The organism is Arthrobacter sp. 10N418 (genome assembly GCF_056394725.1).
In genome coordinates this window covers 170728-226787 of the sequence record NZ_JBFTIK010000002.1, presented here as the reverse complement: position 1 = coordinate 226787, position 56060 = coordinate 170728, and the positions used below count along the sequence as shown (strand labels likewise).

The following is a 56060-nucleotide window of genomic DNA, read 5'->3' as shown; positions in this document are numbered from 1 at the left end:
GCCGCGCCTGCTGCGCGTGCTCATTGCGTTCGCCGCCGCCCTGCTGATGCCACTGGCGGTCAGCGGTGCCGCCGTCGCCGACGGCGGTAAACCGGCCAGGACCTGGACCGTCCAAGTCGGTTCCGAATCATCGGACCAGGCGATCCAGGGCATGGCCTTCCTGCCTGCAGACATCTACGTCAACGCAGGGGACAAGGTCACGTGGAAGGCCCACTCGGCGGAAATCCATACAGTCACGTTCCTGGCCGCCGGCCAGTCCCTGGACTCCACGCAGCCGTTCAACCCCATGGATCCGCAGGAACTCTTCAAGCAGGGTGGTGACGTCTACGACGGCCACTCGTATTACAACTCCGGGGTCATGACGAACGTGTCCAACAGCGGGTTCAAGGAATCCCGCAAGTACACGCTGGCATTCCCCGACGTCGGTGAATTCACCTACTACTGCCTCGTGCACGGGATGGCGATGAAGGGCACCGTCCACGTCCGGGACGCCGGAACGGACTACCCGTACACCCAGTCGCAGTATGACAAAAAGGCCCAGAAGCAGGAGCGGGACATCCTGCGCGACGGCGACAAGTCCTGGGACGCGGCCCGCGGCCACGCCAACAACCACACCGTGATCGCCGGCACGGACAACGGGACCTCCATGGTCATGCGGTTCGTGCACCAGGAGATCAAGGTCAAGGTCGGCGAAAGTGTGACATTCGTGAACAGCGGCATGGGTGCCCCGCACACAGTCACCTTTGGCACGGAGCCGGCCAACATCTTCGCCCCCCTCGGCGATCCATCCGGCTTCGCGGGCGGGGATCTCAACTCGGGACTCATGCCGCCGGACACCAGCTTCACCGTGACGTTCACGAAGGCCGGGGAGTTTGACTACATCTGCGCCCTGCACGATTTCATGGGCATGAAAGGAACGGTGGAAGTCCGGGACTGACGGATCCGGTATGCGGTCGCGGGGTTCTTTGACACGGACGCCCCGGCCACCCGCGGCCGGAGCACAGCATCACGTCCGAAGTGCCCCGCGGCGGCGCGTACCCGCGCCCTACCGCTTCCACCAGGTGTCGCTGAGCGTGACCGGGACAGTGCGCTTGTGCCGGGTGCGGAGGTATTTCTCCTCGATCCGCTCGGCCACCTCGTCCGCGACGTCCCGGCCTTCAAGGTAGTCGTCGATGTCGTCGTACTTGAGGCCGAGCTCGTCCTCGTCGGTGCGGCCGGGCTTGCCGTCAAGCAGGTCAGCGGTGGGCACCTTGTCCCAGACCCGCGCCGGGGCTCCCAGCTCGGCCAGCAGGGCGCGGTTCTGGCGCTTATTGAGTCCGAACAAAGGGAGCACGTCCGCGCCGCCGTCGCCGAATTTGGTGAAGAACCCGGTGACCGACTCGGCACCATGGTCTGTGCCGATGACGAGGTAGTTATGCTCGCCGGCCAGGGCGTACTGGGCAATCATGCGGGAGCGGGCCTTCATGTTGCCCTTGGTGAAATCGGAAACCGGCGCGCCGGTCGTCTTCTCGAACTCGGACTCGAAGCCCTCTACGGCCGGGGCGATGTTGAAGGTCCACTCGGTCGTGGCGCCGATGAAGTCAAGGGCCACCTGGGCGTCTTCTTCGTCGTGCTGGAATCCGTGGGGGAGCCGCACAGCCACGAAGCTCGCCTCGGTGCCCTCGGCTTCCAGTTCCTCAACGGCCAGCTGGGCCAGGCGTCCGGCGAGCGAGGAATCCAGTCCGCCCGAGATGCCGAGAACAAACCCCGTGGTGTGGGTTGCCTTGAGGTATTCCTTCAGGAACGTCACCCGCTTGCGCACCTCCCCGGCGGGATCGATCCGGGGCTGGACGCCCATTTCCTCAATGATCTTCGCCTGGAGTTCACGCATGACTCAAAGCCTAGCCAGCGGTGTCAACCGCGCTCAACTGTGACCGGCTGATTGGCGCAGGCCCGGTGGAGCCGCGCACGGTCAGATGGGTTGGCATGACGGCGAGCCGCCGCTTCGTTCCCCCCTGGAGCGGATTGAGCTGGGACAGGAGCATCGAGACCGCCACCCGGCCGGCCTGCTCGATTGGTGAAGCAATGGTGGTCAGGGGCGGATTGCAGAAATCCGCACCGAAGATGTCGTCGCAGCCAATAATGCTCATGTCCTCGGGAACGCGCATCCCGCGCTCGCGGAGCCGCTGCAGCATGCCGATCGCCAGGAGGTCATTGAAGACAATGCACGCCGTGGCGCCGGTGTGCGCAGCTGCGTCCGCCGCGGCTGCGCCTGATGTCATCATGGGAGCGAACGGCCCCACCCGGGACGTTGCCAGCCCGCGCACCCGGGTTTCGTCCTCGAAGGCCTTCCACCGCTTGGCATTGGACCAGGAGCTGGCCGGACCTCCCACGAAGCAGATCCTGGTGTGGCCAAGTGAGGCCAGGTGTTCCAGGGCCTGGACAATGGCCGACGGCGTGTCGATGACCACCGTGGGCACGTCCGCGGACGCACGGTTGATGGTGACGATGGCGTGCTGGGCGGCGGCCCCGGCCAACTGGGCATCGGTGAGCCGGGACGCCGCCAGGATGTAGCCGTCCGCCGTGCTCTGCATCTTATGCAGGGCGTTCTGCTCAACTTCGGCGGATTCTTCAGTATCGACCAGCACTTGTGTGTATCCAGCCGCGCGCAGCTCACGTTGCGTTCCGCGGATGATGTCGAAGAAGAAGGGGTTGGTAACGTCGGGGACCAGGAGGGCGATGGCCTGCGTCCGTCCGGAGCTGAGGCCCCGGGCCTGCGAGCTGGGCACGTAGTTGAGTTCGGCGGCCACCTTCTCGATCTTCTGGCGCGTCACCGGGTTGACCCTGCCGGGGTTGGACAATGCCCGGGACACCGTGGACGTTGCGACGCCGGCGCGCTCCGCCACGTCTCGAATGGTCGGCGGCCGGGCCGGCGACGGGATCTGCGGGTCTGCCATAGTGTGGCCGTTCCTTATGTATGGGGTTCTTCACGGTGAGCCATGGGCATCCGGTTTGTTTGTCAATTGCAACACTTTTGGCAATATTTGGCAATCGCTTGCCGTCTGAGAATTGCCGACCGTAGACTCAACGCCGAAGACCCATGTGACTCATGCCACTTCCTGTGGCTGATGGGTACCCAAGGAGGAAACAATGAGGTTTGCATCTTCAGTCAAGCTTGCGGCCGTGGTATCGGCGGCGGCGCTGGCCTTGACGGCTTGCGGTTCAGGAACCGCCGATTCCGCCAGCAGCGGCGGAGCCGTGGATGGAAAAGGCAAGAAGCTGAGCGTCCTGGTCAACGTCAGCAGCCAGTACCCCGAGCAGCAGAAGCAGTGGTTCAGCGACATCGCCGCCAAGTTCAAAGCCGAGACTGGCGCCGACGTGGCCTTCGAGACCTTCGCGTCCGGTAACGACGAACTCACTCGCATCCAGACCTCCGTGGTATCCGGCCAGGGGCCGGACGTCTACAGCCTCGGCACCACTTTCACCCCCACCGCCTACGCCACCAAGGCGTTCGTGACCTTGACCGATGATGACTGGAAGAAAGTCGGCGGCAAGGACAAATTCAACCAGGCCGCGCTCGGCATCTCCGGTCCGGATCCGGAACACCAGGCCGGGATCCCGTTCGTGAGCCGCCCCTTCGTGATGGCCTATAACAAGGAACTCCTGGCCGCGGCGGGCATCGAGAAGCCGGCCTCGTCCTGGGACGATCTCGCCGCGCAGGCGAAGAAGCTCACCAACCCCGGCACCGGAACTTTCGGCATTGCCACGGGCTACAAGGACAACTTCGACCCGTGGAAGTTCATCTGGGCCATGTCAGTCCAGGCCGGCAACCCGCTCGTGGACGGCAAGAACCTCAAACTTGATGACCCTACCGTCAAGAATGCGTACGAGACGTACTTTGGCTGGCTGACCAAGGACAAGGTAGTTGACCCGAACGCCGTGGGGTGGAGCAACAGCAACGCCGTTGCAGCCTTCGCAAGCGGCAAGGCGGCCTATCTGATGATGACCACCTCAAGTTCGCTCCCCACGCTGGAAAAGTCGGCCGTGGCCGGCAAGTACGCCTACTCGACCATGCCCACCACGGCCCCCGGGGAAACCGCACCCAAGGGAGACGGGGACAAGGCCGCCAGCATCCTTTCCGGGGACAACGTAGTGGTGGCCGACTACTCCAAGCAGAAGGACCTCGCCTTCGCCTACATCAAGCTCATTACCTCCAAGGATGAGCAGCTCAATTACCAGAAGATCTTCGGCGATCTGCCTGCGAACGCGGACGCCCTGAAGTCGCTGACGAGTCCCCAGCTGCAGCCCATCGCGGACGCGGCGGCCAAGTCCAAGGCAACGCCGTTCACCGGCGCTTGGGGTGACATCCAGCTGGCGCTGCTCAATGTCACGGTCCAGTCGATTCCCGAGTTGTCGAAGGGCTCAGTGGACTCGTCGGCGCTTGAGGGCCGGCTCAAGGACGCGCAGTCCAAGGGCCAGGCTTCCCTTGACCGGGCCACGAAGTCCTAAGGGGACCGGTCATGTCCACCGATTCCTCCAAGGTGCCAGGGGGTGCGCCCGGCACGCTTGCCGTCGCCCGCGCCCAGGGCACCCAGGAAGCCGTGGCTGGAGCAGCTGAACAAGCCGCGGCCGCCCTTGCGGCCACGGTGGGGGCGCCGGCTCCGGCCGGCCCCCCGGCTGCCCGGCCAGGTTCGAGCGGACGCCGCAAAGGCCTGAGCGAACGCAACCGGCCTCTCTGGATGCTCATTCCCGGCGGAGCGCTGATGTTCATCATCATCGTGGTTCCGCTGCTTCTGGGCATCTTCATGTCGGCGCTGGACCTGGATCAGTACACCCTGCGCAAGTGGGTCAGCTCGCCGTTCATCGGAGTGCAGAACTTCGTGGAGGCGCTGACCTCCTCGCCGTTGCTGCACTCCGTTTGGCTCAGCGTCAGCTACTCCCTTGTCGCCATGGTGGTCACCTTGCCACTTGGAATCGGTGCGGCTGTGGCCACCCAGAATGCCTTCAAGGGCAGGGCCCTCGTACGCTCAATCTTCCTCGTCCCCTACGTTCTGCCGGCATTCGTTGTCGCAACCGTCTGGCGGACGATGTTGCAGCCGGACGGCGTGGTCAACTCGGTCCTGGCATCGGTCGGCGTCGACGCCGGATTGTGGCTGAACGGCCCCCAGACCTACTGGACTCTGATTCTCGTGCAGATCTGGGCTTCCTGGCCGTTCATCTACCTGCTGGCGCTGTCAGGGCTGCAGGCTGTGGACCACGAGGTCCACGAGGCATCCGCACTGGACGGGGCCCTCTGGTGGAACAAGGTAAGGTATGTCGTGTTCCCCTACCTCAAGGGCCCGCTGTCGCTGGCATTCCTGATCGGGATGCTGCACCACATCAACAACTTCACGCTGCCGTTCGTCCTGTTCGGCGTACCAGCCCCGTCCGACGTCGAAGTCCTTCCGATACTGACGTACGTCACCAGCTTCCAAAGCTTCCGGTTCGGGCTGAGCGCGGCCATGGCGTTTGTCTCGCTGGTCCTGATCGCAATCCCCTTGTTCGTCTACCTGCGCGCCGTCAAACTTGACGACGCCGACACCCCGGGAGGAAAAAAGTGAGCGCCACCGTCACCTCCGTCCGCCGGCCTTCCGGGACAGCCTTCCGGCCCGGGTCGAAACGCCAGAGCGAAGTCACCCGGCTCCTGCCGGGACCCCTGCTGGCCATCATCCTGGTCTTCCTTTGCGCGATCGTGCTCATTCCGGTGCTGTATATCTTCCTGGCATCCGTAAACTCCGACATCGGGGTGGCAACCGGTGAATTCTGGCCGTCGAGCTTTTCCCTGGAAAACTACTCCAAGATCTGGTCCAGCGTGGGGCTGGCCACCGGGCTGGCCAACAGCGTCCTGGTGGCGGGGACCACGGCCGTGGTATCGGCGATCATGTCCGTGTCGACAGCTTTCGTACTGGTCCGATACCAGTTCCGGGGCCGGCTCACGGTCCTCCGTGGCCTGCTCGCCCTGCAGTCCGTGCCAGGGACGCTGATGGTCCTTCCCGTGTTTGTCCTGTTCTCTTCGGCGGCCAGCTATCTGGGGATCCAGGTGATCGGCACCCAGTGGGGTCTCTTCGTGACTTACCTGACGTTCGCCATGCCGTTCTCCACCTGGGTCATGGTCACCTACCTGCGCGGGCTTCCCCGCGAACTTGAGGAAGCGGCCAGGATCGACGGCGCCAGTAACCTGGGCGTCCTGGTGCGCATCGTCCTCCCACTGAGCTGGCCGGGCATTGTAGTCTCCGGGATCTTTGCCTTCCTGCTCGGCTGGAACGACGTCCTCTTCGCGTCCGTCATGACGCGTCCGGAAAGCCAGACGGCCGCCGTCGCGCTCCAGATCTTTGGAGCTTCCCAGGAAGGCGGCGCCATTCCGATGTACGGCCAGATGATGGCCGCCTCCCTGGTCTGCGCGGCGCCCGTGGTCATCCTGTACCTGATATTCCAACGTTACCTAGTCGGCGGACTGACCGCCGGAGGAGTGAAGTAACCATGACTGACTCGCCAGCCGTCGAATGGGACCTCTCGGGCTTCGGAGACGAAATCGACGACGACCCCAAAATCCAGATTGCGGTGCTGCAGGCACTGGGCGCGAACCATATCGAGGTGCGCAGCGCGTGGGGGACCAACATTGTGGACCTCGATGAGGGGCAGCTGCAGCAACTGAAGGCGCTGCTCGATGCCGCAGGCATGGGCGTTTCCGCGATCGCCTCGCCGATCGGCAAGGTTGATGTCTCCCTTCCCATCGAGCATGAGGTCGGCCGGCTCCGGCGGGCCGTCACTGCGGCCCGGACGCTGGAATCCCGCTACATCCGCATCTTCTCCTTCTACTACGGCGAGGGCGTGGAGGTCGGCAGCATTCGCGACGCCGTCATCGAGCGGATGCGGGCACTGGCCGCGGTGGCGGAGGAAGCCGGCGTCGTCCTGCTGCACGAGAACGAGAAAGACATCTTCGGCGACATCCCGGAACGCGTCCTGGACATCATCGAAACCGTCGGTTCGCCGGCGCTCAAGGTGGCCTGGGACGCCGCCAACTTCGTCCAGGTGGGCGTGAAACCGTTCGATGAAGGCTATGCGAAGCTCCGCCCCCACCTGGAGTACTTGCAGGTCAAGGACGCACTGTTTGCCGATGCTTCCGTGGTGCCGGCCGGAGAAGGAGACGGCGACCTGCTGCGCACGGTGGAGGCTCTGAAAGCCGACGGTTATCGAGGCTTCGCCAGCCTGGAACCGCACCTCGCCGGGGCCCATGGCCTCGGCGGATTCTCTGGCCCCACGGCGTTCGGAATTGCCGCCCGGGCCTTCGCCAAGGTCCTCAGTGACACAGGAGTACACACCAAATGAGCAGGGAGAACATGGGCACGCCAGAGGAAAACCCCCAGCAGGCACAGCGAATCGATGAGCCCCTCCGGGTCGCCATCGCCGGGTGCGGCGTCATAGGACGCACGCATGCAGCCGTGGTTCGCGAGCTGCCGGAACTGCTGGTGACGGCGCTGATCGACGAGGTCGACGACGCGGCGGATGCGCTCGCTTCATCCATCGAAGACCAGGGTGCGCAACGACCTAGGACGTTCCGCACCCTTTCCGAGGCTCTCGCCGGCGCGCCGGTGGACCTGGTCATCATCGCCACTCCGAGCGGACTGCACATCCAGCAGGCTCTTGAGGTGCTCGCCGCCGGCAAGCATGTCGTGATCGAAAAACCGCTGGACGTGGACCTGAGCCGGGCCAAGGAGATCCTGGCGGCCGCGGAATCCGCGGAAGCCAACGGCCTTGTGGCCAGCGTGATCAGCCAGCACCGCTTCGACCCGGCCAGCCGCGCGGTCGACCTGGCCCGCCGCGCGGGTCGCTTCGGCACGCTCACGTCGGCGATTGCTTCCGTCAGCTGGTGGCGCAGCCAGGCGTATTACGACTCCGGCGCGTGGCGCGGCACCTGGGCCATGGACGGCGGCGGTGCCGTCATGAACCAGGGCGTCCACACCGTTGATCTGCTGCTCTGGTTCCTGGGCCGTCCTGTGGAGATCAGCGCGAAGACCGCCCTGCTCGCTCACGACGGCGTCGAGGTGGAGGACACCGCCGTGGCCACTGTGACCTTTGAATCGGGCGCGCTCGCCGTCGTGCATGCCACCACCGCGGCCTACCCCGGGCTCACCGTCCGGCTGCAGCTGATGGGCAGCAAGGGTTCGGCAGTAATCGACGGTGACCAGCTCGAGTACTTCCACGCAGCCGACGCCGGCGGCGAAGGCAGCGATATGGGCCTCCTTGGCGCCGGCAACCAGGCAGCCGACGAACTCGCCAAGTTCCCGGACGAGCCCGTTCAGTCCCTGGATCCCACCGTCTATCCGGCGGGCCACGTCCGGCAGTACCGCGACATAGTCGATGCCATCCGTGCGGGGCGGCCCGCCGGAGTCACGGTCAGGGATGCGGTGACCGCCCTGGCCACCGTCCGCGCGCTCTACGTGTCCGCCACCCTGGGGCAGCCGGTGCTGATCGATGAGGTCCTTGCCGGCAGATACGACGACGTCGACGTGCGGACGGGCGGCAACGGGCCGGCCGACTCCGCGTCCGCACTGGAAGAGGTATCGGCATGAAGTTCTCGGTTTTCACGGCCTCCACCCCCGATTGGTCGCCCGCGGAGGCTGCATCGACGCTTGCGGCGCAGGGCTGGGACGGCATTGAATGGCGCGTCACGGACCAGGCTGACTCCCCGGAGCCAGGGTTCTGGGCCGGCAACCTGGCCACGTGGCCCATGACCGGGCTTGAGGAGAACCTGCCGGAGATTGTCAGGCTCACCCGCGCGGCGGGCCTTGAGTATTCAGGGCTCGGGGGCTATGCCCGGTGCGACAACCATGGGCAGGTCGAACGCATCCTGGCTGCCACCGCGGCCCTCGGCGCCCGGCAGGTCCGGGTGAACGTGCTGCCCTTGGGCAACTCAACAATGGGCGGGCAGGCGGCAAGCGGCCTCCCATACCCCCAGCTGTTCGACTCAACCCGCGAACACTACGAATGGGTCGCGGCCCGCGCGGAGCACCATGGCGTGAAGGCGCTGGTGGAACTGCACCACGGCACCATCACGTCCTCGGCCTCCGCCGCCCGCCGGTTGCTGGAAGGCCTGGACCCCCGGCACGTGGGTGTCATCCATGACCTGGGCAACCTGGTCATCGAGGGCTGGGAGGATCCGCTGCCGGCCCTCCAGCTGCTCGGTCCGTACTTGGCCCACATCCATGTCAAGAACGCCCGCTGGGTCCGGCAGGACGAGAGGGACGAGTCCGGGGCCGCGGTGTGGAGAAACGAATGGGCGCCGTTGGCCGAAGGGCAGGGGAGCGTCCTTGCCTACTTCCAGGCGCTTGCCGACGTCGGCTACGACGACTGGGTCACCGTGGAGGACTTCTCCACCGAGCTCCCGCTCGGCGAACGGACTGCCGGCAATCTTGACTACCTTCGGCGCACGGCCGCTCTGGCCGGGCTCAAGGCCCACGCGCCAGCGGACGCCACGTAGGGGTTTGCTGCGCGTTCGGCCGGCCGCCGGGTCCCTTGACGGGACCGGGCGGCCGGCCGAACGCGCTTAAGGGACATCCGGCTGTCGCATCCCGACCGCAGGATTCCACCGCATGGCAACGTTTTGGCAATTTGTGGCAACCGGTTGACACCGGATTGCCGGATTCACAATCATTGATCTATGTCACAGTCGATTGCCGCACACCCCGACCGGCTCCTGCCCGCGGATCCCGGAACCCGCAGTATTGCGCGTTCGTTGCTGGAACGGGTGCAGGATCTGCCCATCATTTCCCCGCACGGGCACGTGGACGCGGCGGTCATCGAACAGGACATCCCGTTCCCCGATCCCGCAGCCCTCCTCGTCAGCCCTGACCACTACGTCACCCGGCTCATCCACTCCAGCGGCGTTCCCCTCGACAGCTTGCAGGCGCGGCTGGACGGGCAGACGGGAACGGCTCCTGATTCCCGCAGCGTGTGGCGGGAATTCTGCGCGGCGTGGCCCCTGTTCGACGGCACCGCCTCCGGCTACTGGCTCCGCACCCAGTTCCACAGCGTCTTCGGCCTCGAGCAGGAAATCAGCGCCGAGACCGCGGACGCAAGCTACGATGCGATCTCCGCCAGGCTCCGGGAACCGGGCTTCCGGCCGCGCCAGCTGTTCAAGGACTTCAATATCGAAGTGCTTGCGACGACGGACGATCCCCTGGCCGACCTCGCCAGCCACGCGGCGATTTCGGCGGACCCCACCTTCCATGGCCGAGTCCTCCCCACCTTCCGGACGGATGCGTACCTGAACATCGCCCACCCGGACTGGTCCGCGAACGTGGACCGCCTGATCGGGGAAGCGGGCGACGGCGCCGGCGGCTACGACGGCTACCTCCACGCGCTGGAGAACCGCCGGCGTTATTTTGTGGAGCACGGTGCTGTCTCGGCGGACCACGGGGTGCTAACGCCCTCCACCGTAAAGCTCGACGCCGGTGAAGCGGCCCGGCTATTCGACCGCGCCCTCTCCGGCCGTGCGACGGCGAAGGACCGCGACCAGTTCGAAGCCCACATGCTGTACCAGATGGCGCGGATGTCCGTGGACGACGGGCTGGTGATGACCATCCACCCGGGCTCCTTCCGGAACCACCACGCACCCACCTTCGGCGCCTTCGGTGCCGACACAGGCCACGACATTCCCGTCGCCGTCAATTACACCGAGGCCATCCGGCCCCTTCTGCAGGACTTCGGAACGGCCAAGGACTTCCATCTGGTGCTCTTCACCCTGGATGAGACCGTCTTCTCGCGCGAACTGGCACCACTGGCGGGCTTCTACCCGTCCGTGTACCTCGGCGCTCCGTGGTGGTTCCTGGACGCCCCCGACGCGATGCTCCGGTTCCGCTCCGCCGTGACCGAGACCGCAGGCTTCTCAAGATCCTCCGGCTTCATCGACGACACGCGGGCCTTCTGCTCCATCCCGGCCCGCCATGACGCCTCCCGGCGGATCGAGGCCTCGTTCCTGGCACGTCTCGTGGCCGAGCACCGGGTCAGCGAGGACCGCGCCCATGAGCTCATCGTCGACGTCGTCGATTCGTCCCCCCGAAGGGTCTTTAAACTGTGAGCGCCGATCCCGTTGAAACACCGCCGGAAACGGCATCCCCACGTCCTGATGCACTGCCGCGGCTGGGGCGCACGGCACGGACCGCGCCCAAAGCCCCGATCCGCATTGTGCACCTGGGCCTCGGAGCCTTTCACCGCTCGCACCAGGCGTGGTACACGCAGCACGCCGGCGACGCCGGGGAATGGGGGATCTCCTCGTTCACCGGCCGGCGCCCGGATGCCGCCGATGTCCTCACGGCGCAGGACGGCCTGTATACGCTGCTGGTGCGCTCGGATCAGGGCGACGACTTCGAGCTCATGGGCAGCATCGTCGAGGCCGCCGACGGTGCCGACCTCGACCGGCTCGCCGAACTTGTGGCGTCGCCGCGGACGGCCATAGTCACCCTGACCATCACGGAGGCCGCCTACGGGGCGCGGGAAGTAGCGGCCAGGACTGAAAAACCATCCACGCCGCTGGGGCGGCTGGCGTTCGCGCTCGACGCGCGAAGGGTTGCCGGGGCGGGACCGGTCGCCGTCGTCAGTTGCGACAACCTCCCCGACAACGGCAGCGTCGTGCGGCAGGCCCTGCTGGGGCTGGCCGAGGAATCCGATCCGGAGCTGGCGGCCTGGATCCGCAGCGAGGTCAGCTTTGTCAGCACCTCGGTGGACCGCATCACGCCCCGTGCCACGCAGGCCGATGTTGCCGCCGTCGCCGCCGCCTGCGGTTATCTGGACGAGGCACCCGTTGTCACCGAGCCCTTCCGCGACTGGGTCCTGTCCGGGGACTTCCCTGCCGGGCGTCCGCGCTGGGAAGATGCCGGGGCCTTGTTTGTGGACGACATCGAACCCTACGAAAACCGCAAACTGTGGCTTCTCAACGGCGCACACTCGCTGCTTGCCTACGCCGGCCAGCTTCGCGGCCACGAGACAGTGGCCCAGGCCCTGGGGGACGACGCCTGCCGCACTGCAGTGGAGGCGTTCTGGGACGAAGCCTCCTCCCATCTGGCAGCGGCAGAAGCCAAAGGTGCAGACCTGCGCATCCCGGAGTACCGCGCCGCGCTGCTCGAGCGCTTCGGCAACACCCGGATTGCGCATCATCTGGCGCAGATCGCCATGGACGGAACCACCAAACTGCGCATGCGGGCGTTGCCGGTGCTCCGCGCCGAGCGGGCCGCCGGGAGGACCGGCGCGGCTGCGGCCCTGATGCTCGCCGCCTGGGTGGACTTCGCCGCTGCCGCCCCCGAGCTTGCGGACCCATTGGCGGCCGAGGTGACGGCAGCCAGCACCCTGGCAGGACAGCCCCGGCTGGCTGCGCTGCTCACACTGGTGGATCCCGGTTTGGCCGAGGATCCGCAGGTCCTGGACCTGGTAACCAGCCTCCTCGGCTGGTTTCGCCCCGGCGCCCAGTCCCGCACGAATGCCGACCTTCGCTCGAACGCCGAGCCCCGCTCGAAAGGAACCTTGTGAAAATCATTGCCGCGGAAGTCTTCGTGACAAGCCCGTCCCGTAACTTCGTCACCCTCCGGATCACGACGGAGGACGGTGTGACCGGGATCGGGGATGCGACGCTGAACGGCCGTGAGCTGGCGGTGGCGGCGTATTTGAAGGAGCATGTTGCGCAGCTGCTGATCGGGAAGGATCCGCACCGGATCGAGGACACCTGGCAGTTCCTGTACCGGTCCTCCTACTGGCGCCGGGGTCCGGTGACGATGGCCGCGATTGCCGCGGTGGACATGGCGTTGTGGGACATCAAGGGCAAGTTGGCGGGGATGCCGGTGTACCAGTTGCTGGGCGGGGCGTCCCGGAACGGGCTGCGGGCCTACGGCCACGCTTCGGGGGCGGATCTTCCGGCGTTGTTCGATTCGGTGCGTGAGCACCTGGAGCTGGGGTACAAGTCGATCCGGATCCAGACCGCAGTGCCCGGGATCAAGGCTGTCTACGGTGTCGCGGCGCAGGCGCAGGCCTCGGGGGAGCGGTATGACTACGAGCCGGCCGGCCGGGGGGCGTTCCCGGCCGAGGAGGACTGGGACACCCGCGCCTACCTGCGGCACCTGCCCACGGTTTTCGAAGCGGTCCGGAACGAGTTCGGCCCGGAGATCCCGCTGCTCCATGACGGGCACCACCGGATGACCCCGATCCAGGCCGCGAAACTGGGCAAGGCGCTGGAGCCCTACGACCTGTTCTGGCTCGAGGACTGCACCCCGGCGGAAAACCAGGACGCGCTGCGGCTGGTCCGGTCCCACACCACGACCCCGCTGGCCATCGGGGAGGTCTTCAACACCGTCTTTGACTTCCAGACCCTGATCAAAGAGCAGCTGATCGACTACGTCCGGGCCGCCTCCACCCACTTTGGCGGGATCTCGCCGTTGAAGAAGGTCATGGACTTCGCCGCGCAGTACCAGGTCAAGTCCGGCTTCCACGGGCCCACAGACATCTCCCCGGTCGGGTTCGCCGCGCAGCTGCACGTGGGCCTGGCGATCCATAACTACGGGATCCAGGAATACATGCAGCACTCGGATGCGACCAATGAGGTCTTCGAGCAGTCCATGACGTTCACGGACGGCTACCTGCACCCGGGCGAGACGCCCGGCCTCGGTGTCGAATTCAACGAGGAAGCCGCAGCGGCGTACCCGTACCAGCAGGCCTACCTGCCGTACAACCGGCTCGTCGACGGAACGGTCCACGACTGGTAATGAGCAACGAACCCTTTTCCCCGACAGCCGGCGGACCGGCCAAGCCACGGGTCGTGGTCATGGGCGTCTCCGGCTGCGGCAAGACCACGATCGGGGACCTCGTAGCCCGCGAACTAGGCGTTCCGTTCCTTGACGGCGACTCACTGCACCCCGTCGAAAACGTGGCCAAAATGGCGTCCGGCAGTCCGCTCACGGACGCGGGCCGCTGGCCGTGGCTCGCCACCGTGGGCGCCGGGCTTGCCGCGGCAGGGCCCGCCGGCCTGGTCCTGGCCTGCTCCGCGCTGAAGCGCAGCTACCGGGACGCCATCCGCGCCCAGGCGCCGGACACGGTCTTCCTGCACCTGCACGGCAGCAGGGACGTCCTCGGCGGCAGGATCGAAGGCCGCTCCGGCCACTTCATGCCGCCGGCGCTGCTTGATTCGCAACTTGCAGCGCTGGAACCGCTCGAGGCCGACGAAGCCGGTGTCGTCGTCGACGTCGGTTACGCCGTCGACCAGGTGGTCGGCGAGGCGCTGGCCGGCATCGCCGGTGTGGCCGGCACTGCCGTCGGTGCCGCCGGCACCCAACCGCGCCAGTTCGACGTCGACCTCCGGGCGGCGCCGTTCAACCTCGACGACGACGCCGTCGCCTGGGTGGATTCCACGATCGGCTCCATGTCGCTCGAGGAAAAGATCGGCCAGCTTTTCATCAACCACAACAACGACTACTCCCCGCAGTACCTCGACAAAGTGTTGGCGCAGTACCACGTGGGCGGCATGCGGTACCGGCCCGGCCCCTCGGCCGCGGTCCAGGAACACATCCGGTACGCACAGTCCAAGACCCGCATCCCGCTGCTGGTGGCTTCCAATCCGGAGATGGGGGGAGCCGGAAGCTGTGACGATGGAACGTTTGTGTCCACGCACCTGCAGGCCGGCTCGCACCCGGACAAGGCCATCGCCCGCCAAATGGGGCAGGTGGCGGGTGTGGAAACCGCCGCGCTGGGCTGCAACTGGGCCTTCGCGCCGATCGTGGACATCCACTACAACTGGCGGAACACGGTCATCTCGACCCGGGCCTTCGGCAACACCCCGGAGATCGTGGTGGAACGGGCCAAGGAGTACTTCGACGGCATCAGCGAATCGCCCACCGTGTGCGCCATGAAGCACTTCCCTGGTGACGGCATGGATGAGCGCGACCAGCACGTGGTCACGTCCTACAACACGCTCGGCTTCGAGGAGTGGAACCAGACGTACGGGCATGTGTACCGGGAGATGATCGGCCACGGCGTGCAGTCCATCATGATCGGCCACATCGGCGCGCCGGAGCTCTCCCGGCACTTCCGGCCCGGCATGGCGGACTCTGACATCCTGCCCGCCACCTTGTCGCCGGAACTCCTGCAGGACCTGCTCCGCGGTGAACTCGGCTTCAACGGGCTCGTCCTCACCGACGCCTCCCAGATGGTCGGCCTGACCCAGGCCATGAAACGCAGGGACCTCGTCCCGGCGACCATCGCGGCCGGCTGCGACATGTTCCTCTTCTTCCGGAACCCGGCAGAGGACTTCGGGTACATGCTGGAGGGGTACAAAACCGGGGTCATCACGGACTCGCGGCTGCACGACGCCCTGCGCCGGATCCTGGGCCTGAAGGCGTCGCTCGGATTGCACAAGGCGGCACGGGAATCCCTCGTCCCGCCGGTCGAGGCGCTGCAGGTGATCGGCAGTGCGGCCCACCGTGCTGTTGCCGCGGAAATCGCGGACAAGACCGTGACTCTGGTCAAGGACACGGCCCACAACCTGCCCATTACGGCGGAGACGCACAAGCGCATCCGGTTGTACGGGATCTCCGGCGGCTCGGACTTCACCCGGGCTGACCCCCTGGCCTACCTGGACACTGTCAAGGAGGAGCTGGAAAGGGCCGGCTTCGAAGTGCATCTGTTCAAGACAGCGGAGCAGCGCGAAGCTGCGGGGGAGACGGGGGTGAACTTCATGTCGATCATCTCCGAGGAAGCGACCGGCGACTATGCGGACAAGTATGACGCCGCGTTCGTGTTCGCCTGCGTCTTGGGCTTCGCGCAGGAAGCGGCGATCCGGATCAAGTGGTCCTCGCCGATGGCGGCGGAGATCCCGTGGTACGTCACCGAGGTCCCCACCGTGTTCGTTTCGCTCAACCAGCCCAACCACCTCATTGACGTGCCGATGGTGAAGACGGCCATCCACGCCCATGCGGGCACCCGCGAGGCCATCCGGGCAACCATCGACAAGATCCAGGGCAAATCGGAGTTCCAGGGCACGTTCAACGAGAACGTATTCTGCGGGTCCTTCGACACCAGGCTCTGACCCGGCCCTGACCCGGTGGTGACCTGGCTCTGACCCGGAGGCGGTCCGGTGCACAGGTTTCCGCTCTCCGCTACGATTTCGGACTGGCGCTGCGCGGGTCCCCGCCGCGCCGGTCCGAAACCGCAGCACCGGTCTGAAACCGCCGCGAAAACCCCTCCCGCGGGACCGGGTATTTTGCGTCCCGGGGCGCAGGCGTACGGTGGGCCCATGGAGAAGACCGGATGCGCGGTGGTGGGCGGCGGCCCCGCCGGGATGATGCTCGGCCTGCTGCTGGCACGCGCCGGCGTGAACGTGACGGTGCTGGAAAAACACGCCGACTTCCTCCGGGACTTCCGCGGCGACACGGTGCACGCCTCCACGATCCGCCTCATTGACGAGCTCGGCCTCGGGGCGGAATTCCGCCGCCTCCCGCAAAGCCGGCTGAGCAACGTGGCCTTCCCCGTGTCCGGCGGACCGCCCGTCACGATGGGCAACTTCGACGCCCTCCGCCCGCCCTACAACTACGTGGCCATGATGCCGCAATGGGACTTCCTGAATTTCCTGGCCGATGCCGCCTCCCAGGAGCCCGCTTTCACACTGCTGATGAGCCACACCGCCACGGGACTGGTCCGCAACGGCGGCCGCGTCCGGGGCATCCGCTTCAGGGCCCCGGACGGGACCGAGGACGAGCTCCTGGCCGACCTCGTCATCGCCACGGACGGACGCCACTCCGTGCTCCGCGCCGCCGCCGGACTGGCGCCGAAAGTGTTCCCGGTCCCGTTTGACACCTGGTGGTTCAGGCTGCCCCGCCAGGCCTCCGAGCAAGGCCAGGTCGCGGGCGTGGTGCCGGCGTTCGGCCAGGGGGAGGCCCTGCTGGCCCTGTTCCGGAACGATTACTACCAAATGGGCTACCTCGCACCCAAGGGTACGGACGCCAGAATCCGGTCCGAGGGCCTTGGCCGGTTCCGTGAACGGATCGCGGCACTCCGGCCGGACCTCGCTGACCGCGTGGATGCCATCACTTCGCTGGAGGACCTGCACTGGCTCGACGTCCGCATGGACCGGCTGCACTCCTGGCATATCAACGGCCTGCTCTGCATCGGCGACGCCGCCCACGCCATGTCCCCCGCCGGCGGCGTCGGCATCAACCTCGCCATCCAGGACGCCGTGGCCGCAGCGGAATGCCTCGCCCCCGCGCTGCTGCGCGGCCAGGTGAGCGCTGAGGACCTGGAATGCGTGGAACGACGGCGGCGCATGCCCACCGTCGTCGTGCAGGCCGTCCAGCGGATCATGCACCGCGTGCTGTTCTCGCCCCTCATGACAGGCAAACGGTCCGGCGTGCCTCCTGCACTGCTGTACGCGGCGCGGCACGTCCCGGCCGTCCGCAGCATTGTCCCGCGGTTCATCGCCTTCGGCCCCCGCCCCGAACACGCGCCCGCATTCGCCCGCCGAGCCGGGCCGCGGCCGCAACCCTAGCCAGGCAAGAGGCAAGAGGCAAGAGGCAAGAGGCAAGGGCCAGCCACCCCCCTCGTCGATTGCTCCAAAACCGCCCTTTAGAGCCTCCAAAAGGGCGGTTACGGAGCAGTCGATGGGGTCAGCCGTGCGTGGCGAAGTACTCGATCAGGCCTTTGACGGTGGCCATCGCCGGGTAGCCGCGTTCGCGGGCAGGGTATCGGCGTCGTGGATGATCTGCGGAACCACCGCGGACCAGACACTAAACTGGGTCCCATGACTGCCACCCTTGACGCTGCTTCTGCCACCGCTGCCGCCCGCGCCCGACTTCTGGAACTGATCAAGGAACTGGCCGTTGTGCGCGGCAAGGTCATCCTTTCCAGCGGTGCCGAGGCCGACTATTACATCGACTTGCGCCGGATCACCCTGCACCATGAGGCCGCCAAACTGGTCGGCCAGGTCATGCTCGCAATGATGGACGACGCCGGGATCGGCTTTGAATGCGCCGGCGGGCTCACCATGGGGGCAGACCCGGTGGGCACAGCCGTCATGCATGCAGCCGTGGATGCGGGCCGTCCGGTGGATGCCTTCGTGGTCCGGAAAACGCAGAAGTCCTATGGCATGGGCCGCCAGGTGGAGGGCCCCCCGGTCGAGGGCCGCAACGTCCTGGTCCTGGAAGACACATCCACCACTGGCGGCTCCGCGCTGACCGCCGTCGAGGGCGTCCGCAAGGCCGGCGGCAACGTGGTCGCCGTCGCCGTGATCGTGGACCGTGACACCGGTGCGAAGGAAAAAATCGAGGCTGAGGCCGGCGTCCCCTACCTCTTCGCGTTCGGCAAGGACGAGCTCGGCCTGAGCTAGCGATTTCACCTGCGGCTGACACGTGTGGACGGGTGCAGGACGGTGACCTACCATTTTCTTAAATACCCGTCAGTTCCTGCACCTGGAGAACACGCGCCATGCTCCCGTCCGATCAGTCCCTAAGTGTTGGAGAAATCCTGAGCACTGAATCCGCGCTGAGTACTGTCGACCAGATCCAGAACCTGATCCTGGACAGCGCGGACTTCGAAGAATTCCTGAACGAGCTCGCGCGGTTTTCCGCGCACCAGGTTGCAGGCTCCGGCGATGACGCACTGTGCGGGATCACGCTGCTGAGGGACCGCAAGGCCGCCACTATCGGCTGGAGCAGCGACTCCGCCCGGGAAGTCGACGAGATCCAGTACTCCCTGTCCCAGGGCCCCTGCCTGACGGCTGCCAAGGAGGAACGGGAAGTCTATGTCCCGGACCTCTTCGATGAAGACCGGTGGGGTCCTGACTACGCCAACGCCGTTGCTTCGCACGGGCTGCGCTCGGTGTTGTCTGTCCCGTTCCATCTCCAGGGTGAAGCCCAGGCGGCACTCAACCTGTACTCGGACGTACCGCGCAAGTTCGACGGCGATGTCGCCGCCCGTGCCCGCGGCTACACCCGCGAAATCTCCCAGGCGCTGCGCCTGGCAGTGCGCTTCTCCTTGCACACCGACAGTGCCACGAATTTGCGGGCCACGCTCGAATCACGCACCATCATCGACATGGCGATCGGGATCGTCATGGCGCAGAACCGCTGCAACCAGGAAACCGCCGTCCGCATCCTCACCGATGCGTCCAGCAACGGCAACGTGAAGCTGCGGGAAATCGCCGCATCGCTGGTGCAGTCTGTCGGTGGCGCCGGGACGCGGACGCACTTCGAAGAACCGAACCGCAAAGAGGCGGTCTGAACCGGCAGCAGTCTATGACTTGTGCGGGCCCTTTGCCGCCGTTACGCTGAATGAGGTTGAGCCGTCGGCCATAGACACCCTTTTTTGGAGTACCTATGGACCAGACACTGCAAGCCCATGTCAAACTCGACATCACGTCCGATGTTGTCCGGATCGATGTCCGGGGGAGCCTCACGCAGCACTCCCGACCCTCCCTGGTGCAAACCATCCAGCGCGTCCGGCGCATGGGCATCACCTCCCACATCCGCGTCGACCTCGGCCGGGCCGCCTTCGTGGAGTCATCGGCGCTGTCGGGCCTCCGCAACGACCTCAACGCGGTCGACGGCGGGTCTATCCAGGCCGATATCTCCAGTGGGCTCAACCTCTCCAGTGGGTTCACGGCCGGGTCCGGGGTCTCCCTGGAGCTGAATCCGCACCGCAACGACTCCGCCCTTGTCCTGCAGACGCTCGATCTGTCCGGCGACTTCATGGCCTCCGTCGACACCACAGGCACGCGTCCGCTCACCCGATATTCCGACGACGAACTGCTGGAGGCCAGCGACTCGGTCTTCGGCATGCTCGACAACCCTGCCGACATGGCCCGCACGGAACTTCTGGCAACCTACGACGAGATCGGCCTTGAGATAAGCCGGCGCGAAGTTCGTGCCGAGCCCGAACCTGCCTAGTCCCAAACCTGCATCTACGCGCCTCCGCCGACGTTTGATCTGCCGCGCACCGATCGTCGTAACTCTTTCGCGAGCAGGCGCAAGGCCATCCGACGGATGAGAGAGCTAAAGGGACCCATGAGCAGCCAGTAGCGCCTGAACCTGATCCGTTTCTGATAGCTGCCCGGCTGTGGATACGGTAGGGATGTGCCGCGTACGACGGAAGCAGACGATGGGCGCGGGCCCGGCCCTGCCGAGGCCCGTTTGCTTCGGCACGCCGTCGACCTCAAGAGGTTTTCGCGGCGGACCTTCCTGATCGGCGCGGGGTCCGCCTCGCTGCTCGCCGCGGACATGCTCTACACCCGGAGGGTCCAGGAAGAACGCCGCGTCAACAAGATCCTCACAGTCCCGGACGACGTTGCCGAACGGTATTTCCCCTACGCGAGCTGGATCCTGTTTCCCGGCTACAAGACGAGCTGGGAGGAGGCCCAATGGATCCTGAACGCCCTGCGCGGGTCGCTGAACCGGAGGGGCCAGCTTGCCGCCGTCGGGTACTCCAACGACGGGCTGGACATCGACAAGATCGTGATCGCCGTGATCGAACATGTGCGCGCCCACAAGTTGACCACGCTCTACTTCTATGGCCACAGCTTCGGCGGCATGGTCGCCACGCAGGTGGCCGCCCGCCTGCGCGAACTCCATGGCGTCGAAGTCGCCCTCATCCTCCTCGACTCCAGCCCGGCCAGCAGGAACGATGTCCTGGACCAGAGCTGGTTCGAGGGGGTGGTGTTCCTCTACGAGAGCGGATTCCGGTTCCCGTCGGTGCTGCGCGGCGGTTACGAGCTAGGCGAGCGGATGCTGCACAAGGACGAGCGCAGCTGGAGCCAGATCCTGGACCAGACCCTCGAGCAGCTGTCCCCGATCGCGCCCTCAAGTGTGCTGATCCAGTCCGAGTCCGCCTACATCTACCATTTCGATTCCAGCCGGTTCGTGGGAATGCTCGGAGCCACCAAGATGGCCTTCATCGGCAATCCCCGGGACAAGACCGTGGACTACGAGACCGCCCGCGACTCGTGGTCCCTGACCTTCCAGGCCAACATGGCCTCCGACAACCTGCGCACCGACGGCGCCCGGCCGGAGCACGCCAGCCCGGGCTGGAGCCCGTCCGTCTACCGGCCCATCATCGACAAACTGCAGGACGAGCTCTTCCCCCTGCCGGCCGGCGGCGGGAAGCGGACGGCCCTCTGAACCCTCGCCGACCGAACCGGCAGGCGACCGAACCGGCGGGCCGTCGGCTAGATCTGGTTCTTCAAGTCCGCCACGGAGTTCAGGATCTGGTTGGGCCGGAACGGGTACGCGGCGATGTCGTCCCGGTGCGTGATGCCGCTGAGCACCAGCACCGTGTGCAGCCCGGCTTCCATTCCGGCGATGATGTCGGTGTCCATGCGGTCGCCGATCATGGCCGTGGTCTCCGAGTGGGCGTCGATCTGGTTCATCGCCGAGCGGAACATCATCGGGTTCGGTTTGCCCACAATGTACGGTTCGCGGCCGGTCGCCTTGGTGATGAGCGCCGCGATGGCGCCGGTGGCCGGCATGGGGCCGTCCTTGGACGGGCCGGTGGCGTCCGGGTTCGTGGCGATGAAGCGGGCGCCGGCCAGGATCAGGCGGATCGCCATGGTGATGGCTTCAAAGGAGTAGGTGCGGGTCTCGCCGAGCACCACGAAGTCCGGATTCTGGTCGGTGAGGATGAACCCTGCCTCGTGCAGCGCCGTCGTGAGCCCTGCCTCGCCGATCGTGTAGGCGCGGTTGCCGGAGTCCGAGCCCCGCACCTGGTCCTTGAGGAACTGGGCCGTGGCCAGGGCCGAGGTCCAGATGTTCTCCTCCGGGATTTCCAGGCCCGAAGAGCTCAGCCGGGCGGCGAGGTCACGCGGCGTGAAGATGGAATTGTTGGTCAGGACCAGGAACCGCTTGGACGTGTCCACCCAGCGCTGGATCAGCTCGGCGGCGCCCGGGATGGGCTGGTTCTCATGGACCAGGACGCCGTCCATGTCCGTCAGCCAGCATTCGATTTCCTGGCCGCTGCGGTACACCGAGGCCGATGAGCGCACGTCGTCTGAACCTGCCCTGTGGTCCGCCGCTTGATCCGCCATTTGCTCCGCCATGATGTCCTCCGCCGATGATGTGCCGCTTCCTGCGTCCTAAGTCTAATGTTGAGTGGTGACTGAACCCGAGACCTCCAGCGAAGCCCCCCGTCCCGCGGACGGCGGGACGGAGCCGAAAGCGGAAGTCGGCGTCGGCCCCTGGGAAGGCGAACTGCCGCAGGGCGACCACTGGGACCCGGACCTGCTGGCGGACGGGGACCGGCGCAACGTGGTGGACAAATACCGGTACTGGAAGCACGACTCAATCGTGGCGGATCTGGACTCACGCCGGCACAATTTCCACATCGCCATCGAAAACTGGCAGCACGACCTTAACATCGGCACCGTGGTCCGCACGGCGAATGCGTTCCTCGCCAAGGAAGTGCACATCATCGGCCGACGTCGGTGGAACCGCCGCGGGGCCATGGTCACCGACCGCTACCAGCACGTCCGCCACCACCCCACCGTCGAGGACTTCGTGGCCTGGGCGCAGGGGGAGGGGCTGGCGATCATCGGGATTGACATCTTCCCGGACTCGGTTCCGCTGGAGACTTATGAGCTGCCCAAAGACTGCGTGCTGGTGTTCGGGCAGGAGGGCCCGGGCCTGACCCCGGAGGTCCACGAGGCCGCTCTCGCGACGCTGTCGATCGAGCAGTTCGGGTCCACACGCTCCATGAATGCCGCCTCGGCCGCTGCCATCGCGATGCACGCCTGGATCCGGCGGCACGTATTCGGCCAGATGGTTTCCTGAGGCACCTATAGTCAGATCGGTTTTTGCCGTTTAGGCTCTGGCGTGTGTGGGCGCAAAGGGTGCCCGCTTAGGGGAAGACGTCTCATGAAGAAGGTCTCAACTTCGCATTCCCGGCGCGCCACGCGCCTGCTGGCACTTGGAACATCGCTCGCCTTCGCCGTCGGCCTGACGGGAACAGCCGCGGTCGCCGCCCCGCCGACGCCGCCGCCGTCGAACAACTCTCCGGGTTCAGTGCCACCTTGGGCAGGCTCCCGAGCCAAGACCGGCAGGCCGCTGAGCAATACGACCGTCGAGGGCGAGATCTACCTGAACCTCCCCGACGCCGGAGCGGCCCAGGCGTTTGCGACGGCCGTGTCCACGCCGGGCAATCCCCAGTACCAGAAGTACCTGTCGCCCCCGGACTGGATCGCCAAGTACGGACCGGCCAAGGCTGACGTCACGGGGGTCGTTGAATACCTGAAGGCGCAGGGGATGGTCATTACCTCGGTCCCCGCGAGCGGCCTCTACGTGGTCTTCCGCGGTACGGTCTCCCAGATCAATGCCGCGTTCAGCACGACCGAGCAGACGTATTCCTTCCAGGGCCAGAGCCTGATCGGCCCAGCCTCCGCGCCCTCCCTGCCGGCAAACCTCGCCGCCAAGGTCCAGGCGATCTCCGTCGACCAGGGACGGCTGCTGACCCGCCCCTCGCTGGCAACCCCGGACGGATCCTCGGACCAGGCCCAGCCGTCCGGCAAGCCCGTCGGCCCCGCGCCGGTTGATGCGCCGTGCTCGAACTACTGGCAACAGAACAAGGTCACCGTTCCGGCGGCGTACGGCTCAACGAGCTTCGGCACCGCCATCTGCGGCTACACCCCGTCCCAGTTGCAGGGCGCCTACGGGGTGACGGCCTCATCGACGGCCGGGGCGGGCCAGACTGTGGCGATCATCGACGCCTATGCCTCGCCGAGCATCGAATCGGACGCGAACACGTATTCGCAGAAGAACGGTCTCCCGGTCTTCAAGACCGGCCAGTACCAGCAGATCGTGCCCGACTCCAAGATGTTCATGGACCAGGCCCTGTGCGGGCAGCCCAGCGGCTGGCAGGGTGAGCAGACACTCGACGTCGAGGCCGTGCACGGACTCGCCGCCGCCGCGAATATCCTCTACGTCGGAGGGAACAACTGCGGCGCTGGTCTCGACGTCGCGATGTCCACCATCCTGGATAAGAAGCTGAGCAACATTGTCAGCAACAGCTACGGCTACGTCGGCGAGGCGGTCTCCCCGAACGCGCTGATGGGCATGGCGAACATTCACCTTCAGGCGGCGGGCGAAGGCATCGGTCTCTACTTCTCCAGCGGCGACAACGGCGACGAGAAGGCGAGCCTGGGCTACACGTCACCGGACTTCCCGGCCAGTTCGCCGTTCGTCACGGCCGTCGGCGGCACCAGCCTGGCGGTCGGCAAGAATAACGACTACCTGTTCGAAACCGGCTGGGGAACCACCCGCGACCGGATCGTCCCGAATCCCGACGGCAGTCTCAGCTACGCCGGTGCCCAGCCGGGTGCGTTCCGCTTCGGCGCCGGCGGCGGAATAAGCGCGGTGTTCGCTCAGCCCGACTACCAGCAGGGCACGGTCCCGGCCGCGCTGGCCAACGGCCACCGGGTCTCCCCGGATGTCGCCTCCCTGGCCGATCCCTACACCGGCTACCAGGTGGGGATCAGCCCGATCACCAACGACCACGTCCTCAAGACCGGTTCCTATGAGACGACGGGGTACGGCGGAACCTCGCTGGCCTGCCCGCTGACGGCGGCACAGATGGCGATCGCACAGTCCGCGACCGGAAAAACCGTCGGCTTCGCCAACCCGGCCATCTACGCGGCGGCGAAGAAGGGCAACTCCGGAGCGCGGGACGTGGCGCCGCAGTCCAGCCCCCAGGCCATGGTCTTCTCCAGTCCGGTCAGCGGCGCCAGCTACCTGGTCGGCACCGACAACGACACCTCGCTTGCGACAGCGCCGGGCTATGACGACGTCACCGGCGTCGGCAGCATGACCGTCCGCTTCGCGACAAGCATCGCCGGACAGTAGCCGCGCGACACCCCACGGGCAGTGCGTAACACTCTCTGCCTGGCCTGAAGCCGGGTCCTGGAACATTTCCGGGACCCGGCTTCACGTATTCGGCTCCGGGGCGCACGTGGCTAGGATGTAGATAGCCATGTAGCTACCACTGCTTTCGACGAGGAGTCAGCATGCCCATTGCAACCCCAGAGATCTACTCCGAGATGATCGACCGCGCAAAGTCGGGCGGCTTCGCGTTCCCGGCGGTCAACGTCACCTCCTCCCAGACGCTCAACGCGGCCCTGCGAGGCTTCGCTGAGGCCGAGTCTGACGGCATCGTCCAGGTCTCCACCGGCGGTGCCGCTTACTGGTCCGGCGCCTCCACCAAGGACATGGTGGCCGGGTCCCTCGGCTTCGCCGCTTTCGCCCGCGAGGTCGCCAAGAACTACGGCGTCAACATCGCCCTGCACACGGACCACTGCCCCAAGGACAAGCTGGACGGCTTCGTGCTCCCGCTGCTCGCCGCGTCCGAGGCCGAGGTCAAGGCCGGCCGGAACCCGCTGTTCAACTCGCACATGTGGGACGGTTCCGCCGAGACCCTGCAGGAAAACCTCCGCATTGCCCGTGAACTGCTCGAGCGCACCGCGGCCGCAAAGATGATCCTCGAGGTCGAGATCGGAACCGTCGGCGGCGAGGAAGACGGCGTCGAGAACGCCATCAACGACAAGCTCTACACCACGGTCGAAGATGCACTCGCCACGATCGATGCCCTCGGCTCCGGCGAGAACGGCCGCTACATCACCGCCCTGACCTTCGGCAATGTCCACGGCGTGTACAAGCCCGGCGGCGTCAAGCTGCGCCCGGAGATCCTCAAGGACATCCAGGAGCAGGTGGGCGCCAAGATCGGCAAGGCCAACCCGTTCGACCTCGTCTTCCACGGCGGCTCCGGTTCCTCCGAGAAGGAAATCGCCGACGCGGTCTCCTTCGGCGTCATCAAGATGAACATCGACACTGACACCCAGTACGCCTACACGCGTCCGGTGGTAGACCACATGTTCCGTAACTACGACGGCGTGCTCAAGGTCGACGGCGAGGTCGGCAACAAGAAGCTCTACGATCCCCGCGTCTGGGGCGCCTCCGCCGAGGCCGGCCTCGCGGCCCGCGTCGTCGAGGCAGCCCAGCAGCTCGGCTCCACCGGCAAGACGTTCTAGTGTCCGACGAGTTCCGCAGGAACCTGATGGGTCCCGAGCCCACGCTCCTGCCTGCCGAGACCGAGGTCTACGCGGGGCTGGATGCCGGCCAGGAGGCGCTGGATCTCGTGGAAAAGCACCCGACCTCGTCGCTGCTCTGGGCCACCCTGGCCGAGGAAGCGTGGAAAGAAGGCCGGACCATCGATTCCTACGCCTACTCCAGGGTCGGCTACCACCGCGGGCTGGACTCGCTGCGCCGCAACGGCTGGCGCGGCGTCGGGCCCATCCCGTGGGACCACGAGCCCAACCGGGGCTTCCTGCGCGCACTGTATGCGCTGGGCCGCGCCTCGGCGGCGATCGGCGAACCCGAAGAGCCGGAGCGGATCGAGAAGTTCCTCAACGACTCCGACCCCGCTGCCAAGGCGGCCATCGAAGCGAAGGACTAACCCTCCCCGCCTCCAACAGCAACGACGACGGCGGGCGTCCACCTTTCGGTGGGCGCCCGCCGTCGTCGTTGGTTATCGCTGCGGTGCGGTGCTAGGCGGTGCGGGTGGGTGGGGACTAGTTGGTCTTCGCGAGACCGGTGCGGGCCATGGCGTCGGTGTACGCCGTGTGCATTTCTTCGAGGTACTGCTCCTGGCGGGCCGGGGTGCCCGCGAATGCGCGGCCGCTGAGCGAGCGGACCTTGTAGGTCTTGAGGCCGCGGCGCCAGATCATGGGCACTTCGGTCTTGAGGAGCAGGTTCGCGAGGCGGTTGGCTTCGGTGCCGTGGGCGACGATCACGGAGGCGCGGGGCACGAAGGCCAGGAACTTCAGCAACGGCTTCAGGCCGGCGGAAATCTGGTCCGGCGTGAACTTGCCGTTGGGCTCGCCCGGAACGTGCCACGGGTGCACGTTCCACGGCATGACGAACTCGGGGCGCAGGCCCAGCTTCCACTGGACGCCGAGCATGCGAGTGGCCGCCTCGTCGTCGCCGGCGGTGATGAAGCCGGACTCATCCGCGGTTCCGATGTTGGAGTACAGGCTGATGATGCGGCACTCGTCGACGTCGTGCATGGGGTCCACATAGGGGACATTGGTGCCAGCTTTGGCGGCCTGGAGCGTGTCGCACAACTCGTTGACGGCTGCGACGCTAGGTTCGTAGCGGCGGCTCAGAAGCTGTTCGCGGAAATTTTCAGTGGCCAAGGCTGTCATATATTGCTGAGTCTCCTGCGGGATTGGTAACGCTGCCAGACCGTGCGCGGGCACGCCTAATAACGCGCACGCAAAGTACGGTGTGGTTTGAAAATGTGGTGTGGACCGATTCCTAGTCGATCCTTATCAGTCTATCAAGCCCTGCGAAATGCGCCGCGGGATCTCCGGGATCCGCTACCAGAGCCGCGTGGTGGCGCGGCGTGCGCCTTCTCCGAGGGCCTCGAGCTTGGCGAAGGCGATCTGCGGATGGACCCTGCCGCCCAGGCCGCAGTCTGTGGACGCAATGACATTTTCACGGCCCACAAGCTCGGCGAACCGCACGATCCGGTCCGCCACGAGCTCCGGGTGTTCCACTACGTTCGTGGCGTGCGAGACGACTCCGGGGATGATGACCTTGCCCTCCGGGAGCTTGGTGTCTTCCCAGACCCGCCATTCGTGCTCGTGGCGGACGTTGGCCGCCTCAAAGGAATAGGCGCCGGCGTTGATCTGCAGGACCGAACCCAGGATGTCCGCGAAGGGGATGTCCGTGGTGTGCGGGCCGTGCCATGAACCCCAGCAGACGTGCAGCCGGATCTGCTCCTGCGGAAGGCCCCGGAGCGCCCAGTTCGTCGCCTCGACCCTGAGCTGGATGAACTTCAGGTAGTCCGCCAGGCTCGGCTCGGGGTTGATCTGGTCCCAGCTTTCGGCGAGGGACGGGTCGTCAAGCTGGACGGTCAGTCCGGCATCGATGATGGCCTTGTACTCCTCACGCATCGCGTCGGCGCAGGCGTAGAGAAGTTCTTCGTCCGTCTTGTAGTACTCGTTGGCGACGCGTGCGCAGGACCCCGGGGAGAGGGAGGCCACGAAGCCTTCGGCCAGGCCCGCGCCCGCCAGGCCGGTCTTGAGGTTGGCGATGTCCGAGGCCACGAGCGCCTGGCCGGTGTAGGTCAGCGGACCTGCGATTTTGGGCTGGGTGACGGCCTTGCGGTGGGCCAGGATTCCGGAGGAGGGGTCGTTGTACGCCTCATTGAACTTCTGCCGGTCCCGGCGGTCGGGGAAGGAGGTCAGGACGATGTTCCCCGGCGTGGAACGGTGCACCGCGGCGTCGGCCCAGCGGTCCACGTCGGTTGGTTCCAGGCCGCCCAGCCGGGAGAACGAGTAGTTCCACCAAGCCCCGTAGTCCACGGAGCTGGCCATGGCGTGCCCGTACTCGCCGTCGTTGGGGATGTCGATGCCGAGGTCCTTTTGACGCCGCACGATGTCCACCACCGAGTTTTCCAGCAGGTCCAGGAATTCGGGCGTGATGCCGTCAGCTTCCTTGGCCTCGTTCGCGGCGATCAACTCAGGAGTGCGGGGCAACGATCCGGCGTGGGTGGCGCGGATGTGGTCGGTGTTCCGGGGCATGGGACGGTTCCTTCCATCGGTCCTGGCGGTAGCACCGTGGCCGGCCAGGCCGGCCGTGGAGGCAGGCTGTGTCCGGCAGGGTTGCTGCGGCGTCAACGGTCCAGGTCCCTCGGCCGCTCGGGATGGTCACTCTCACTTAATTCCACGCAGGCGCGTCCCGCAAGTCGTGCCCGCTATGTGGCGTGGCCGTCCTGGTGGATGATGCAGCTATGACGAACGCCATGAAGAAGAAAGAGTCGTCCCCTGCCGCCGTCGCCGCCTTCGAAGGCGTGGCAGCAGATCTGGCCGGCGCGGGAGTTGCGCTGGGCCAGACGTTTGGCTCTCGCGCCCTGATGGCCAACCGGAAGGCCATCGCCTGCCTCACCGGTGACGCGATGGCGTTCAAGCTGGGCCGGGATTCGCCCGAGCACACCCGCGCCCTCGGTCTTCCCGGCGCGCAGCTCTTCGATCCCTCGGGGATGAACCGCGTCCCTTCAAGGACTGGGTGGAAGTGCCCGCCGGCTCAGCGCAGGCGTGGACAACTCTGGCGGAGGCTGCCCTGGCCTTCACTGCACCCTGAGCTGCAGCCTGCAGCGGGCCCCGGACCCCGGGGCGCCCACCCAGACCCCCGCCGGCCGGCGGTCCCCGCGTCCGTCCAGTGGATGGTCAAATGAGTGCCCGGCACCGCGATCGGCTAAACTTGGGTGGTAAGAGCCCCGGAACTCTGGCGTTGGTTAAGAGCAGCGGTAGAATTCGGGGCATTCTCATGAACGGCGCTGAGCTGCGGTGACCACCTGGTGGGTCAACCGCAGTCCGGCCCGAACGAATGGGGGAGGATCCCATGCCAGCAATCGTGATCGTCGGAGCCCAATGGGGCGACGAAGGCAAAGGAAAGGCTACCGACTTGCTCGGCGGCCGCGTTGACTACGTCGTCAAGCCCAACGGCGGCAACAACGCCGGGCACACCGTCGTCGTAGGCGGTGAGAAGTATGAGCTCAAGCTCCTTCCGGCCGGCATCCTGAGCCCCAACGCGGTTCCGATCATCGGTAACGGCTGCGTGGTGAACCTGGAAGCCCTGTTCCAGGAAATCGACGGCCTCGAGGCCCGCGGCGCGGACACCTCCAAGCTGCGCATCTCCGCCAACGCCCACCTGGTGGCCCCGTACCACCAGGTCCTGGACAAGGTCACCGAGCGTTTCCTTGGCAGCCGCGCCATCGGCACCACCGGCCGCGGCATCGGCCCCGCCTACATGGACAAGGTGGCCCGGCTGGGCATCCGCGTCCAGGACGTCTTCGACGCCTCGATCCTGCGCCAGAAGGTCGAAGGCTCGCTGCGGCAGAAGAACGAACTCCTGGTCAAGGTCTACAACCGCCGCAACATCGAGGTGGACGAGATCGTGGAGTACTTCCTGTCCTTCGCCGAGCGACTCCGTCCGCTGGTCATCGACAGCACCTTTGTCCTCAACACGGCACTGGACGAGGGCAAGGTGGTCCTCATGGAGGGCGGCCAGGCGACGTTCCTGGACGTCGACCACGGCACCTACCCGTTCGTGACCTCCTCGAACCCGACCGCCGGCGGCGCCTCCGTGGGCTCGGGGATCGGGCCGACCCGCATCTCGCGCTCCATCGGCATCATCAAGGCGTACACCACCCGCGTCGGCGCCGGACCGTTCCCCACCGAACTATTCGATGACATGGGCATGTACCTGCAGAAGACCGGTGGCGAGTTCGGCGTCAACACCGGGCGCCCCCGCCGCTGCGGCTGGTACGACGCCGTGCTGGCGCGCCACGCCTCCCGCGTCAACGGCTTCACGGACTACTTCGTCACGAAACTGGACGTGCTCACCGGCATCGAGCAGATCCCGGTCTGCGTGGCCTACGACGTCGACGGCGTCCGGCACGACGAAATGCCCATGACCCAGACCGAATTCCACCACGCCAAGCCGATCTTCGAGTACTTCGAAGGCTGGACCGAGGACATCACCGGCGCGCGCACCCTGGATGACCTGCCGGAGAATGCCCGGAACTACGTTCTGGCCCTGGAAAAGCTTTCAGGTACGCGTTTCTCCGCGATCGGCGTCGGCCCGGACCGCGACCAGACGATCGTGGTCAACGACCTCATCAACGACTGAAACCGTAATCGCCGACTAACGTCCGGCGCACTGAAGTCCGACGGCGGCGGGTCACCTGCAAAGGTGGCCCGCCGCCGTCGTCGTTTCAGCCCGTGTGAACCGCTCCCTGAAAGAAAAGAAAAGAATTTCCGAGCCGTGCGTAACCTTTCGGGGTGCCCCGGCGATTACTCCTTTGTAAGCGCCGCCGGAGCCTGGACCCCCACCAGGCCTCCGGCCGGCCTTCCAATGCAAGTGCAGGCCGGCGCCCGCCCCCATCGGGCGCCGGCCGGCCTTCCACCAACAAAAGGATGTATGTCTGTTATGAAGAGTGTTAGCAAGACCACCAAGATTGCTGTCGGCGCCGCCATTCTGGCGGTCGGAGGTTTCTCCGGCATTGGACTGGCCAACGCGGCCCAGATGTCCAGCACCCAGCAGGCTGAAGTGAACCACGCTACGCCCGCCATCCCGGCCACCCCCGCGGTTCCGGCCGCCCCCAAGCTTCCCGCCACAACGGCTGTCCCGGCTGTCCCCGCCGTTCCGGCCTCCCCGTCTGCTGACGGCGCTGCCAAGGGCGCCGCCGACGCCAAGGGCACCAAAGCTGCCGGCGAAGGCTCCGTCGACGCCGACAAGGATGGTGCCAGCATCAGCGGCACCGCCGGCGTCAAGGGCGTTGCGGGCGAGGCGCACGCCAACGCTGACGTAGACGCTGCTGTTCCGGCCGTGCCTGCAGTTCCGGGCGCCAAGGGCGTTCCGGCTGTTCCGGCCACCCCGGCCATGCCGTCCGCCGAGCTGCCCAAGGTTGAGAAGTAGTCCTCACCAGTAAGCGTTGAATGCCTCCACGGAGGCATCGGGGTGCGGCCGCTAGAATTGCCGAGGCCGCACCCCAGCAGTAACGGAAGGACAGCCTCTTGGCAGAACAGCTAAGCGATGACGAATTGTCAGCCGCCTTGGCTGGCGACCCGTCAGGCTTCAGCGCTGTCTACACGGTTATTTCGCCCGCGGTGCTCGGCTATTTCCGGGCACGCGGTGCGGAAGATCCCGAGGCGCTGACACAGGACGTCTTCGTCGACGTCCTGCCAAAGCTGGCCAACATCACCGGCGGCCACGCGGGACTGCGGACCTTCATTTTCTCCGTCGCCCACGCGCGGTTGGTCGACTACAGGAGGCGGGCGGAACGCACGCCATACCTGGCCGAATACGATCCCCTGGACGACGCGCGGTATTCCGCTTCCGCCGAGGACGAGGCGCTCGGCTCCCTGGGCGGCATCTCCGGCACCCTCTCCCAGCTCAACGAGGACCAGCGGGAGGTCGTGGTCCTGCGCATCGTTGCGGACCTTTCCATCGAACAGGTGGCCGGCATCATGGACAAGACACCCGGCGCCATCAAACAGCTTCAGCGACGCGGGCTCAGCGCCTTGCGCGAACTCGTCACCGAAAAGGACCACGCAGCATCATGACCGGCACACGCGACACCCAGCAGGATGGCAGCATCCAGGCGATGCTCCGCGATTCCGGCCTCGAAGCTGCCACCGAGCTCCGCACCTCCCTGGAACAGCTCCGCGCGCTGGTCCCGGAGCAGGCTTCGGCGCCCCGGGACGATCTCGCTGCACTCCTCGCGGCAGGAACAACCGGTTCGCCGGCAACCGGGACGGCGCCGCTGGATCGTGCATCGTCCGTCGACGCCGCACTCCCGGCCGGCGTCGTGAGCCTCGCGGACCGCCGGAAGAGCCGGAACCGCCGCCTGGCCGTGGTCGGCGGCGCCGTTATTGGCGCGATGAGTCTTGGGGCAGGCGCCGTGGCCGCCTCTAGCGAGGACTTCCGCCACAACCTCAGCCTGAGCGTCGGCGCCATCTTCCAGCCCACGGCGCACAAGCCCCTGGCCCCGCAGCCTGCCGGGTCGTCGCCGGCTTCCGTTCCTGCTGGTCCGGTGCCACCCTCGAGCCCAGCCACTGCCGGCACGCCGAGCGGTATGCCCTCTCCCGCAGCGCGGATTCCCGGAGCACCGGCCACCTCCGCGCCGCCGGCAGCTACCCCACCCGCCGTCGGCCGCGGCGGGATCCTGCCGACACCGGCAACGCCCGGGCTGCACGCAGAACCGGAACTGCCCGGCTCCGACGCCGGCCGGCTGCCCCATGTCCCCACTCCGGTCAAGCCCACCTTCCCGGGCGCCGTTCCCACCAAAGTCCCCGGCCAGCCTTAATCCGTCGGACTATCATCCGGGTCATTCCGGGCGTCATCCTGAGCGTCGAAAACGACCCTGCGTGATAGCGCAACGGGCAGGCGGCGGGCGTGGCCGGCGGCGTGCCCCCGCGGCAGGCCGCGTCCGCGGCAAGTAGGCTGTGCTCATGGCCCACGTCAACGATCCTGCCGTCCTCGAACGGCTTATGCGCACCAAGGGACGGTGGGCCGTCGTCGGCCTCACCACCAACGAATGGCGCGCCGCCTACGACACGTCGCTGTTCATCCGCGACCGTCTGGGCATGGAGATCATCCCGGTGAACCTGCCGGGCAACTCCGTCCACGGCGAAACGGGATATAAGAGCCTGGTCGACATCCCGGACAGCAAGCGGCCCATCGACGTCGTGGACTGCTTCGTCAATTCCCAGAGGGTGGGCGCCGTCGTGGACCAGGCGATTGCTGTCGGGGCCAAGGCCGTCTGGATGCAGCTGGGAGTCATTGACGAAGCGGCAGCCGAACGGGCCAAGGCCGCCGGCTTGGACGTAATCATGAATGCCTGTCCGGCGCAGGATGCCCGTCGTTTCGGTCTGTAGCCGCCGTCCCGGACGCCACATCCACAACGTGCATGTTGGTCTGCTAGTCTTCTGCTGAATCTTTCCCCGGACGCCAGGATCAGCCATGTGTGAGCACTACCCGACGGTGCCTACGGCTTCCCTCCCGATTGCCCTCACCGGGCTTCCGGGCAGGAGGGCCGCGTTGGGCTTGTTGGGGGCCTCGCTGATGGCGGCGTTGGGGGCCTGCGCGTCTCCGGAGAATCCGACGCCGGGCCCCGTCCCGGCCCCGGGTCCGGCCCGCGGGTCCGGACTGCCCCCGTCCATCCTGACGGTCGGCGGGCGGAACGCCGAGGTCCCCGGCGCTCTGCGTCCGGAGGGGGCCAAACACCTTCGGCGGAGCTTCATCCCCGATTTCGTCTTGCCCCCCGTGCAGAGCGGGATGGCACCGGTGCTCAGCAGGATCCCGACGAAGCACCCCGTCGTGTTCCTCACGATCGACGACGGCATGACGAAGTCTCCGGAGATGGTGCGGCTGCTGACCGAGTATGACTACCCGGCGACGATCTTCCTCACGCGGAACTTCGTGAAGGATAACCCCGGCTTCTTCAAACAATTCGAAGCCCAGGGAAGCCTGGTGGAAAACCATACGATCAGCCACAATGTGAACATGTCCCGCCAGCTCGGCTACCAGCAGCAACTGGCCGAAATTGCGGGCATGCAGGACTACGCCCAGCAGCAGTTCGGGCGCCGGCCCACGCTCTTCCGGCCACCTGGCGGGGACTACTCCAATGCCATGCGCCAGGCGGTGGCAGCGGCCGGTCTTAAGGCGGTCGTGACGTGGGAGGCGAAGGCCAACGCGGGGCGCATGGACTACCAGTACGGGAATGCGTTGCGTCCCGGGGACATCGTGCTGATGCATTTCCGGCCGGAGTTCGCCGCCGACCTCGCGGCGTTCCGGGCGGCGCAGCTCGCCGCCGGACTCGAAGTCGTGCTGTTGGAGAACTTCCTCGGCGTCGCTTAAGCGCGGGCTGCAGCTCCGGCCTCGTAATCCAAGGCCGGCGGCGCAGATCCGCCCGCAAAATGTCGGCAGCGGGAAGTAGGCTCGAACCATGGACGTAGCTGCACTCCGGGACATCTGCCTTGGCTTTCCCGGCGCTTACGAGGACTTTCCTTTCGGCCCGGAGACCTCCGTGTTCAAGGTCCGGGCCGCGGTCTCCGGAGGAGCCCGGCATGAAGCCAAGATGTTCGCCCTGTCAGCGACGGGCGCGGCCGACTTATCCGTCAGCCTGAAGTGCGAGCCCGCGCTGGCCGAACAGTTACGCGCCGCCCATGCGGAGATCACGGGGGCCTGGCACCTGAACAAGACCCACTGGAACGGGGTGCGCCTGGACGGCGCCCTGCCGGATTCGATGATCCGGGACATGGTGGAAGACTCCTACGACCTCGTCGTTGCCACCCTGAGCCGGCGCCAACAGGAACAACTTGGCTGGGCCAGGCTCACCCGGGGCGCCGAGGGGAAGGCGCCGCCGTGAGGAGCCCGCGGATTGCGGCCGGCGAGCTCAACTATGCGGGGATCGGCGCCACGGAGCACGGTCCGCTGCCGGCCGATGTCGAGTGTCTCGTCTCGCAGGCCTACCTGGGACACGGCGTACCGGCGTACCGGCGAGCCGTCCAGGGCATGCTGACATGGCAGCTCCAACGGAAGGCGGGGCTGCGCGTGCGGGCGGAGTCCGACGTCGTGGTCCCCGGCACGCGCGTGGTGAGCGGCTTCGGCCTCGGGCCGGTCCGGATAGACGCACCCTGCGAAGTGGTGTGGGTGCGGCGCCCGGTATCGGGGGACGGACCCCAGTCCGCCGGGTTCGGCTACGGCACGCTCCCGGGACATCCGGTCCGCGGGGAGGAGGCATTCGAGATCTCCATCGATGAGCAGGGCATGGTGACGATCGAAATCACGGCTTTCGGAGCCCCGTCGAACTGGTTCTACGCCGCCGGCGGCGCCCTGACCCGGCGGGCCCGTGCGCGCGTCACTTCCCGCTACATTAGGAGTGCACAAGAACTGGCCGCAGGAGTGAGCTGAGCAGGAGCAGGCAATGCTTGACCAACAAATCCTTGACCGACTGTGGGACTTCGACAACCCGGAACTTTCCGAAACCCGGTTCCGTGACGCGATCGCCGACGGGACGTTCGACGCCGACGAACGGGCGGAGCTCGCCACGCAGCTGGGCCGGGCCATCGGACTGCAGGGCCGCTTCGAGGAGGCCGATGCCCTGCTTGACGCGATCGACGGCGACGAACCCACCGTGGCCGTCCGGGTGCTCCTGGAACGCGGGCGGGTGCTGAACTCCAGCGGTCATGCCCAAATGGCGGTGCCGTTGTTTGAGCAGGGCGCAGAACTCGCCGATCACCTGGGCGAGGATTTCCTGGCGGTGGACGCACTCCATATGCTGGCCATCGCGGACACCGCGCATGCGGAGACCTGGACCCGGAGTGCCCTGGAGTACGCCTCGACCGTGCACGATCCCCGGACCAAGCGGTGGATGGTGGCCCTGCACAACAACCTGGGCTGGACGCTCCACGAGGCCGGCCGCTGCACCGAGGCGATGGTGGAGTTCCAGCTCGCCGAGCAGTGGGCCGAACGCGTGGGGACACCGCGGCAGCAGGAACTGGCGCGGGAAGCGATCAAGGCCTGCTGACTTAGGCCGGTTGCGGCGGCCGGAATGGGCCGGATGTGACCCGGTGTCGCTGTCTTGCAACAATGGAAAGCCGACTTACCCAAGCGAAAGGCCGTGCCGTGATCTTCATCGTCGTCAAATTCAAGGTCAAGCCCGACTGGTCTGAGCGCTGGCTCGGCCTCGTAGAGGACTTCACCCAGGCCACCCGCAAGGAACCCGGAAACCTGTGGTTCGACTGGTCCCGCAGTGTGGAGGACCCCAACGAGTTCGTCCTGGTCGAGGCCTTCAAGGACGACGCCGCCGGAGACCACGTCAACAGCGCCCACTTCAAGCAGGCCATGGCGGACATGCCGCAGGCGCTGCTCGAAACTCCCCGGATCATCAGCCGCCAGTTCGACGGCGAGGGTTGGGACCGGATGGGAGAACTCACCATCTAGTCCCCGCCGATTGCTCCGCGCCGGCCCTTATGGGGTCCCAAAACGGCCGGGGGCCCACGCCGGCAGGGTTACCTGGCCGAGCTTGCGAAGCGAGGGGGCCGGTGGGGAGCAATCGATACGCTTAATCCATGTGGATCGGCTGGATTGAACTCGATGTCCTCCTCGGCGACGTGCACAGCCTCAAGGAGAAGCGGTCCGTGGTGCGGCCGGTGCTGGCCGAAATCAAGCGCCGCTTCGACGTCTCCGTGACCGAGGCGGAGTACCACGACCAGTACCGGCGCACCGTCATCGGCGCCGGGCTCGTCGCGGCGGACCGGGCCCATCTCGTGGACGTGCTCGCCGCCGTCGAGCGCTTTGTGGCTGCGCGGCCGGAACTCGAGCTGCTCAGCGCCCGCCAGCGCGAACTACGCAGCGACGACTAACCCCGTCGATTGCTCCGTAAACGCCCTTTTGAGGCGTCATAACGGCACCTACGGAGCAGTCGATGGGCGGTGTGGATAACTTCTGCGGCGTCGACGCAGTTCTGGTCTCATAAGGCCATGAAAACTGCGCGCCCGCTGCCCGACGATTTCCAGAGACGCCCCTTCACCGTTGTCGAGGCGGCACGGGCCGGGGTGTCCGCCAAACGCCTACGCCACCATTCCCTGGTAGCGCTAGGCCGGGGGATTCGTGGCCTTGGCACGACTCCGGGTCTTCCCCTCCGCGTGAGGGTGCGGCCTTTCATTGAGGTCAATGTGCGATGCGCCGCGTCGCACCTCACCGCGGCGGAGCTTGGTTCGCTTCCGGCGCGTCAGCCAAAGGAGGGACCGGAGATGTACCACGTGATCAGGCCCGAGGGCGCAGCCCATCTCAACCGGCCACATGTCATCGTCCACCGAATGAAGCTCTACGACGACGAAATCACGCTGCTGGACGGGATACCGATCACCACTCCCGAACGAACCTGGCTGGATTTGGCCGAAATGCTGACCGTAGACGAACTCGTCGTCGCCGGCGATAGCTGCGTCCGGGTGCCTCGGCCCGATTTAGAGGGCCGGTGTATGCCGCTCTGCAGCCTTCAAGATCTGCAGCGGATGATCGACCGCCACAAGGGAAAGCGCGGACTCCGCAAGGCGAAGGAAGCCATCACGCTCATTCGGGTGGGCTCGGATTCGCCGCAGGAATCCCTGTTGAGGCTTGCCATGGGCCGGGCCGGGCTTCCGGAACCGGAGCTGAACGTGCCGATCATCGACGATGCAGGAACCCGGCACCACGAACCCGACCTGTCCTACCCGCAATACAGGATCGGCATCGAGTACGAGGGCGAACAGCACGGTGATGAGGGTCAGATTGTCCGGGACATCGCCCGCTCCGAGCGGTACGCGGCCCTCGGCTGGACCGAGGTCCGGATCTCCAAGCGGCACATGAACCCCGACGCGAAAGCCGCGGTGGCCAAGGTCCGGACCGCGCTCGTCCAGTCCGGCTGGCGGCCCGGCCGTTAACGAACGGTTGCTCCGCAACTGCCGTTTTGAGGGTTCAAAAGGGCAGTTGCGGAGCAACCGATGGGTGGGCCCACGCCGTCAGGGTTCCCTGGCCGAGCTTGCGAGGCTAGGGTGACGGCGGGGATTAGCCGAAGTACTTCGGAAGCGTCGCCTCATGGGCTTCGCGGAGGGCGTCGAGGTTCATGGTCTCGACTCCGTTGATCTCCAGCGTTCCGCCCTCGGCGTCCACGACGCCGATCCGGATGTGCGCAAAGCCACGGGCGGTGCACATGTCCTTAAAGCGGATCTCCTCGGAGCGGGGCACGGCCACGACGGCGCGGCCCTGGGATTCGGAGAACAGCGCCGTGAACAGGTCCACGCCGTCCCGGTCCAGGACATCCTGCAGCGCGATCCGGGCACCGACGCCATAGCGCAGCGAGGACTCCACGAGGGCTGCCGCGAGGCCGCCCTCGGAGAGGTCGTGCGCGGAGTCCACCATGCCGTCGCGGGACGCGTTGATCAGGATTTCACCCAGCGCGCGTTCGGCCGCGAGATCGACCTTGGGCGGCAGGCCGCCGAGGTGTCCGCGCATGTTCGACCATTCGGACCCGTCCAGCTCTGCCGCCGTCGTGCCCAGCAGGTAGATGGCCTGGCCGTCTTCCTTCCAGCCCGACGGTGTCCGGCGGGCGACGTCGTCGAACTTGCCCAGGACGGCGACCACGGGGGACGGATGGATCGGAACGCTTCCGGTCTGGTTGTACAGCGAGACGTTGCCGCCGGTGACCGGGATGCCGAGCACCATGCATGCGTCGGAGAGGCCGCGGATGGCCTCGGCGAGCTGCCACATGACGTCCGGGTCCTCCGGGGAGCCGAAGTTCAGGCAGTCGCTGACGGCCATCGGCACGGCGCCGGAGGTGGCGACGTTGCGGAAGGCCTCGGCGAGGGCCAGCTGTGCGCCGTGGTACGGGTCCAGGTACGTGTAGCGGCCGTTGGCGTCCGTGGCCAGGGCCACGCCCAGGCCGGTTTCTTCGTCCACCCGGACCACGCCGGCATCGTCCGGGAACGCCATGGCGGTGTTGCCGCCCACGTAGCGGTCATACTGCTGGGTGATCCAGGACTTGCTGCACATGTTCGGCGAGGCAACGAGCTCGGTAATCGCGGCGGCCAGGTCCGCGGGAGCGGAGGGACGGCCGGCGTCCTGCACGGACCCGGTGAAGGAGTCGGCCTGGACGGCGTCCTGCCATTCGGGGCGGGCGTACGGACGGTCGTACACCGGGCCGTCGTGGGCGACGGTGCGCGGGTCGACGTCGACGATGACCTCGCCTTCCCACGTGATGATGAGGCGGCCGGTATCGGTCACCTCGCCCAGCCAGGAGTACTCCACAGCCCACTTGTCCATGACCGCTTCAAACGCGGCCATGTTCCCGGGGGTGACCACGGCCATCATGCGTTCCTGCGACTCGGACATCAGGATTTCGCCCGGGGTCAGAGTGGGGTCGCGCAGCAGGACGGAGGTCAGTTCGACTTCCATGCCGCCGTCGCCGTTGGAGGCGAGCTCGGATGTGGCGCAGGAAATGCCAGCGGCGCCGAGGTCCTGGATACCCTCAACCAGTGAACCCTTGAACAGCTCCAGGCAGCACTCGATCAGGACCTTCTCGGCGAACGGATCGCCGACCTGGACGGCGGGGCGCTTGGACGGCTTGGTTTCGTCGAACGACTCCGAGGCCAGCACCGAGGCGCCGCCGATCCCGTCGCCGCCGGTGCGGGCGCCGAACAGCACCACCTTGTTGCCCTTGCCGGAGGCGTTGGCGAGTCGGATGTCCTCGTGGCGCATGACACCGACGGCGAGGGCGTTGACCAGCGGGTTGCCCTGGTACACGGAGTCGAAGACCATTTCGCCGCCGATGTTGGGCAGGCCCAGCGAGTTGCCGTAGCCGCCGATGCCGGCCACGGCGCCGTGCATGACGCGGGCCGTGTCCGGGTGGTCGATGGCGCCGAACCGCAGCGGATCCATCACGGCCACCGGGCGCGCGCCCATGGAGATAATGTCGCGGACAATGCCGCCGATGCCCGTTGCGGCACCCTGGTAGGGCTCCACGAACGACGGCGAGTTGTGCGACTCGATCTTGAACGTCACGGCCCAGCCGTCGCCCAGGTTGGTGACGCCGGCGTTTTCGCCGATGCCCACGAGCATGTCCTTCTTCATCTCCCCGGTCACCTTGTCGCCGAACTGGCGCAGGTGGTTCTTCGAGGACTTGTAGGAGCAGTGTTCGCTCCACATCACGGAGTACATGGCGAGCTCGGCGCCGGTCGGGCGGCGGCCCAGGACCTTGACGACCTCATCGAACTCGTTCTGCTTCAGGCCCAGTTCGGCCCAGGGGAGTTCGGTGTCCGGGGTCTTGGCCGCGTTCTCAACGGTGTCGATGTTGAACTTCCTGGCGGTCTCGCCGGCGCTTCCGGTGATCGGGCCAGTCGAGGTCTCCGTCATTTGCTTACTCCCACGATCTTGTTCAGGACAGAGGTGAAGAACCCGAGGCCCTCGGTGCCGGTGCCGTTCTCCGGGCCGAAGCCTGCCTCCACGGCGTGCTCCGGGTGCGGCATGAGTCCCACCACGTTTCCTGCGGCGTTGGAGATGCCGGCGATGTCGCGGCGGGAACCGTTCGGGTTCCAGCCGACGTAGCGGAACACGACGCGGCCCTCCGCCTCGAGGGCGTCCAGGGTCTTTTCGTCGGCGATGTACTGGCCGTCCTGGTTCTTCAGCGGAATGGTGATTTCCTGGCCGGCAGTGTAGTCGCCGGTCCACGCCGTGGTGTTGTTTTCCACACGCAGGACCTGCTCGCGGCACATGAACAACAGGTGGTCGTTCTTGATCATCGAGCCGGGCAGCAGATGCGACTCGGTGAGGATCTGGAAACCGTTGCAGATGCCGAGGACCGGGAGTTTGGCGTCCGAGTTGGCGGCGTCGATGACCTTGGCCATCAGCGGCGCGAACCGTGAAATGGCGCCCGCGCGGAGGTAGTCGCCGTAGGAGAATCCGCCGGGAATCACGACGGCGTCGACGTCGCCGAGCGTGGTGTCGGCGTGCCAGAGCGCCACAGGAGTGCCGCCGGCCAGCCGGACCGCACGGGCGGCGTCGCGGTCATCCAGGGTGCCGGGGAAGGTGACGATGCCGATCTTCGCGCCCGCGAGCTGGGGGTGGGCGGCGACGGCGACAGCCTCGCCGATCAGGGGAAGTTCAGTCATGTCAGGCCTCAACGACCTCGACGTTGACGACATCCTCGATGACGGGGTTGGACAGCAGGGTCTCCGCCGCGTTCCGGGCCTGGGCCAGGATCTCCTCGGTCACCTCGCCCTCAACCGTGAGTTCAAAGCGCTTGCCCTGTCGGACAGAGCTGAAGGCGGTGAAGCCCAGCCGGGGGAGTGCACCCACGATGGCCTTCCCCTGCGGGTCGAGAATCTCGGGCTTGGGCATGACGTCGACAACGATCCGGGGCATCCGGCAACTCCTGTGCGTGAGCGTTGGTAGGGGCGCAGCGGAGTGGTGCCGTCTCACGCCGATCCGCTGTGTGGTGAGGACTGCTTGGTGATACAGCGTGAAAGGGCGCTCCGCGAGCTTGCACGCCCATTCTACCGGCCGCGCTGCGTCCGGCCGCATTCGGCCCGCAAGTGTGAACCCGACCGTGCCAGGGTCCGGGAACCAAATCCGCGGCAACGGCCATTGGCGGCCTGTCCCCGCAGTCTCGGACCGGCCGCTGAACTGCGCAAACGCCGCCCGGGGAAGCCGCGGCTGCTATGGCTCCGGCGCGCCGGCGTCAGTAGGATGTGCGCATGGCTGAGAACCCGAAATCCGTGCTGTTGCCCGTCATCGCCGCCGCCGTGTTCGCGGGCCTTGGCCGGATGGTCCTGCAGAAGATCAAGGCGGACCGCGCGGCCAGGGCAAGCAATGTGGTTGGTCCCCTGGATGAGAAAACCCGGGCCTGGATCAGCGACGTTGTCAGGACCCCGAGGCAGTAGGGCCACCCTAACGGCACGAGCCGGACCGCAGTGCGCGGTTCGGCGGCTCCCTGCTGCCCCAGTCGCGTCCTGTCGAATTGTCTGTCAAATTTAAACTGGCCCTTGTGTTCTATGTCATATTCAGCTCTCAGTCTGTACTGTATGAATCGGCTGGTATCCGTCGGGGCCGCACGAGGTGTTTTCCGGGCCGCCCCGCCAGCCGCCGGGGCCGGTATTGCCGCTGGCACCGTTCCTTTACGAAAGGTTCAATCACTCGTGACATCACCAGGAAAGAGCTTCCTTCGAAGCGGGGGACTCCGGAGGGCCGCGGCACTGACCCTGGGCTTGCCGGTTCTTCTGGCGACCATTGCAATCGCACCCGCCAATGCGGCCCCCGCGCAGGGGTCCTCTGTTGCCGGAGTGGCGCAGAAGAACGTGGATCCGAACAACTACAAGGACGGCCGTTACATCGTCGTCCTGGCCGAAAAGCCCGCAGCCACCTATGACGGCGGGACGGCCGGCCTGCCGGCCACCAAGCCGGTGGCAGGCAAGAAGCTCGATGACAACAAAACTGAAGTCAAACAGTACGAGGCGCACCTCGAAAAGAAGCAGGCCGAGGTCGCAGCGCAGCAGAACGTCGCTATTAAGCGCCAGTTCACCGCGGCCGTCAACGGTTTCAGCGCCACCCTGACGTCAGACCAGGCCATCAAACTGGCGAAGAACCCCGGCGTCCTGGTGGTCGCCCCTGACACGGAAAACGCGCCGGACTACTCCAGCACCGACTTCCTGAAGCTCAGCGGATCCAACGGCACCTGGAACACCAACTTCGGCGGCCAGGATGCCGCCGGGAAGGGCGTCGTTGTCGGTGTTATCGACACCGGCTACACCCCGTCCAGCCCCTTCTTTGCAGGCGAGCAGGTCAAGCCGCTGGTGGGAGACCCCGTCGTCGGCGTGCCCTACCGCAACGACGACGGCAAGATTGCGATGCTCAAATCCGACGGCGACACCTTCATCGGTGACTGCCAGACGGGCCAGGACTTCGACGGGTCCGCCTGCAACTCCAAGGTCCTCGCCGCGCACTACTTCGCCGATGACTTCCTGAACTACGTACAGCCGGCGCACCGGTCGCCGCTGGAACGGATCTCCCCGGTCGACGTCGCGAGCCACGGAACGCACACGGCGAGCACCGCCGCCGGCAACGCCAACGTCGAGTCCTTCGTGGACGGCCGCAGCTTCGGCCTGACCAGCGGCATCGCCCCGGCCGCCAAACTCTCCGTCTACAAGGTCTGCTGGGAGGACGACGACGCCAACACGGGCGGCTGCTACAGCTCCTCGTCCGTCGCCGCCATCGACCAGGCCATCAAGGACGGCGTCGACGTACTGAACTACTCGATCTCCGGTGCCACCACGACCACCACGGATCCGGTCTCCATGGCATTCCTTTCTGCCGCCTCCGCCGGCATCTTCGTCGCAGTCTCAGCCGGCAACTCCGGCCCGACGGCGAGCACCGTCAACCACGGCGCACCGTGGCTCACCACCGTGGCCGCCAGCAGTTTCTCCCAGGAACTGCAGGGAACCGTTGAGTTTTCGGACGGCAGCAAGTACCGCGGTGCGAGCATCATGAACCGCCAGGTCGCCAACGCCGGCGTCGTATTGGCCGCCAACGCTGCCGCTACTGCCGGAGACGCCAACGCGGCCCTCTGCGGCCCGGGTACCCTGGACCCGGCAAAGGTCGCCGGCAAGGTCGTCGTCTGTGACCGTGGCGTCTTTGACCGCGTCGCCAAGAGCGCCGAGGTGCTTCGAGGCGGCGGTGTCGGGATGATCCTGGTGAACCTGAGCAACTCCTCGCTGGACACGGACAAGCACGCAGTCCCGACTGTCCACGTCAATCCGCCGGCAACCGAGGCCATCAAGGCAAAAGTCGCCGCCAACCCGGCCATCACGGTCTCCCTTGTTAACAAGGACACCACCGGGTTGCCGCTCGAAGCGCAGCCGCAGATCGCAGGTTTCTCATCCCGCGGCCCGCTCCTCGCCACCGGCTCGGATCTGCTGAAGCCCGATGTTGCGGCTCCCGGCGTGGCCGTCCTGGCTGGCGTCTCGCCGATCGGAACGGGCGGGGACAACTTCGGCTTCATGTCCGGTACCTCCATGGCATCCCCGCATGTGGCCGGCTTCGGCGCACTGATCCTCGGCAAGAACCCCACGTGGTCGCCCGCCGTCGTGAAGTCCGCCATGATGACCACCGCAGGCGACATCAAGCTCGCCGACGGCAGCAAGGACCCGGATGTCTTCGCTACCGGCGCGGGCGAAGTGGACCCGGCCCGGGTGCTGGATCCCGGTCTGGTCTACGACGCCACCGCCGATGATTACCTGGCTTTCATCCAGGGCACCGGCGTTGACCTGGGGATCCCCGGGATCGGCACCACGAAGCCGCGCGATATGAATCTTCCGTCCTTTGCGCTGGGCAACCTCACCGGCAAGATCGAGGTCACCCGCACGCTGACGGCGCTGACCCCGGGGACTTACCGGGTAAAGACCGACCTGCCGGGCGTCAAGGTCACTGTGACGCCGACCATCCTGAACTTCAGCGCGCCGGGCGAAAAGAAGACGTTCAAGGTTTCCTTCGAGAACCAGAATGCGGCCCTGGGCAAGTTCGCCATGGGTTCCCTGACCTGGCAGGGTGCCAATAAGAACGTCGCGTCCCCGATCGCGGTCCGCCCGCAGGCGGTTGTTGCGGCGCCGGATGTTGCCTTCACGTCCCAAGGGGGCACCGGCTCCGGTGACATCAAGGTCGTCTCCGGCACCAACCTGCCCGTCAACATGAGCCTGGACGGTCTTTCCAAGGCGGATTCGACCGCCATCGAACTGACTCCCGGCGGAGCGCAGCTCGGGGCCACCAATGCCTCGAACTTCGCTAAGACTGTCGACGTGCCGGCCGGCAGCCCGCTGGCCAAGTTCTCGGCCTTCTCCGCGGACCCGAATGCCGACTTCGACATGTTTGTGGTCAACCCCTCCAACCAGCTGATCCAGGTCGCGACCTCGTCGGCGAGCGAGTCGCTTTCGATCCCCAACCCGGCTCCGGGAACCTACCGGATTTTCGTGAACCTGTTCGCGAGCCCCAACAGCCAGGCCACCAAGGCGAGCGTGGATGCGGCTATTCTCGGCGCCAACGTGGGCAATGCGACGCTGATGCCGAACCCGCTGCGGCTGGGCAACGGCAAATCCGGCACGGTCACCCTGAAATGGACGGGCCTGGCCGCCGGTTCCTACATCGGCCGGGTGACGTTTGCCGGCGCCAGTGATCCTACGTTTGTCAGCGTGCTGGTGACACCGTCCGGTGCCGTCGTGGTCCCGCCGACATCGGAGGACCAGGACAGCAACGACGGCCCCGGTGAGAACGCCGACAACGGCCAGGGCCACAAGGACAAGAAAGACAAGGGCGCCAAGGTGAAGAAGGAGAAGGGCAAGATCCAGAACGGGGATCTTAACGAGGCTCCGGACAACGCCGTCTAGGGCGAACTCCGCAACCTGGCAACGGTAGCGGCCGGCGGTTCGAACCGCCGGCCGCTGGTGTTTAAGGGCTCAGACCGCGTGGAGCTGCCCGTTTGTCCGAGCTCAGATCGCGCCGGTGGAGCCGGCAACGCCGCCGAGCAGGGGCGCCATCGCGCGCCAGCGGGCGATTTCGCAGCCGTCGGTGCGGCTGAACCCGCTGTGGACTTCGCGCCCCAGGAACCAGCCCGTCACGACGGCAACCTGGGGACCGCCGTATTGCTGGGTGCAGACCCTGGGCGGGCCGGGTTTGGGGAAGAAGATGTCCTCCCCGTGCGCCTGCACTGCGTCCAGGGCCGCAACGGGGTCCGGCAGGGTGGACGCGCTGGAAACGGCGCCGCCGCTGGCCTCCAGCCGGAACGTGGACTCCGGCGCTCCGGGGGCCTCCGTCAGGCGGATGGTGAGGTCGACGTCGTGCACGCTGGAGGCGGCAGTCATGGGTTTCCTTCCGGGTCCAGGGCTGCGTCCGTTGCGTGCGGCAGCCGGGCCAGCTCCCGCAGCAGGCGCTGCCGTAGTTCCTGCGATTCGGCGGCGAATGCCCGCTGGTATTCAACGTACTCGGCCTTGCCCTCCGGCGTCTCGATCTTGATGGCCGGATAACCCCACTCGGCGAGCTCGTACGGGGAAGCCTGCATATCCATGGCCCGGGTCCGCCAGGAAAGTTCGAAACAGTCCATGACGAGTTCGCTGGGCAGCACGGGCGCCAGCTTGTAGGCCCACTTATAAAGGTCCATGTTGGCGTGGAGGCACCCGGGCTGCTCCATCGTCCGCTGGTTCTCCCGGCTGGGCTCGAGGCTGTTCAGCGGAACGGCATCCGGGGTGTAGAAACGGAAGGCGTCAAAGTGGGAGCAGCGGATCCGGTTCTCCTCCACCACCTGATCAGTGCGGTCGGGGCCAAGCCGCAGTTGCAGGTACTCATGCCGGAGCTCGAACTTGTCCTGCCGGTACACCATGGCCCACTCGTGGAGCCCGAAACAGCCGAACTGGGCCGGCCGCGCCGCAGTCCCGGCCAGAATGATCCGCGCGAAGTGCAACGCCTCACGGCGCTCCCGCACGAAAGTGCCGACGTCGACCGTCACCGCCGTGGTGCCCGCCGGCAGGCCGGCGGCGGCGAGTTCGCCGTCGTCGAGCGGACGGTAGAACTTCCAGCCGTTCCGCCCGGCCGCCTCAGGACCCGAAAGCACGACGCCGGCGCCCGGGTGCCAGCGCAGCAGCTGGCCAGGTTTCTGGGTGTAGTAGGTGAAAAGGAAGTCCTCCACCGGGTGCTTCCGGCCGGCGGAGCGCCGGGCAAGATAGGGATCCGCGTAGCGCCGGACGCGCTGCTGGTAGGCGGCCTGGAGCGGCAGCCAGTCTTCCTGGGGGAGGTGCACCAGTTTAGACAGCTCCGCCGGTGGAGCCCAGGACGTCCTTGGCGGCATTCCAGAGCGCGATTTCGCAGCCGTCCCGCAAGCTGAAGGTCGCCTCAACGTTCCTGCCGTCGACGACGCCGGTGACCGTGGCCTGCTGCGGGCCCCCGTACTGCTGGGTGCAGACCTGGTCCTTGGCCGGCGGGGCGGGACTGAGGAGAACCGGGTTGTTTTTCAGGGCCGTGCACGCCGCGCCGGCAGACGGGTGCTGGCTTTCGGCCGCCGGAGCACCATTCTGGCAGACGAGGGTGAAGCTGGTGGGGGCGCCGGTTTGGGACGGTTTGATCATGATGGAGAGTTCGGCATTGCCCTGGCCCGGCCCGGAGGGCAGCGGGGACGCTGACGGCGAGGGAGCCGTCGAGGTTGTCTCGGTGTCCGGCGACGGGGTGCCGGAGGCGCTGCCCGTCGGTGCAGTGGCTGTGGTGGACGGGGAGGGTGCCGGTCCGCCGCCCGGGGCGCAGGCCGCCAATCCGGCCAAGGCCATCAGCACGAGCGCCGCATGGCTCAGTTGCTTGGGCATCAGCAGTCCTCCTCCGTTTTGCCCAGTCTACCGCCGGGCCGTGTCCTATCGCCGGGCCTGGTCCTCGGCGGCGGCTCCCTGTGCTGCCCGTGTCGCGGCGATCAGGTCCATCATGGACGCATGCAGCTGGCCGACCTGGTCCCGGGTCAGCCCCAGAAGGGCCATCATGGTGCCGGGGACCGCCGTCGCCTGCTGCCGCAGAGCGGCGCCGTGCGGAGTCAGCCGCACGTCAAGGGTGCGCTCGTTGCCTTCCATGCGCTGGCGCGTGATGAAACCGGCCGCTTCGAGGCGGCGCAGCAGCGGAGAGATGGTTGCCGGTTCCTGGGCGAGGGCGTCGCTGATGTCACGGACGGAGCGGGGGCTGGATTCCCAGAGGCAGAGCATGACGAGGTATTGGGGATGGGTCAGGCCCAGCTTGTCGAGGACTGGCTTATAGGCGCCCACCACACTCCGGGACGCCACGGTCAGGGCGAAGCAGAGCTGCTGTTCCAGCAGAAGGTCCTCCTCGGCTGCCCGGGCTTCCCGGGTTGTCTGGATTGTTCCGGTTCCTTCGGTCACACCCGCTCCTTCAAATAGTTAGTGCACTAATGATTAGCGTACACTGGCAATATTGTCTTGTTCACGAGGAGAGGTAGCGATGGCCAAGGAAAACTCCGCCCAGAGGTTCATGCGGGCGACCGGGAAGCTCCGGGCAATCTTCGGACCGGCCAACCGCGGCTCACTCGGCCACGAGATGACGGAGCAGAACCGCCAGCTGCTGGTGCAGCGCCAGGCCGAATCCCGGCAGTGGGAGACGGTGCACCGGCCCGACGGCAGCACCTATGTTGTGCCGCGCAATCCTGGCGATAAATCCCTCCGCTAGGCTGCGGGTTCACGCCCTTCCCACCCCGGGCTTTTTGCCGCCGTCGGGCGTAAAATGGGGGCACTGACACACCGCAGTGCAGCATCCGTGATCCACCCGTGAGAGGGAAGGGGGTGGGATTTGTGGCATATGCAGTCAGAAGGTTCATGAACATGACCGACAAGCTGAGGCTCCTTTTCGGACCCGCAAACCGGGGGGACACCGCAGCGCCTGTGCTTCACCGGCATGACGATTTTGAGCACGCCTCGGAAGACGACCTGGCGTCGTTTGAAGTCGAGACTGACTCTCAAGGGCATCACTACGCGGTCCGTAAATCGGACCTGTGGAAGGAAGAGGTTTGACGGATCTCTTCCGGCCTCCGAACCAGGCGCGGAAGTAGTCTGAGGGGCCTCGGTACGCCTCGCAAGCAGGCGCGAAAAAGGGAGCGGCGGCGCCGCTCCCTTTTTCGCGCTGTTAGCTGGTCTTGTCTTAGCGGCCGGTGCCGCCGTAGACCGTTGCCTCGTCCTCGCTGTCAAGGCCGAAGGCCTTGTGGATGGCACGCACGGCGTCGTCCAGCAGGTCGGCGTGGGTCACCACGGAGATGCGGATTTCCGAGGTGGAGATCATATTGATGTTGATGCCGGCTTCGGAGAGCGCGGCGAAGAACCGTGCCGAGACGCCGGGGTGAGAGCGCATTCCGGCGCCGATCAGGGACAGCTTGCCGATCTTCTCGTTGTATTCGATGTTTTCGAAGCCGATCTCGGCTTGGGCGGCGCGCAGGGCGGCGAGGGCGTCGGCACCCTCGACGATCGGCAGCGTGAAGGAGATATCCGTCCGGCCGGTACCGTGGGTGGAAACGTTCTGGACGATCATGTCGATGTTGGAGTGCGCGTCGGCGATGACCTGGAAGATCGCCGCAGCCTTGCCGGGGATGTCCGGAACGCCGACCACCGTGACCTTGGCTTCGGAACGGTCGTGCGCAACGCCGGAGATGATTGGCTGCTCCAAGGCAACTCCCTCTTGAATTGTGATCTTGTCATCGGCGCTGGGCAGGACCCATGTGCCTTCGTTTTGGCTGAATGAGGAACGGACGTGCAGCGGCACTCCGAAGCGGCGCGCGTATTCAACGCAACGCAGATGCAGGATCTTCGCCCCGGAGGCCGCGAGCTCGAGCATTTCCTCGCTGGAGATCCGGTCGATCTTCCGTGCGGAGGGCACAACGCGCGGGTCCGCGGTGTAGATGCCGTCCACATCGGTGAAGATCTCGCAGACATCGGCGTCGAGGGCTGCGGCCAGCGCCACCGCCGTCGTGTCCGAACCGCCCCGGCCCAGAGTGGTGATCTCATTCGTGGTGCGGCTCATGCCCTGGAAGCCGGCGACAATCGCGATGTGCCCCTTGTCGAGGGCCGTGCGGATCCGGTGCGGGTCGACGTCGATGATCCGGGCCTTGCCGTGGATGCCGTCGGTGATCATGCCGGCTTGGGAACCGGTGAAGGACTGGGCGGAGGCGCCGTACTTGTTGATGGCCATCGCCAGCAGGGCCATGGAGATGCGCTCGCCGGCGGAAAGGAGCATGTCCATTTCCCGGGCGGGGGCGGAATCCGTCACCTGGGCTGCGAGATCAAGGAGTTCATCGGTGGTGTCGCCCATCGCGGAGACAACCACCACGACCTCGTCGCCGGCATTGTGGGCGTCCACGACGCGCCGGGCAACGCGCTTGATGCCTTCCGCGTCCGCCACCGAGGAACCGCCGAACTTCTTCACGACGAGGTGCTTGGTGACGGCGGCCGAGACGGGCAGCTCCTGGGGCTGCGACCCGGGCTGGACTTCGGTAGTGGGCAAACTCATGCGCGCACCCTCACTGGATCATCGGGGTTCTGGGCCAAGCAACCAAACGGCGCGACGGCGTAACTTCTCAGCCCAGTTTATCGCCGGGAGCCGCGCGGCGTTGAATTGTGACCGAATGGCAGACGGCCACGCTCGTTCTCGCACTGGACATGCCCTCCGGGTTTGGGGACATGCTCTTTCCTGAGGCCGAGGGATGGGCATGCCCTCCGGGTTGGCTCCAGGGATGGGCATATTGGCATCATGTCCAGCCGCGGGCGTCAGGGGTGGGCATGTCCTGCGGGGCGCGACCGGGCATCACGACGGCGGCTGGCCCGGCGATGCGTGCAGGGGGCGGTCAGCTCAACGCGTTGCGGCGGCCCTCGAAGGCCCGACCCAGTGTGACCTCGTCGGCGTACTCCAGGTCTCCGCCGACGGGCAGGCCGGAGGCAAGCCGGGTTACAGCGATGCCGATGGACTTGAGCATCCGCGCCAGATACGTGGCTGTGGCTTCGCCCTCCAGGTTGGGGTCGGTGGCGATGATGATTTCCTGGATGGCGCCGTCGTTGAGCCGGGTCAGGAGTTCGCGGATCCGGAGCTGTTCCGGGCCGACGCCGGCGATCGGGTTAATCGCGCCGCCCAGGACGTGGTACCTGCCCCGGAACGACCGCGTCCGCTCCACCGCAAGGACGTCCTTGGATTCCTCCACGACGCAGATCACCGAGGGATCCCGGCGCGGGTCGCGGCAGATATTGCACAGTTCCTGCTCAGTGACGTTGCCGCAGACCGTGCAGAATTTGACCCGCTCCTTTACCGACGTGATGGCGTCGACGAGCCGTTTCATGTCCTGCGGATCGGCCTCGAGGATGTGAAAGGCCAGGCGCTGGGCAGACTTGGGGCCGACTCCGGGAAGGCGTCCGAGCTCGTCAATCAGCTCTTGAACTGCACCTTCGTACACAATGTCCTCGTTCGTTTGGTGTGGATGCGGGCTGCGTGCCCGGCGGGTCGGCTAGAAGCCCGGCGACAAGGGGCTTCCGTCCAGGGACCGCTCTTCGACCAGTTTTCCGCCCAGAATGCGCTCGACGGCGGCCCGGCCAAAGACGCCGGACTCCTCGATCGTCTCGTCGTCCGCGCTGGGAATGTCCTGGACATAGGTGGTCGCTGCCGCCGTGGCGCGGGCAGGCGCTTTGGCACGCCCGGCCTCGGCTTCCGGACTATTGGACAGCCGCTGGTAGAGGCTTTGCCGGCCTGTGGAGTTTGGCGCCGGCGGGGTTGCGGGGGCTGTGGCTGGTGCGGCGGCCGGGGCAACCGGCGCAGCGCTGACTGCGACCGGAGCCGAGGGGGCGCCGGCCGTTACCAACTCCGCGGTGTCTCCCCAGCCGTTTGACGTTGGAGCGACGGGCTCATACTCGGTGGAGGCTGCCACTGCCACGGCGTAGTGCGGGACCTGGGCCGTTGCTGGCTCGTAGTGCGGGGGCTCCGGCTCCGGTGTTGGATCGGGAGTGACGGGTCCCTCGGGCGAGTAGTTTCCGACGTTGGAGTCCGTGCCAATCGTCCAGATGCCGGGCGCCTGCTCGACGGCGCGGGCCCATGGGTCGTTGGCGGAGTCCGGCGGCTGGGGGGCCGGCGTGTGGGCTTGGGCCGTCTTTGCAGCGGCGCCGGAACGCGCCGGAGCGGCGGCATTCTTGCGGACCGGTGCCGGTGCCGACTGGGCAGCCCGCGCCACTGGAGCTGAGGGCTCCCAGTCCGTCGGCGGTTCCTCGTCCAGCGGCGGAGCATCCTCGTCGCGCGGTGGACCCCAGTCGTCGTCGGGGTAGCCGTAGGAGCCGGCGTCGTCCGGGGCGGCGCCCAGCTGTTCGCCGTCAGCCGCGGATGCCGGCACGTGCGCCGGCGACGGGGAAGGGACGGGTGTGACCGGTGGCTGGACCGGCGAGGCCTGATCCGCCGGAACCGTCGCCGGAGCCTGCGCGGTTCCCGACAGCTCCGTTCCGGCCGGGGAGACCTGGGCGGGTCCGTTTTGCGCCGGGGCGGCGGGGACCAGGCCCCAGTCTGCGTCAGTGGACGTTGCCGGGACGTCCCGGCTAGCGGATGCTTTTGGGTCTGGCTCAGAGCTCGCTGCGCTGTTGCTTCCGCCGGCAACGGCCTTGATCTGGCAGTCGATCCCGATTGTCTTGTGGATCGCCTGCCGCAGGTTCTCGGCGTGGTCGGCACGGCCGAAGGCGCCGGCCAGGCCCGACGTCGTGAACGCGAGCGTCAGGATCTGGTCTTCGAAGTGGCCGACCTGCGCGTTCGGTTCCACCAAGGCCCACGTGCTGCGCTTGATCCTGGTCAGCGTCTGCAGGATCTCGGGCCACGCGCGGCGGAGAACCTCGACGTCGGGCCCGGGCCCTGACACCGGTGCCGGTGTACGTGCAGGTTCCGGTGCGGGGGCGGCGGCCGGGGTGGGCGGGGCCTGCGCCGGGCGTGGCTGGGCGTGTGTGGACTGCTGCGGCGGCACGGCCTGGGACGGGGCGGACGCCTGTACTGCCGGGGCCTGGCCCGAGGGGATCCGGCTCGCTGGCGCGGGTTCGTCCACAGGCCAGTCGTTCGTGCTCACGCGCGGAGCTGTCAGCGGTTCCCGGGCCGCTTCGACGCGCTCCGCGGGCGCCGGGGCAGCGGCGGGTACGGATGCCCGGACCGGTGCCGCGGGCGCAGCGGGCCCGCTGACAGTCGCCACGGGAGCCGGCGTTGGAACCTCCCGGCCGGGGACGGCGGAGGAGACGGCGGCGGCGGGGACAGGGACGGCGGCAGGGGCGGGGGGCGCGGAAGCAGCCGACGCCGATGCGGGGCCGGCGTGCGCCGGCGTCCCGACGTCGTTCCCTGCGTAATTGAGGCGGCGCTCGACGCGGTCGATCCGGGCGGCAATGCCGCGCTCGGTCTGTTCCGAGCTCGGCAACAGGATGCGGGCGCACAGCAGCTCAAGGTGCAGCCGCGGCGAAGTGGCGCCGGTCATTTCGGTGAGTGCGGTGTTGGTGACGTCCGCCGCCCGGGAGAGCTCGGCAGCCCCAAGGTTATGCGCCTGGTTCTGCATGCGTGCGATCTGGTCCGCGGGCATGCCGCGGAGGATCGACTGGGCGCTTTCGGGCATCGCCTGGACGATGATCAGGTCACGGAAGCGCTCGAGGAGGTCCTCCACGAAGCGGCGGGGGTCGTGGCCGGTCTGGATGACCCGGTCCACGGCACGGAACACGGTGGCGGAATCGGAGGCGGCGACGGCCTCGACGACGTCGTCCAGCAGCGAGGCGTGGGTGTAGCCGAGGAGGGCGACGGCGAGTTCGTAATCCAGGCCCTCCGGTCCTGCGCCGGCCATGAGTTGGTCCAGGACGGAGAGCGAGTCGCGCACGGAACCGCCACCTGCGCGGATCACCAGCGAGAGAACGCCGGGCGCCACGGGGACGTTTTCCTGGGTGCAGAGCAGTTCCAGATACGCCATGAGGGGCTCAGGAGGCACGAGCCGGAAGGGGTAGTGGTGCGTGCGCGATCGGATGGTGCCGATTACTTTGTCCGGCTCCGTGGTGGCGAAGATGAACTTGATGTGTTCCGGAGGCTCTTCCACGATCTTGAGCAGGGCGTTGAAGCCGGCCGAAGTGACCATGTGGGCTTCGTCGATGATGAAGATCTTGTAGCGGTCGCGGACGGGGGCGTACGTGGCGCGCTCGCGGAGGTCGCGGGCGTCGTCGACACCGCCGTGGCTGGCCGCGTCGATCTCGATGACGTCCAGGGAGCCGGAGCCGCCGCGTGCGAGTTCGATGCAGCTGGGGCACGTGCCGCAGGGCGTATCGGTGGGGCCTTCGGCGCAGTTCAGGCAGCGTGCCAGGATGCGGGCGGACGTGGTCTTGCCGCAGCCGCGAGGGCCGGAAAACAGGTACGCGTGGTTGACGCGATTCTTGCGCAGGGCCGTCATCAGCGGCTCCGTGACATGTTCCTGACCGATTACGTCCGCGAACGAATCGGGCCGGTATCTACGGTAAAGGGCAGTAGTAACAGTCACAGATCAACCCTACCAATCGGCACAGACATAAAAGACCCCCCATGCACCCGCCAGAGCCCATTTACCCTTGCTACCTTCCGGTCCTGGGGGAGTTCAACAGGATGACGCCACATGAGGGGCCGTCAGCAAGTTTACCCGACGTTTGAGTGTGCCCCGAATCCACCCAATCCGGCCCCGGATTTCCTGGGGGACATGCCCATTTTTCGGGCCCGGGGATGGGCGGGACGGGACTATGTCCGCTCCTGGTTTCGAAGGTGTGGCATGTCCCGCGGGGGAGGTCGGGGCGGGCGTCGGGTCCGGTGGGCCCAGATTGGGGGACATGCCCATTTTTCGGGCCCGGGGATGGGCGGGATGGGACTATGTCCGCTCCTGGTTTCGAAGGTGGGGCATGTCCCGCGGGGGAGGCGGAAGGGCCCAATTGGGCGATGCCGCAAAGTTCAGGTATTCTAGTATCTGCTTTTGTTTCAGAAGCTACTGGAGAATTCGCCTAGCGGCCTATGGCGCACGCCTGGAACGCGTGTTGGGTTAACGCCCTCGGGGGTTCAAATCCCCCATTCTCCGCGGTTGGCCCCGGTCCCTTGGACCGGGGCCTTTTTGCATTCTGTGGCACCCGGCTAACGGGCTAACCCTCACCCCGGATAGCCGAGCCGGCGGAGGCGGTCACGTGCTGCCTGCTCGCTCGGGCCCGTCCGGCCCATGGCAAGATGGACGACGGCGAGCGTCGCCCGCGTGGCCAGCGCCACCGGCAGCGGAATGGGCCCCAGCCGTGCAGTCCGGAGGCCGAGCAGCTCCCGGTACTTCGGTTCGAGGCTCGCCACCGCGGCAGAAAACAGCACACGGTAGCCGGGCCTGAGTGCCGGGTGGAGCGGCGGATCGCGAATGAACGCCACGGTTTCCGCGACCCGGTCATCCCCGCGGAGCTCGCCGTCGTCGTACCAGCGGTCCAGCTGCTGGCGCATTTCCGCCTCGCTGAGCGGCGGAGAGTCCACGCCCATGAGCCGGCCCGCCTGGGCCCACTCGCGGACATATGCGTCAGGTCCCCCCGGAATGGGGCCGCCCCACATCTTGTGGGCGGAGAGGAAGGCATCGGTGAAGGCAATGTGGACCCAGCGGAGCAGCTCGGGATCGTTCGCAGCGTAGCTTCGACGGATCCCGTGAGCGTCCACATAGCTTCCGCGTACGACTCGTGCAGGCGCAGCACCCAGCCGGAGGCTGCCTGGGCTGCCGTGATCGAACCGTACGAGACTGTGAAGATCCAGCGGATCGTCCCGGCCAGCCGTCCCAGGGGGTCTTCGCGGAAACGGGAGTGATCGTGCACCCCGGCCAGTGCCCCCGGGTGGAGCGCCTGCATCAACAGGGCCCGGATGCCGGCCACGATGGTCGGCATGTCCCCGTGAACGGCCCAGACCGCCGAACCGGGCAGGTGATAGCCGGCGTCGTCGCCGTACGCCAGGCGCGGCACCCAGTCCGGCACGGTGTCGCGCGTCCCGGTAAAGGTCTGTTTAAGTTCGGCCTGCAATTCCCTGAAGACGTTGCGCATAGTCAATTCTGCGCCTTCGGACGCTCCAGCGAATCCCGCACCCCGGGTTACTTCATTCTTACCCACCCGTGCGTTACCCAGCACCTGCTTCTGCGTGCGGAACTACTGGGCCGCCACTGACGGAGTACGTGTGGTGTGAGAAGAACCCGGTTTGGGTGCTCAAAAGGATGGCTTTGGCGGTTCACAGACCCGGCCGACTGTGTTCACATAGATAGGTGAGTCCGTCGAGATTGGGGTCTGGCGGACATACTGCGGGAGTCACATCGTGGGAAAACACTGGGGAAACTCATCGAGTGAGCGATCGGTCAGGGCACGGACTATTGCCGTGCGTTGCATATCCGGAGGCGTCTGCCTGTCACTG

The 56060-nt window shown here is 66.6% G+C and carries 53 protein-coding genes, 1 tRNA gene, 1 other RNA gene and 1 pseudogene (2 of these 56 only partly in view); 39 read left to right on the top strand and 17 right to left on the bottom strand.

What is annotated here, in order from left to right; all coding sequences use genetic code 11:
- Window positions 1-937, top strand: partial view of a plastocyanin/azurin family copper-binding protein gene (locus AC1DCZ_RS02430; protein WP_476973253.1) — the 3' portion only. It extends 29 nt beyond the left edge of the window; the window shows 937 of its 966 coding nt (coding positions 30-966); the start codon falls outside the window, past its left edge; it ends in the stop codon at window positions 935-937.
- 108 nt (window positions 938-1045) lie between these two features.
- Here AC1DCZ_RS02430 and nadE read toward each other — a convergent pair whose 3' ends face one another.
- Together nadE and AC1DCZ_RS02420 are read right to left on the bottom strand one after the other, a co-directional pair.
- Window positions 1046-1870, bottom strand: coding sequence for an ammonia-dependent NAD(+) synthetase (gene nadE / locus AC1DCZ_RS02425; RefSeq protein WP_476973252.1), 825 nt, complete (start codon window positions 1868-1870; stop codon window positions 1046-1048).
- Window positions 1871-1880: 10 nt separating this feature from the next.
- A complete protein-coding gene (locus AC1DCZ_RS02420; protein WP_476973251.1) occupies window positions 1881-2936 on the bottom strand; it encodes a LacI family DNA-binding transcriptional regulator in 1056 nt (351 codons plus the stop codon).
- A 193-nt stretch (window positions 2937-3129) separates the two neighbouring features.
- Here AC1DCZ_RS02420 and AC1DCZ_RS02415 point away from each other — a divergent pair, with 193 nt between their 5' ends.
- The 15 genes from AC1DCZ_RS02415 to AC1DCZ_RS02345 all read left to right on the top strand — a co-directional run bounded on the left by AC1DCZ_RS02415 (window position 3130) and on the right by AC1DCZ_RS02345 (window position 21161).
- A complete protein-coding gene (locus AC1DCZ_RS02415; protein ID WP_476973250.1) occupies window positions 3130-4488 on the top strand; it encodes an ABC transporter substrate-binding protein in 1359 nt (452 codons plus the stop codon).
- Between the two features lie 11 nt (window positions 4489-4499).
- Window positions 4500-5579, top strand: coding sequence for a carbohydrate ABC transporter permease (locus AC1DCZ_RS02410; RefSeq protein ID WP_476973249.1), 1080 nt, complete (start codon window positions 4500-4502; stop codon window positions 5577-5579).
- Window positions 5576-6496: a carbohydrate ABC transporter permease gene (locus tag AC1DCZ_RS02405; RefSeq protein WP_476973248.1), complete on the top strand. Its 921-nt coding sequence runs from the start codon at window positions 5576-5578 to the stop codon at window positions 6494-6496. Before AC1DCZ_RS02410 ends, AC1DCZ_RS02405 begins: the two co-directional genes overlap by 4 nt.
- Window positions 6497-6498: 2 nt before the next feature.
- Window positions 6499-7347, top strand: coding sequence for a sugar phosphate isomerase/epimerase family protein (locus tag AC1DCZ_RS02400; protein ID WP_476973247.1), 849 nt, complete (start codon window positions 6499-6501; stop codon window positions 7345-7347).
- 11 nt (window positions 7348-7358) lie between these two features.
- Complete coding sequence (locus AC1DCZ_RS02395) at window positions 7359-8591, top strand: Gfo/Idh/MocA family protein (protein WP_476973313.1); 1233 nt, start codon at window positions 7359-7361, stop codon at window positions 8589-8591.
- On the top strand, window positions 8588-9499 hold the full coding sequence (locus tag AC1DCZ_RS02390) for a sugar phosphate isomerase/epimerase family protein (RefSeq protein ID WP_476973246.1): 912 nt from the start codon (window positions 8588-8590) through the stop codon (window positions 9497-9499). Before AC1DCZ_RS02395 ends, AC1DCZ_RS02390 begins: the two co-directional genes overlap by 4 nt.
- Before the next feature lie 180 nt (window positions 9500-9679).
- Window positions 9680-11098: a glucuronate isomerase gene (gene uxaC / locus AC1DCZ_RS02385; RefSeq protein WP_476973245.1), complete on the top strand. Its 1419-nt coding sequence runs from the start codon at window positions 9680-9682 to the stop codon at window positions 11096-11098.
- Window positions 11095-12543: a mannitol dehydrogenase family protein gene (locus AC1DCZ_RS02380; protein ID WP_476973244.1), complete on the top strand. Its 1449-nt coding sequence runs from the start codon at window positions 11095-11097 to the stop codon at window positions 12541-12543. Before uxaC ends, AC1DCZ_RS02380 begins: the two co-directional genes overlap by 4 nt.
- Window positions 12540-13769, top strand: coding sequence for a D-mannonate dehydratase ManD (gene manD, locus AC1DCZ_RS02375; RefSeq protein WP_476973243.1), 1230 nt, complete (start codon window positions 12540-12542; stop codon window positions 13767-13769). Before AC1DCZ_RS02380 ends, manD begins: the two co-directional genes overlap by 4 nt.
- Window positions 13769-16084 carry a gluconokinase, GntK/IdnK-type gene (locus AC1DCZ_RS02370; RefSeq protein WP_476973242.1) on the top strand — a complete coding sequence of 772 codons (2316 nt, stop codon included), beginning with the start codon at window positions 13769-13771 and terminating at the stop codon, window positions 16082-16084. Before manD ends, AC1DCZ_RS02370 begins: the two co-directional genes overlap by 1 nt.
- Before the next feature lie 207 nt (window positions 16085-16291).
- A complete protein-coding gene (locus tag AC1DCZ_RS02365) occupies window positions 16292-17539 on the top strand; it encodes an FAD-dependent oxidoreductase (protein WP_476973241.1) in 1248 nt (415 codons plus the stop codon).
- A 252-nt stretch (window positions 17540-17791) separates the two neighbouring features.
- Window positions 17792-18376, top strand: coding sequence for an orotate phosphoribosyltransferase (gene pyrE, locus AC1DCZ_RS02360; RefSeq protein ID WP_476973240.1), 585 nt, complete (start codon window positions 17792-17794; stop codon window positions 18374-18376).
- 98 nt (window positions 18377-18474) lie between these two features.
- Window positions 18475-19269 carry a GAF and ANTAR domain-containing protein gene (locus AC1DCZ_RS02355; RefSeq protein ID WP_476894413.1) on the top strand — a complete coding sequence of 265 codons (795 nt, stop codon included), beginning with the start codon at window positions 18475-18477 and terminating at the stop codon, window positions 19267-19269.
- Between the two features lie 95 nt (window positions 19270-19364).
- Window positions 19365-19934, top strand: coding sequence for a hypothetical protein (locus AC1DCZ_RS02350; protein WP_476973239.1), 570 nt, complete (start codon window positions 19365-19367; stop codon window positions 19932-19934).
- A 186-nt stretch (window positions 19935-20120) separates the two neighbouring features.
- The gene (locus tag AC1DCZ_RS02345; RefSeq protein ID WP_476973238.1) at window positions 20121-21161 is read left to right on the top strand and encodes a thioesterase domain-containing protein; all 1041 of its coding nucleotides are present in this window, start codon (window positions 20121-20123) and stop codon (window positions 21159-21161) included.
- A 47-nt stretch (window positions 21162-21208) separates the two neighbouring features.
- On the opposite strand, the gene AC1DCZ_RS02340 is transcribed toward AC1DCZ_RS02345, so the two are convergent.
- Window positions 21209-22063 carry an HAD-IIA family hydrolase gene (locus AC1DCZ_RS02340; protein ID WP_476894408.1) on the bottom strand — a complete coding sequence of 285 codons (855 nt, stop codon included), beginning with the start codon at window positions 22061-22063 and terminating at the stop codon, window positions 21209-21211.
- Window positions 22064-22130: 67 nt separating this feature from the next.
- On the opposite strand from AC1DCZ_RS02340, the gene AC1DCZ_RS02335 reads away from it, so the two are divergent.
- The 4 genes from AC1DCZ_RS02335 (at window position 22131) to AC1DCZ_RS02320 (ending at window position 26475) form a co-directional block, all read left to right on the top strand.
- Entirely contained in the window at window positions 22131-22805 is a 675-nt protein-coding gene (locus AC1DCZ_RS02335; RefSeq protein WP_476973237.1) for a TrmH family RNA methyltransferase, read from the top strand.
- 84 nt (window positions 22806-22889) lie between these two features.
- Entirely contained in the window at window positions 22890-24869 is a 1980-nt protein-coding gene (locus tag AC1DCZ_RS02330) for a S53 family peptidase (RefSeq protein WP_476973236.1), read from the top strand.
- A gap of 161 nt (window positions 24870-25030) precedes the next feature.
- Window positions 25031-26050: a class II fructose-bisphosphate aldolase gene (gene fbaA / locus AC1DCZ_RS02325; RefSeq protein WP_476973235.1), complete on the top strand. Its 1020-nt coding sequence runs from the start codon at window positions 25031-25033 to the stop codon at window positions 26048-26050.
- Window positions 26050-26475: a DUF3151 domain-containing protein gene (locus AC1DCZ_RS02320; protein ID WP_476973234.1), complete on the top strand. Its 426-nt coding sequence runs from the start codon at window positions 26050-26052 to the stop codon at window positions 26473-26475. The genes fbaA and AC1DCZ_RS02320 overlap by 1 nt, the downstream gene beginning before the upstream one ends.
- Window positions 26476-26590: 115 nt before the next feature.
- On the opposite strand, the gene AC1DCZ_RS02315 is transcribed toward AC1DCZ_RS02320, so the two are convergent.
- On the bottom strand, window positions 26591-27223 hold the full coding sequence (locus AC1DCZ_RS02315) for a uracil-DNA glycosylase family protein (protein ID WP_476973233.1): 633 nt from the start codon (window positions 27221-27223) through the stop codon (window positions 26591-26593).
- A gap of 174 nt (window positions 27224-27397) precedes the next feature.
- Window positions 27398-28606: a cobalamin-independent methionine synthase II family protein gene (locus AC1DCZ_RS02310; protein ID WP_476973232.1), complete on the bottom strand. Its 1209-nt coding sequence runs from the start codon at window positions 28604-28606 to the stop codon at window positions 27398-27400.
- A 209-nt stretch (window positions 28607-28815) separates the two neighbouring features.
- On the opposite strand from AC1DCZ_RS02310, the gene AC1DCZ_RS02305 reads away from it, so the two are divergent.
- The 13 genes from AC1DCZ_RS02305 to AC1DCZ_RS02245 all read left to right on the top strand — a co-directional run bounded on the left by AC1DCZ_RS02305 (window position 28816) and on the right by AC1DCZ_RS02245 (window position 38017).
- A complete protein-coding gene (locus AC1DCZ_RS02305) occupies window positions 28816-29259 on the top strand; it encodes a hypothetical protein (protein WP_476973231.1) in 444 nt (147 codons plus the stop codon).
- A gap of 167 nt (window positions 29260-29426) precedes the next feature.
- A complete protein-coding gene (locus tag AC1DCZ_RS02300; protein ID WP_476973230.1) occupies window positions 29427-30716 on the top strand; it encodes an adenylosuccinate synthase in 1290 nt (429 codons plus the stop codon).
- A gap of 300 nt (window positions 30717-31016) precedes the next feature.
- Window positions 31017-31505 carry a hypothetical protein gene (locus AC1DCZ_RS02295; protein ID WP_476973229.1) on the top strand — a complete coding sequence of 163 codons (489 nt, stop codon included), beginning with the start codon at window positions 31017-31019 and terminating at the stop codon, window positions 31503-31505.
- 98 nt (window positions 31506-31603) lie between these two features.
- Window positions 31604-32152 carry an RNA polymerase sigma factor gene (locus tag AC1DCZ_RS02290; RefSeq protein ID WP_476973228.1) on the top strand — a complete coding sequence of 183 codons (549 nt, stop codon included), beginning with the start codon at window positions 31604-31606 and terminating at the stop codon, window positions 32150-32152.
- Window positions 32149-32895, top strand: coding sequence for a hypothetical protein (locus AC1DCZ_RS02285; protein ID WP_476973227.1), 747 nt, complete (start codon window positions 32149-32151; stop codon window positions 32893-32895). The genes AC1DCZ_RS02290 and AC1DCZ_RS02285 overlap by 4 nt, the downstream gene beginning before the upstream one ends.
- Before the next feature lie 145 nt (window positions 32896-33040).
- Window positions 33041-33466, top strand: a complete 426-nt coding sequence (locus AC1DCZ_RS02280; RefSeq protein ID WP_476973226.1) for a CoA-binding protein — start codon at window positions 33041-33043, stop codon at window positions 33464-33466.
- Between the two features lie 85 nt (window positions 33467-33551).
- Window positions 33552-34448 carry a polysaccharide deacetylase family protein gene (locus tag AC1DCZ_RS02275; protein WP_476973225.1) on the top strand — a complete coding sequence of 299 codons (897 nt, stop codon included), beginning with the start codon at window positions 33552-33554 and terminating at the stop codon, window positions 34446-34448.
- An 88-nt stretch (window positions 34449-34536) separates the two neighbouring features.
- The gene (locus AC1DCZ_RS02270; RefSeq protein WP_476973224.1) at window positions 34537-34959 is read left to right on the top strand and encodes an MmcQ/YjbR family DNA-binding protein; all 423 of its coding nucleotides are present in this window, start codon (window positions 34537-34539) and stop codon (window positions 34957-34959) included.
- Window positions 34956-35504 (top strand): DUF1990 family protein, encoded by a 549-nt coding sequence (locus AC1DCZ_RS02265; protein WP_476973223.1) that lies wholly within the window; start codon window positions 34956-34958, stop codon window positions 35502-35504. The genes AC1DCZ_RS02270 and AC1DCZ_RS02265 overlap by 4 nt, the downstream gene beginning before the upstream one ends.
- Before the next feature lie 13 nt (window positions 35505-35517).
- Complete coding sequence (locus AC1DCZ_RS02260) at window positions 35518-36120, top strand: hypothetical protein (RefSeq protein ID WP_476973222.1); 603 nt, start codon at window positions 35518-35520, stop codon at window positions 36118-36120.
- Window positions 36121-36218: 98 nt separating this feature from the next.
- Window positions 36219-36536 carry a putative quinol monooxygenase gene (locus tag AC1DCZ_RS02255; protein ID WP_476973312.1) on the top strand — a complete coding sequence of 106 codons (318 nt, stop codon included), beginning with the start codon at window positions 36219-36221 and terminating at the stop codon, window positions 36534-36536.
- A 128-nt stretch (window positions 36537-36664) separates the two neighbouring features.
- Window positions 36665-36958: a DUF503 domain-containing protein gene (locus AC1DCZ_RS02250; protein WP_476894390.1), complete on the top strand. Its 294-nt coding sequence runs from the start codon at window positions 36665-36667 to the stop codon at window positions 36956-36958.
- 390 nt (window positions 36959-37348) lie between these two features.
- The gene (locus tag AC1DCZ_RS02245) at window positions 37349-38017 is read left to right on the top strand and encodes a hypothetical protein (protein WP_476973221.1); all 669 of its coding nucleotides are present in this window, start codon (window positions 37349-37351) and stop codon (window positions 38015-38017) included.
- Between the two features lie 124 nt (window positions 38018-38141).
- Here the strand turns inward: AC1DCZ_RS02245 and purL are convergent, their stop codons facing one another.
- From purL to purS, 3 genes are read right to left on the bottom strand one after another with little or no spacing between them, the layout of a single operon-like run.
- Complete coding sequence (purL, locus tag AC1DCZ_RS02240) at window positions 38142-40484, bottom strand: phosphoribosylformylglycinamidine synthase subunit PurL (RefSeq protein ID WP_476973220.1); 2343 nt, start codon at window positions 40482-40484, stop codon at window positions 38142-38144.
- Window positions 40481-41239, bottom strand: a complete 759-nt coding sequence (gene purQ, locus AC1DCZ_RS02235; protein WP_476973219.1) for a phosphoribosylformylglycinamidine synthase subunit PurQ — start codon at window positions 41237-41239, stop codon at window positions 40481-40483. Before purQ ends, purL begins: the two co-directional genes overlap by 4 nt.
- A gap of 1 nt (window position 41240) precedes the next feature.
- The gene (gene purS, locus AC1DCZ_RS02230; RefSeq protein ID WP_476973218.1) at window positions 41241-41492 is read right to left on the bottom strand and encodes a phosphoribosylformylglycinamidine synthase subunit PurS; all 252 of its coding nucleotides are present in this window, start codon (window positions 41490-41492) and stop codon (window positions 41241-41243) included.
- Between the two features lie 332 nt (window positions 41493-41824).
- On the opposite strand from purS, the gene AC1DCZ_RS02225 reads away from it, so the two are divergent.
- Together AC1DCZ_RS02225 and AC1DCZ_RS02220 are read left to right on the top strand one after the other, a co-directional pair.
- Window positions 41825-42010 (top strand): hypothetical protein, encoded by a 186-nt coding sequence (locus AC1DCZ_RS02225; RefSeq protein WP_476894386.1) that lies wholly within the window; start codon window positions 41825-41827, stop codon window positions 42008-42010.
- Between the two features lie 111 nt (window positions 42011-42121).
- Window positions 42122-45502: a S8 family serine peptidase gene (locus AC1DCZ_RS02220; protein ID WP_476973217.1), complete on the top strand. Its 3381-nt coding sequence runs from the start codon at window positions 42122-42124 to the stop codon at window positions 45500-45502.
- A gap of 102 nt (window positions 45503-45604) precedes the next feature.
- On the opposite strand, the gene AC1DCZ_RS02215 is transcribed toward AC1DCZ_RS02220, so the two are convergent.
- Genes AC1DCZ_RS02215 through AC1DCZ_RS02200 form a run of 4 tightly spaced genes read right to left on the bottom strand, consistent with a single transcriptional unit; the run spans window position 45605 to window position 48022 of the window.
- Complete coding sequence (locus AC1DCZ_RS02215) at window positions 45605-45976, bottom strand: serine protease inhibitor (RefSeq protein ID WP_476973216.1); 372 nt, start codon at window positions 45974-45976, stop codon at window positions 45605-45607.
- Entirely contained in the window at window positions 45973-46956 is a 984-nt protein-coding gene (locus AC1DCZ_RS02210; protein WP_476973215.1) for a 3-methyladenine DNA glycosylase, read from the bottom strand. The genes AC1DCZ_RS02215 and AC1DCZ_RS02210 overlap by 4 nt, the downstream gene beginning before the upstream one ends.
- Window positions 46913-47464: an SSI family serine proteinase inhibitor gene (locus tag AC1DCZ_RS02205; protein ID WP_476973214.1), complete on the bottom strand. Its 552-nt coding sequence runs from the start codon at window positions 47462-47464 to the stop codon at window positions 46913-46915. The genes AC1DCZ_RS02210 and AC1DCZ_RS02205 overlap by 44 nt, the downstream gene beginning before the upstream one ends.
- A gap of 45 nt (window positions 47465-47509) precedes the next feature.
- On the bottom strand, window positions 47510-48022 hold the full coding sequence (locus AC1DCZ_RS02200) for a MarR family winged helix-turn-helix transcriptional regulator (RefSeq protein WP_476973213.1): 513 nt from the start codon (window positions 48020-48022) through the stop codon (window positions 47510-47512).
- Between the two features lie 79 nt (window positions 48023-48101).
- Here AC1DCZ_RS02200 and AC1DCZ_RS02195 point away from each other — a divergent pair, with 79 nt between their 5' ends.
- Entirely contained in the window at window positions 48102-48326 is a 225-nt protein-coding gene (locus AC1DCZ_RS02195) for a hypothetical protein (RefSeq protein WP_476973212.1), read from the top strand.
- 152 nt (window positions 48327-48478) lie between these two features.
- A complete protein-coding gene (locus AC1DCZ_RS02190) occupies window positions 48479-48667 on the top strand; it encodes a hypothetical protein (protein ID WP_476973211.1) in 189 nt (62 codons plus the stop codon).
- Between the two features lie 127 nt (window positions 48668-48794).
- Here the strand turns inward: AC1DCZ_RS02190 and AC1DCZ_RS02185 are convergent, their stop codons facing one another.
- The 4 genes from AC1DCZ_RS02185 to ffs all read right to left on the bottom strand — a co-directional run bounded on the left by AC1DCZ_RS02185 (window position 48795) and on the right by ffs (window position 54283).
- The gene (locus tag AC1DCZ_RS02185) at window positions 48795-50153 is read right to left on the bottom strand and encodes an aspartate kinase (protein ID WP_476894378.1); all 1359 of its coding nucleotides are present in this window, start codon (window positions 50151-50153) and stop codon (window positions 48795-48797) included.
- 334 nt (window positions 50154-50487) lie between these two features.
- Window positions 50488-51087, bottom strand: coding sequence for a recombination mediator RecR (recR, locus tag AC1DCZ_RS02180; RefSeq protein ID WP_476894377.1), 600 nt, complete (start codon window positions 51085-51087; stop codon window positions 50488-50490).
- A 51-nt stretch (window positions 51088-51138) separates the two neighbouring features.
- Window positions 51139-54159: a DNA polymerase III subunit gamma and tau gene (locus AC1DCZ_RS02175; protein WP_476973210.1), complete on the bottom strand. Its 3021-nt coding sequence runs from the start codon at window positions 54157-54159 to the stop codon at window positions 51139-51141.
- A gap of 27 nt (window positions 54160-54186) precedes the next feature.
- Window positions 54187-54283, bottom strand: an RNA gene (gene ffs, locus AC1DCZ_RS02170) — signal recognition particle sRNA small type.
- 352 nt (window positions 54284-54635) lie between these two features.
- On the opposite strand from ffs, the gene AC1DCZ_RS02165 reads away from it, so the two are divergent.
- A tRNA-Ser gene (locus tag AC1DCZ_RS02165) sits at window positions 54636-54720 on the top strand.
- Window positions 54721-54788: 68 nt separating this feature from the next.
- Here the strand turns inward: AC1DCZ_RS02165 and AC1DCZ_RS02160 are convergent.
- Window positions 54789-55699 (bottom strand): annotated as a pseudogene (locus tag AC1DCZ_RS02160) (oxygenase MpaB family protein).
- A 325-nt stretch (window positions 55700-56024) separates the two neighbouring features.
- Here AC1DCZ_RS02160 and AC1DCZ_RS02155 point away from each other — a divergent pair.
- A protein-coding gene (locus AC1DCZ_RS02155) for a M23 family metallopeptidase (protein ID WP_476973209.1) crosses the window boundary here: on the top strand, window positions 56025-56060 show its start. 1386 nt of this gene lie beyond the right edge of the window; the window shows 36 of its 1422 coding nt (coding positions 1-36); the start codon lies at window positions 56025-56027; the stop codon falls past the right edge of the window.

What these genes read in the sequence shown, in the direction of transcription:
- AC1DCZ_RS02415 (WP_476973250.1), top strand. Translation starts at nt 3,130, where the DNA reads ATGAGGTTTGCATCTTCAGTCAAGCTTGCGGCCGTGGTATCGGCGGCG.
- AC1DCZ_RS02370 (WP_476973242.1), top strand. Translation starts at nt 13,769, where the DNA reads ATGAGCAACGAACCCTTTTCCCCGACAGCCGGCGGACCGGCCAAGCCA.
- AC1DCZ_RS02410 (WP_476973249.1), top strand. Translation starts at nt 4,500, where the DNA reads ATGTCCACCGATTCCTCCAAGGTGCCAGGGGGTGCGCCCGGCACGCTT.
- purS (WP_476973218.1), bottom strand. Translation starts at nt 41,492, where the DNA reads ATGCCCCGGATCGTTGTCGACGTCATGCCCAAGCCCGAGATTCTCGAC.
- fbaA (WP_476973235.1), top strand. Translation starts at nt 25,031, where the DNA reads ATGCCCATTGCAACCCCAGAGATCTACTCCGAGATGATCGACCGCGCA.
- AC1DCZ_RS02285 (WP_476973227.1), top strand. Translation starts at nt 32,149, where the DNA reads ATGACCGGCACACGCGACACCCAGCAGGATGGCAGCATCCAGGCGATG.
- purQ (WP_476973219.1), bottom strand. Translation starts at nt 41,239, where the DNA reads ATGACTGAACTTCCCCTGATCGGCGAGGCTGTCGCCGTCGCCGCCCAC.
- AC1DCZ_RS02275 (WP_476973225.1), top strand. Translation starts at nt 33,552, where the DNA reads ATGTGTGAGCACTACCCGACGGTGCCTACGGCTTCCCTCCCGATTGCC.
- AC1DCZ_RS02250 (WP_476894390.1), top strand. Translation starts at nt 36,665, where the DNA reads ATGTGGATCGGCTGGATTGAACTCGATGTCCTCCTCGGCGACGTGCAC.
- AC1DCZ_RS02305 (WP_476973231.1), top strand. Translation starts at nt 28,816, where the DNA reads ATGACGAACGCCATGAAGAAGAAAGAGTCGTCCCCTGCCGCCGTCGCC.
- uxaC (WP_476973245.1), top strand. Translation starts at nt 9,680, where the DNA reads ATGTCACAGTCGATTGCCGCACACCCCGACCGGCTCCTGCCCGCGGAT.
- AC1DCZ_RS02315 (WP_476973233.1), bottom strand. Translation starts at nt 27,223, where the DNA reads ATGACAGCCTTGGCCACTGAAAATTTCCGCGAACAGCTTCTGAGCCGC.
- AC1DCZ_RS02390 (WP_476973246.1), top strand. Translation starts at nt 8,588, where the DNA reads ATGAAGTTCTCGGTTTTCACGGCCTCCACCCCCGATTGGTCGCCCGCG.
- AC1DCZ_RS02355 (WP_476894413.1), top strand. Translation starts at nt 18,475, where the DNA reads ATGCTCCCGTCCGATCAGTCCCTAAGTGTTGGAGAAATCCTGAGCACT.
- pyrE (WP_476973240.1), top strand. Translation starts at nt 17,792, where the DNA reads ATGACTGCCACCCTTGACGCTGCTTCTGCCACCGCTGCCGCCCGCGCC.
- AC1DCZ_RS02270 (WP_476973224.1), top strand. Translation starts at nt 34,537, where the DNA reads ATGGACGTAGCTGCACTCCGGGACATCTGCCTTGGCTTTCCCGGCGCT.
- AC1DCZ_RS02225 (WP_476894386.1), top strand. Translation starts at nt 41,825, where the DNA reads ATGGCTGAGAACCCGAAATCCGTGCTGTTGCCCGTCATCGCCGCCGCC.
- AC1DCZ_RS02310 (WP_476973232.1), bottom strand. Translation starts at nt 28,606, where the DNA reads ATGCCCCGGAACACCGACCACATCCGCGCCACCCACGCCGGATCGTTG.
- AC1DCZ_RS02295 (WP_476973229.1), top strand. Translation starts at nt 31,017, where the DNA reads ATGAAGAGTGTTAGCAAGACCACCAAGATTGCTGTCGGCGCCGCCATT.
- AC1DCZ_RS02215 (WP_476973216.1), bottom strand. Translation starts at nt 45,976, where the DNA reads ATGACTGCCGCCTCCAGCGTGCACGACGTCGACCTCACCATCCGCCTG.
- AC1DCZ_RS02220 (WP_476973217.1), top strand. Translation starts at nt 42,122, where the DNA reads ATGTCATATTCAGCTCTCAGTCTGTACTGTATGAATCGGCTGGTATCC.
- nadE (WP_476973252.1), bottom strand. Translation starts at nt 1,870, where the DNA reads ATGCGTGAACTCCAGGCGAAGATCATTGAGGAAATGGGCGTCCAGCCC.
- AC1DCZ_RS02185 (WP_476894378.1), bottom strand. Translation starts at nt 50,153, where the DNA reads ATGAGTTTGCCCACTACCGAAGTCCAGCCCGGGTCGCAGCCCCAGGAG.
- AC1DCZ_RS02210 (WP_476973215.1), bottom strand. Translation starts at nt 46,956, where the DNA reads ATGCCGCCAAGGACGTCCTGGGCTCCACCGGCGGAGCTGTCTAAACTG.
- AC1DCZ_RS02195 (WP_476973212.1), top strand. Translation starts at nt 48,102, where the DNA reads ATGGCCAAGGAAAACTCCGCCCAGAGGTTCATGCGGGCGACCGGGAAG.
- AC1DCZ_RS02300 (WP_476973230.1), top strand. Translation starts at nt 29,427, where the DNA reads ATGCCAGCAATCGTGATCGTCGGAGCCCAATGGGGCGACGAAGGCAAA.
- AC1DCZ_RS02350 (WP_476973239.1), top strand. Translation starts at nt 19,365, where the DNA reads ATGGACCAGACACTGCAAGCCCATGTCAAACTCGACATCACGTCCGAT.
- purL (WP_476973220.1), bottom strand. Translation starts at nt 40,484, where the DNA reads ATGACGGAGACCTCGACTGGCCCGATCACCGGAAGCGCCGGCGAGACC.
- AC1DCZ_RS02340 (WP_476894408.1), bottom strand. Translation starts at nt 22,063, where the DNA reads ATGGCGGATCAAGCGGCGGACCACAGGGCAGGTTCAGACGACGTGCGC.
- AC1DCZ_RS02330 (WP_476973236.1), top strand. Translation starts at nt 22,890, where the DNA reads ATGAAGAAGGTCTCAACTTCGCATTCCCGGCGCGCCACGCGCCTGCTG.
- AC1DCZ_RS02395 (WP_476973313.1), top strand. Translation starts at nt 7,359, where the DNA reads ATGGGCACGCCAGAGGAAAACCCCCAGCAGGCACAGCGAATCGATGAG.
- AC1DCZ_RS02400 (WP_476973247.1), top strand. Translation starts at nt 6,499, where the DNA reads ATGACTGACTCGCCAGCCGTCGAATGGGACCTCTCGGGCTTCGGAGAC.
- AC1DCZ_RS02245 (WP_476973221.1), top strand. Translation starts at nt 37,349, where the DNA reads ATGTACCACGTGATCAGGCCCGAGGGCGCAGCCCATCTCAACCGGCCA.
- AC1DCZ_RS02365 (WP_476973241.1), top strand. Translation starts at nt 16,292, where the DNA reads ATGGAGAAGACCGGATGCGCGGTGGTGGGCGGCGGCCCCGCCGGGATG.
- AC1DCZ_RS02260 (WP_476973222.1), top strand. Translation starts at nt 35,518, where the DNA reads ATGCTTGACCAACAAATCCTTGACCGACTGTGGGACTTCGACAACCCG.
- AC1DCZ_RS02420 (WP_476973251.1), bottom strand. Translation starts at nt 2,936, where the DNA reads ATGGCAGACCCGCAGATCCCGTCGCCGGCCCGGCCGCCGACCATTCGA.
- AC1DCZ_RS02190 (WP_476973211.1), top strand. Translation starts at nt 48,479, where the DNA reads ATGACCGACAAGCTGAGGCTCCTTTTCGGACCCGCAAACCGGGGGGAC.
- AC1DCZ_RS02205 (WP_476973214.1), bottom strand. Translation starts at nt 47,464, where the DNA reads ATGCCCAAGCAACTGAGCCATGCGGCGCTCGTGCTGATGGCCTTGGCC.
- AC1DCZ_RS02280 (WP_476973226.1), top strand. Translation starts at nt 33,041, where the DNA reads ATGGCCCACGTCAACGATCCTGCCGTCCTCGAACGGCTTATGCGCACC.